This is a genomic window from Cyanobium sp. Candia 9D4, assembly GCF_024346155.1.
Taxonomy (GTDB): Bacteria; Cyanobacteriota; Cyanobacteriia; order PCC-6307; family Cyanobiaceae; genus Cyanobium; species Cyanobium minutissimum.
The window spans coordinates 1-53,947 of record NZ_JAGQCK010000009.1 but is presented as its reverse complement, the minus strand read 5'-3'; the positions used below and the strand labels follow the sequence as shown (position 1 = coordinate 53,947).

57 protein-coding genes and 1 tRNA gene (1 of these 58 cut by a window edge) are annotated in these 53,947 nt (G+C 71.7%); 30 read left to right on the top strand and 28 right to left on the bottom strand.

The features are described 5' to 3' along the window. The 3 genes in view from KBZ08_RS14410 to KBZ08_RS14400 are tightly spaced (at most 44 nt apart) and all read left to right on the top strand, a layout consistent with a single transcriptional unit that may run on beyond the window. A protein-coding gene (locus KBZ08_RS14410; RefSeq protein ID WP_254973851.1) for a DUF3598 family protein crosses the window boundary here: on the top strand, positions 1-404 show its 3' portion. It extends 217 nt beyond the left edge of the window; the window shows 404 of its 621 coding nt (coding positions 218-621); the start codon falls outside the window, past its left edge; the stop codon is at positions 402-404. Then, positions 404-1,369, top strand: coding sequence for a histone deacetylase (locus tag KBZ08_RS14405; protein ID WP_254973850.1), 966 nt, complete (start codon positions 404-406; stop codon positions 1,367-1,369). The genes KBZ08_RS14410 and KBZ08_RS14405 overlap by 1 nt, the downstream gene beginning before the upstream one ends. Positions 1,370-1,413: 44 nt before the next feature. Beyond that, entirely contained in the window at positions 1,414-1,938 is a 525-nt protein-coding gene (locus KBZ08_RS14400; RefSeq protein WP_106220517.1) for a hypothetical protein, read from the top strand. Between the two features lie 18 nt (positions 1,939-1,956). Here KBZ08_RS14400 and KBZ08_RS14395 read toward each other — a convergent pair whose 3' ends face one another. Further along, complete coding sequence (locus tag KBZ08_RS14395; RefSeq protein ID WP_181280058.1) at positions 1,957-2,127, bottom strand: hypothetical protein; 171 nt, start codon at positions 2,125-2,127, stop codon at positions 1,957-1,959. Positions 2,128-2,467: 340 nt separating this feature from the next. On the opposite strand from KBZ08_RS14395, the gene KBZ08_RS14390 reads away from it, so the two are divergent. Then, positions 2,468-2,806 (top strand): PilZ domain-containing protein, encoded by a 339-nt coding sequence (locus KBZ08_RS14390; RefSeq protein ID WP_106220516.1) that lies wholly within the window; start codon positions 2,468-2,470, stop codon positions 2,804-2,806. 8 nt (positions 2,807-2,814) lie between these two features. Here the strand turns inward: KBZ08_RS14390 and KBZ08_RS14385 are convergent, their stop codons facing one another. From KBZ08_RS14385 to psbA, 3 genes are all read right to left on the bottom strand, one after another. Continuing rightward, positions 2,815-3,558, bottom strand: coding sequence for a pentapeptide repeat-containing protein (locus KBZ08_RS14385; protein WP_254973848.1), 744 nt, complete (start codon positions 3,556-3,558; stop codon positions 2,815-2,817). A 5-nt stretch (positions 3,559-3,563) separates the two neighbouring features. Next, positions 3,564-4,508 (bottom strand): HAD family phosphatase, encoded by a 945-nt coding sequence (locus KBZ08_RS14380; protein ID WP_106220514.1) that lies wholly within the window; start codon positions 4,506-4,508, stop codon positions 3,564-3,566. 205 nt (positions 4,509-4,713) lie between these two features. After that, positions 4,714-5,793: a photosystem II q(b) protein gene (psbA, locus tag KBZ08_RS14375; RefSeq protein WP_015109068.1), complete on the bottom strand. Its 1,080-nt coding sequence runs from the start codon at positions 5,791-5,793 to the stop codon at positions 4,714-4,716. 206 nt (positions 5,794-5,999) lie between these two features. Between psbA and KBZ08_RS14370 the strand changes: the two genes are divergently transcribed. Continuing rightward, positions 6,000-6,374: a hypothetical protein gene (locus tag KBZ08_RS14370; protein WP_106222729.1), complete on the top strand. Its 375-nt coding sequence runs from the start codon at positions 6,000-6,002 to the stop codon at positions 6,372-6,374. 2 nt (positions 6,375-6,376) lie between these two features. After that, positions 6,377-6,802, top strand: a complete 426-nt coding sequence (locus KBZ08_RS14365) for a hypothetical protein (RefSeq protein WP_254973844.1) — start codon at positions 6,377-6,379, stop codon at positions 6,800-6,802. Here KBZ08_RS14365 and KBZ08_RS14360 read toward each other — a convergent pair. Further along, positions 6,787-7,731, bottom strand: coding sequence for an aspartoacylase (locus KBZ08_RS14360; RefSeq protein WP_254973871.1), 945 nt, complete (start codon positions 7,729-7,731; stop codon positions 6,787-6,789). The genes KBZ08_RS14365 and KBZ08_RS14360 overlap by 16 nt on opposite strands. A gap of 60 nt (positions 7,732-7,791) precedes the next feature. Here KBZ08_RS14360 and KBZ08_RS14355 point away from each other — a divergent pair, with 60 nt between their 5' ends. Genes KBZ08_RS14355 through KBZ08_RS14345 form a run of 3 tightly spaced genes read left to right on the top strand, consistent with a single transcriptional unit; the run spans position 7,792 to position 11,413 of the window. Continuing rightward, on the top strand, positions 7,792-8,805 hold the full coding sequence (locus KBZ08_RS14355; RefSeq protein WP_254973843.1) for a glutathione S-transferase C-terminal domain-containing protein: 1,014 nt from the start codon (positions 7,792-7,794) through the stop codon (positions 8,803-8,805). Next, positions 8,802-9,476 carry a DUF2301 domain-containing membrane protein gene (locus KBZ08_RS14350; protein ID WP_254973842.1) on the top strand — a complete coding sequence of 225 codons (675 nt, stop codon included), beginning with the start codon at positions 8,802-8,804 and terminating at the stop codon, positions 9,474-9,476. Before KBZ08_RS14355 ends, KBZ08_RS14350 begins: the two co-directional genes overlap by 4 nt. After that, positions 9,473-11,413: an ABC-F family ATP-binding cassette domain-containing protein gene (locus KBZ08_RS14345; protein WP_254973841.1), complete on the top strand. Its 1,941-nt coding sequence runs from the start codon at positions 9,473-9,475 to the stop codon at positions 11,411-11,413. The genes KBZ08_RS14350 and KBZ08_RS14345 overlap by 4 nt, the downstream gene beginning before the upstream one ends. Here the strand turns inward: KBZ08_RS14345 and KBZ08_RS14340 are convergent. Further along, on the bottom strand, positions 11,387-11,875 hold the full coding sequence (locus tag KBZ08_RS14340) for a hypothetical protein (RefSeq protein WP_254973840.1): 489 nt from the start codon (positions 11,873-11,875) through the stop codon (positions 11,387-11,389). The two genes, KBZ08_RS14345 and KBZ08_RS14340, sit on opposite strands and share 27 nt — an antisense overlap. A gap of 190 nt (positions 11,876-12,065) precedes the next feature. Between KBZ08_RS14340 and KBZ08_RS14335 the strand changes: the two genes are divergently transcribed. Then, positions 12,066-12,284: a Calvin cycle protein CP12 gene (locus KBZ08_RS14335; protein WP_043325524.1), complete on the top strand. Its 219-nt coding sequence runs from the start codon at positions 12,066-12,068 to the stop codon at positions 12,282-12,284. Positions 12,285-12,291: 7 nt separating this feature from the next. On the opposite strand, the gene cgtA is transcribed toward KBZ08_RS14335, so the two are convergent. Beyond that, positions 12,292-13,284 (bottom strand): Obg family GTPase CgtA, encoded by a 993-nt coding sequence (gene cgtA, locus KBZ08_RS14330; protein ID WP_254973837.1) that lies wholly within the window; start codon positions 13,282-13,284, stop codon positions 12,292-12,294. Positions 13,285-13,348: 64 nt separating this feature from the next. Here cgtA and KBZ08_RS14325 point away from each other — a divergent pair, with 64 nt between their 5' ends. Next, positions 13,349-14,587, top strand: coding sequence for an ABC transporter ATP-binding protein (locus KBZ08_RS14325; protein WP_106222735.1), 1,239 nt, complete (start codon positions 13,349-13,351; stop codon positions 14,585-14,587). Between the two features lie 45 nt (positions 14,588-14,632). On the opposite strand, the gene KBZ08_RS14320 is transcribed toward KBZ08_RS14325, so the two are convergent. The 5 genes from KBZ08_RS14320 to KBZ08_RS14300 form a co-directional block, all read right to left on the bottom strand. Beyond that, positions 14,633-17,095 (bottom strand): endonuclease MutS2, encoded by a 2,463-nt coding sequence (locus KBZ08_RS14320; RefSeq protein ID WP_254973836.1) that lies wholly within the window; start codon positions 17,093-17,095, stop codon positions 14,633-14,635. Next, on the bottom strand, positions 17,092-17,523 hold the full coding sequence (locus KBZ08_RS14315) for a VOC family protein (protein ID WP_254973835.1): 432 nt from the start codon (positions 17,521-17,523) through the stop codon (positions 17,092-17,094). Before KBZ08_RS14315 ends, KBZ08_RS14320 begins: the two co-directional genes overlap by 4 nt. A 45-nt stretch (positions 17,524-17,568) precedes the next feature. After that, complete coding sequence (gene hemB / locus KBZ08_RS14310; RefSeq protein WP_254973834.1) at positions 17,569-18,570, bottom strand: porphobilinogen synthase; 1,002 nt, start codon at positions 18,568-18,570, stop codon at positions 17,569-17,571. A 78-nt stretch (positions 18,571-18,648) separates the two neighbouring features. Then, on the bottom strand, positions 18,649-19,758 hold the full coding sequence (locus KBZ08_RS14305) for a hypothetical protein (RefSeq protein WP_254973833.1): 1,110 nt from the start codon (positions 19,756-19,758) through the stop codon (positions 18,649-18,651). 59 nt (positions 19,759-19,817) lie between these two features. Continuing rightward, entirely contained in the window at positions 19,818-20,795 is a 978-nt protein-coding gene (locus KBZ08_RS14300) for a J domain-containing protein (RefSeq protein ID WP_254973832.1), read from the bottom strand. Positions 20,796-21,011: 216 nt separating this feature from the next. Here KBZ08_RS14300 and KBZ08_RS14295 point away from each other — a divergent pair, with 216 nt between their 5' ends. The 3 genes from KBZ08_RS14295 to KBZ08_RS14285 all read left to right on the top strand — a co-directional run bounded on the left by KBZ08_RS14295 (position 21,012) and on the right by KBZ08_RS14285 (position 22,370). Continuing rightward, complete coding sequence (locus KBZ08_RS14295) at positions 21,012-21,431, top strand: thioredoxin (protein ID WP_219904473.1); 420 nt, start codon at positions 21,012-21,014, stop codon at positions 21,429-21,431. An 84-nt stretch (positions 21,432-21,515) separates the two neighbouring features. Continuing rightward, positions 21,516-21,938 carry a PilZ domain-containing protein gene (locus tag KBZ08_RS16670; protein ID WP_106222742.1) on the top strand — a complete coding sequence of 141 codons (423 nt, stop codon included), beginning with the start codon at positions 21,516-21,518 and terminating at the stop codon, positions 21,936-21,938. A 147-nt stretch (positions 21,939-22,085) separates the two neighbouring features. Beyond that, positions 22,086-22,370: a DUF5666 domain-containing protein gene (locus tag KBZ08_RS14285; RefSeq protein WP_254973830.1), complete on the top strand. Its 285-nt coding sequence runs from the start codon at positions 22,086-22,088 to the stop codon at positions 22,368-22,370. A 28-nt stretch (positions 22,371-22,398) separates the two neighbouring features. Here KBZ08_RS14285 and KBZ08_RS14280 read toward each other — a convergent pair whose 3' ends face one another. After that, a complete protein-coding gene (locus KBZ08_RS14280) occupies positions 22,399-22,776 on the bottom strand; it encodes a hypothetical protein (protein ID WP_106222744.1) in 378 nt (125 codons plus the stop codon). Positions 22,777-22,944: 168 nt separating this feature from the next. On the opposite strand from KBZ08_RS14280, the gene KBZ08_RS14275 reads away from it, so the two are divergent. From KBZ08_RS14275 to KBZ08_RS14255, 4 genes are all read left to right on the top strand, one after another. Next, positions 22,945-24,198, top strand: a complete 1,254-nt coding sequence (locus KBZ08_RS14275) for a hypothetical protein (protein WP_254973828.1) — start codon at positions 22,945-22,947, stop codon at positions 24,196-24,198. Further along, positions 24,195-25,439: a mechanosensitive ion channel family protein gene (locus KBZ08_RS14270; protein ID WP_254973826.1), complete on the top strand. Its 1,245-nt coding sequence runs from the start codon at positions 24,195-24,197 to the stop codon at positions 25,437-25,439. Before KBZ08_RS14275 ends, KBZ08_RS14270 begins: the two co-directional genes overlap by 4 nt. A 399-nt stretch (positions 25,440-25,838) precedes the next feature. Further along, complete coding sequence (locus KBZ08_RS14260; RefSeq protein ID WP_254973824.1) at positions 25,839-27,014, top strand: class I SAM-dependent RNA methyltransferase; 1,176 nt, start codon at positions 25,839-25,841, stop codon at positions 27,012-27,014. A 68-nt stretch (positions 27,015-27,082) separates the two neighbouring features. Then, the gene (locus KBZ08_RS14255; RefSeq protein WP_254973822.1) at positions 27,083-28,729 is read left to right on the top strand and encodes an alpha-amylase; all 1,647 of its coding nucleotides are present in this window, start codon (positions 27,083-27,085) and stop codon (positions 28,727-28,729) included. A 30-nt stretch (positions 28,730-28,759) separates the two neighbouring features. Here KBZ08_RS14255 and KBZ08_RS14250 read toward each other — a convergent pair whose 3' ends face one another. Further along, positions 28,760-29,248 carry a hypothetical protein gene (locus tag KBZ08_RS14250; protein WP_254973821.1) on the bottom strand — a complete coding sequence of 163 codons (489 nt, stop codon included), beginning with the start codon at positions 29,246-29,248 and terminating at the stop codon, positions 28,760-28,762. 190 nt (positions 29,249-29,438) lie between these two features. Between KBZ08_RS14250 and KBZ08_RS14245 the strand changes: the two genes are divergently transcribed. Continuing rightward, positions 29,439-31,427, top strand: coding sequence for a S8 family serine peptidase (locus KBZ08_RS14245; protein ID WP_254973819.1), 1,989 nt, complete (start codon positions 29,439-29,441; stop codon positions 31,425-31,427). 12 nt (positions 31,428-31,439) lie between these two features. On the opposite strand, the gene KBZ08_RS14240 is transcribed toward KBZ08_RS14245, so the two are convergent. Further along, complete coding sequence (locus KBZ08_RS14240) at positions 31,440-31,805, bottom strand: phage holin family protein (protein WP_106222751.1); 366 nt, start codon at positions 31,803-31,805, stop codon at positions 31,440-31,442. Continuing rightward, on the bottom strand, positions 31,802-32,278 hold the full coding sequence (locus KBZ08_RS14235; protein WP_219904476.1) for a glycine zipper domain-containing protein: 477 nt from the start codon (positions 32,276-32,278) through the stop codon (positions 31,802-31,804). Before KBZ08_RS14235 ends, KBZ08_RS14240 begins: the two co-directional genes overlap by 4 nt. 101 nt (positions 32,279-32,379) lie before the next feature. Here KBZ08_RS14235 and smc point away from each other — a divergent pair, with 101 nt between their 5' ends. Further along, a complete protein-coding gene (gene smc, locus KBZ08_RS14230) occupies positions 32,380-35,991 on the top strand; it encodes a chromosome segregation protein SMC (protein ID WP_254973870.1) in 3,612 nt (1,203 codons plus the stop codon). A 92-nt stretch (positions 35,992-36,083) separates the two neighbouring features. Next, on the top strand, positions 36,084-37,301 hold the full coding sequence (locus KBZ08_RS14225; RefSeq protein ID WP_254973817.1) for a PRC-barrel domain-containing protein: 1,218 nt from the start codon (positions 36,084-36,086) through the stop codon (positions 37,299-37,301). 18 nt (positions 37,302-37,319) lie between these two features. On the opposite strand, the gene msrB is transcribed toward KBZ08_RS14225, so the two are convergent. The 3 genes from msrB to KBZ08_RS14210 all read right to left on the bottom strand — a co-directional run bounded on the left by msrB (position 37,320) and on the right by KBZ08_RS14210 (position 39,193). Continuing rightward, positions 37,320-37,733, bottom strand: coding sequence for a peptide-methionine (R)-S-oxide reductase MsrB (gene msrB / locus KBZ08_RS14220; RefSeq protein ID WP_254973869.1), 414 nt, complete (start codon positions 37,731-37,733; stop codon positions 37,320-37,322). Positions 37,734-37,770: 37 nt separating this feature from the next. Beyond that, positions 37,771-39,069, bottom strand: a complete 1,299-nt coding sequence (locus tag KBZ08_RS14215; protein WP_254973815.1) for a glycosyl transferase — start codon at positions 39,067-39,069, stop codon at positions 37,771-37,773. Positions 39,070-39,111: 42 nt separating this feature from the next. Next, positions 39,112-39,193, bottom strand: a tRNA-Leu gene (locus tag KBZ08_RS14210). A gap of 159 nt (positions 39,194-39,352) precedes the next feature. Between KBZ08_RS14210 and accC the strand changes: the two genes are divergently transcribed. Beyond that, complete coding sequence (gene accC / locus KBZ08_RS14205) at positions 39,353-40,702, top strand: acetyl-CoA carboxylase biotin carboxylase subunit (protein WP_254973814.1); 1,350 nt, start codon at positions 39,353-39,355, stop codon at positions 40,700-40,702. 12 nt (positions 40,703-40,714) lie between these two features. Here accC and KBZ08_RS14200 read toward each other — a convergent pair whose 3' ends face one another. After that, complete coding sequence (locus tag KBZ08_RS14200) at positions 40,715-41,044, bottom strand: YggT family protein (RefSeq protein WP_106222757.1); 330 nt, start codon at positions 41,042-41,044, stop codon at positions 40,715-40,717. 85 nt (positions 41,045-41,129) lie between these two features. Between KBZ08_RS14200 and psbX the strand changes: the two genes are divergently transcribed. The 4 genes from psbX to KBZ08_RS14180 all read left to right on the top strand — a co-directional run bounded on the left by psbX (position 41,130) and on the right by KBZ08_RS14180 (position 43,380). Further along, positions 41,130-41,252 carry a photosystem II reaction center X protein gene (gene psbX / locus KBZ08_RS14195; RefSeq protein ID WP_015109102.1) on the top strand — a complete coding sequence of 41 codons (123 nt, stop codon included), beginning with the start codon at positions 41,130-41,132 and terminating at the stop codon, positions 41,250-41,252. A gap of 79 nt (positions 41,253-41,331) precedes the next feature. Continuing rightward, on the top strand, positions 41,332-42,309 hold the full coding sequence (locus KBZ08_RS14190; protein ID WP_254973811.1) for a Ycf66 family protein: 978 nt from the start codon (positions 41,332-41,334) through the stop codon (positions 42,307-42,309). Between the two features lie 40 nt (positions 42,310-42,349). Beyond that, the gene (locus KBZ08_RS14185; RefSeq protein WP_254973809.1) at positions 42,350-42,886 is read left to right on the top strand and encodes an LpqB family beta-propeller domain-containing protein; all 537 of its coding nucleotides are present in this window, start codon (positions 42,350-42,352) and stop codon (positions 42,884-42,886) included. Then, positions 42,883-43,380 carry a hypothetical protein gene (locus KBZ08_RS14180; protein WP_254973806.1) on the top strand — a complete coding sequence of 166 codons (498 nt, stop codon included), beginning with the start codon at positions 42,883-42,885 and terminating at the stop codon, positions 43,378-43,380. Before KBZ08_RS14185 ends, KBZ08_RS14180 begins: the two co-directional genes overlap by 4 nt. Here KBZ08_RS14180 and KBZ08_RS14175 read toward each other — a convergent pair whose 3' ends face one another. The 3 genes from KBZ08_RS14175 to KBZ08_RS14165 all read right to left on the bottom strand — a co-directional run bounded on the left by KBZ08_RS14175 (position 43,381) and on the right by KBZ08_RS14165 (position 46,040). Further along, a complete protein-coding gene (locus tag KBZ08_RS14175; protein WP_254973805.1) occupies positions 43,381-43,599 on the bottom strand; it encodes a chlorophyll a/b-binding protein in 219 nt (72 codons plus the stop codon). A 4-nt stretch (positions 43,600-43,603) separates the two neighbouring features. Next, positions 43,604-45,625 (bottom strand): ABC transporter ATP-binding protein/permease, encoded by a 2,022-nt coding sequence (locus tag KBZ08_RS14170; RefSeq protein WP_106222762.1) that lies wholly within the window; start codon positions 45,623-45,625, stop codon positions 43,604-43,606. Positions 45,626-45,695: 70 nt separating this feature from the next. Next, complete coding sequence (locus tag KBZ08_RS14165) at positions 45,696-46,040, bottom strand: histidine triad nucleotide-binding protein (RefSeq protein ID WP_254973802.1); 345 nt, start codon at positions 46,038-46,040, stop codon at positions 45,696-45,698. Between the two features lie 57 nt (positions 46,041-46,097). Between KBZ08_RS14165 and KBZ08_RS14160 the strand changes: the two genes are divergently transcribed. After that, positions 46,098-47,636 carry a YifB family Mg chelatase-like AAA ATPase gene (locus tag KBZ08_RS14160; RefSeq protein ID WP_106222764.1) on the top strand — a complete coding sequence of 513 codons (1,539 nt, stop codon included), beginning with the start codon at positions 46,098-46,100 and terminating at the stop codon, positions 47,634-47,636. 30 nt (positions 47,637-47,666) lie between these two features. Here KBZ08_RS14160 and KBZ08_RS14155 read toward each other — a convergent pair whose 3' ends face one another. The 5 genes from KBZ08_RS14155 to def form a co-directional block, all read right to left on the bottom strand. Further along, complete coding sequence (locus KBZ08_RS14155) at positions 47,667-47,807, bottom strand: hypothetical protein (protein WP_181280207.1); 141 nt, start codon at positions 47,805-47,807, stop codon at positions 47,667-47,669. Positions 47,808-47,947: 140 nt separating this feature from the next. Beyond that, positions 47,948-48,118 carry a 30S ribosomal protein S21 gene (rpsU, locus tag KBZ08_RS14150; RefSeq protein WP_006172073.1) on the bottom strand — a complete coding sequence of 57 codons (171 nt, stop codon included), beginning with the start codon at positions 48,116-48,118 and terminating at the stop codon, positions 47,948-47,950. Between the two features lie 61 nt (positions 48,119-48,179). After that, the gene (locus tag KBZ08_RS14145; RefSeq protein ID WP_254973797.1) at positions 48,180-49,049 is read right to left on the bottom strand and encodes a DUF3747 domain-containing protein; all 870 of its coding nucleotides are present in this window, start codon (positions 49,047-49,049) and stop codon (positions 48,180-48,182) included. Between the two features lie 143 nt (positions 49,050-49,192). Next, positions 49,193-49,390 carry a hypothetical protein gene (locus tag KBZ08_RS14140; protein WP_015109112.1) on the bottom strand — a complete coding sequence of 66 codons (198 nt, stop codon included), beginning with the start codon at positions 49,388-49,390 and terminating at the stop codon, positions 49,193-49,195. Positions 49,391-49,395: 5 nt separating this feature from the next. Continuing rightward, positions 49,396-50,001, bottom strand: coding sequence for a peptide deformylase (gene def / locus KBZ08_RS14135; RefSeq protein ID WP_106222767.1), 606 nt, complete (start codon positions 49,999-50,001; stop codon positions 49,396-49,398). An 85-nt stretch (positions 50,002-50,086) separates the two neighbouring features. Between def and KBZ08_RS14130 the strand changes: the two genes are divergently transcribed. From KBZ08_RS14130 to KBZ08_RS14120, 3 genes are all read left to right on the top strand, one after another. Further along, on the top strand, positions 50,087-51,970 hold the full coding sequence (locus KBZ08_RS14130; RefSeq protein WP_254973795.1) for a S9 family peptidase: 1,884 nt from the start codon (positions 50,087-50,089) through the stop codon (positions 51,968-51,970). Next, complete coding sequence (locus KBZ08_RS14125; protein ID WP_254973793.1) at positions 51,967-53,391, top strand: sodium/glutamate symporter; 1,425 nt, start codon at positions 51,967-51,969, stop codon at positions 53,389-53,391. Before KBZ08_RS14130 ends, KBZ08_RS14125 begins: the two co-directional genes overlap by 4 nt. Positions 53,392-53,553: 162 nt before the next feature. Next, positions 53,554-53,947 (top strand): Ig-like domain-containing protein (locus KBZ08_RS14120; RefSeq protein ID WP_254973791.1); only part of this gene is annotated, 394 nt, incomplete at its 3' end.

The window sequence follows — 53,947 nt, the reverse complement described above, 5'->3', positions numbered from 1 at the left end:
TCAGCGCCGCCGGCCACTGGAGCCTGGGCATGGACCGGATGGGCCCCTGGCCCTGGATCGCCGAACTCTGCGTCGTCCAGGGCGAGCGGCGCCGGCGCGTGGTGCTGCGCCATGGCGTCGAGCGGCTGGAGAGCTTCACCTATGCCAGGGAGTGGCGGCCCGGCCTCGCCGACGGCGGCCCCGCCACGCCGCTGGTCGCCGTCATCGAGAGCATCACCCCAGGGGAGGCCGGCGGCAGCCGCTGGCGCCTGGACGACGACGTCGAGGTGATCATCGCCCCTGGGCCCGGCCAAGCGGGGCCCGTGCGGGTGGCCCTCAGCTGGCAGCCTGCCGGCGGCCCCCTCTGCCGGATCGAGCGCCGCTACACCCCCTACGGTCTGCTGGAGCCGCTGGCGCCGGACTGATGGGGCCCCCGCTGGTGTATCACCCGGCCTATGCGGTCCCCCTGCCCAGCGGCCATCGCTTCCCGATGCAGAAGTTCCGGCTGCTGAAGGAGCGGCTGGAGCAGCTGGAGCTGGCCCGCCCGGGGCAGATCCACCAGCCCCTGCCGGCGCCGCGCCGCTGGCTGGAGCTGGTGCATGGACGCGGCTACCACGAGGCCTTCTCCCGGGGACTGCTCACCCCCCAGGAGGTGCGCCGCATCGGGCTGCCGGTGTCGGAACCCCTGGTCCGCCGCAGCTGGCTGGCGGTGGGGGGCACCGTGCTCACGGCCCGGCTGGCCCTGCGCCACGGCCTGGCCTGCCACCTGGCCGGCGGCACCCACCACGCCTTCCCCCTGCACGGCAGCGGTTTCTGCATCTTCAACGACTGCGCCGTGGCGGCCCGGGTGCTGCTGGCCGAGGGCCTGGTGCGGCAGGTGCTGGTGGTGGATCTGGACGTGCACCAGGGCGACGGCACGGCGGCGATCTTCACCGGCGACCCCCGTGTGTTCACCTTCTCGATGCACGCGGCCAGCAACTTCCCCCTGCACAAGCAGACGGGCGACCTCGACCTGGCCCTGGAGGACGGCGTCGGGGATGACGCCTACCTGCGGACCCTGCAGCGGACCCTGCCGGATCTGCTGGATCAGGTGCGTCCGGATCTGGTGCTCTACAACGCCGGCGTCGATCCCCACCGGCACGACCGCCTCGGCCGGCTGGAGCTCAGCGATGACGGCCTGTACCGGCGGGACCGGCTGGTGATCGATGCCGCCCTGCGGCGCCGCCTGCCGGTGGCCACCGTCATCGGCGGGGGCTACGACGACCTGGCGGCCCTGGTGGAGCGCCACACCCTGGTGGTGCGGGCGGCCGATGGGCTCGCCCGGATCCACGCCACCGGCAGGGAGCTGTCACGTCCGGTCACAGATGGCCCTCGCCCCGGTCAGGACTGAGTCATACGGGGGCGTTTGCCTGGTGGGGCCACGGAGCTTCCGCCATGATCAGCCGTTCCTCCCGCCTGCTCCACGCCGCCCTGGTGGTGGTCTGCGGCGCCGGAATCGTCTACGCCCCGGTCCAGGCCCAGACCTCCCTGACCGTGCCCCTGGGGCAGTCCGGCTACTTCGGCCGGATCACCATCGGCAACCTGGCCCCACCGCCGGTGCTCGGTTACGGCCCGGTGATCGCCAGGCCGGCCTTGGGCAGCGACCGCTGGGGGCAGTCCGCGATCGCGCCCATCTACCTGCGGGTCCCCCCCCAGCAGGCCCGCGACTGGGGCCGTTACTGCGGGCTCTACCAGGCCTGCACCGTGCCGGTGCTGTTCGTGCAGGACGACTGGTACCGCAACACGTACGCGCCGCGGGTACGGGCGGCCCAGGCCCGGCAGGCCCGGCAGCTCAGGCGTGCCGAGGAAGCGCGCGATCGCTGGCGGGCCTCCCGTCAGCCGGGGAAACGGCTGGTGACCCCCGATGGCCGCGTCTACGTGCTGGACAAGCGGCGCGACCGTGACGACGACGACGATTGAGCAGGGACGCCGCCGCCCTTAGCGGCGGCCGAGCAGGTCCTCCCAGGTGAGGGGATGCTGGGAGGGATCGTGGCGGGCCGGCCGGGCCGCCAGGGGGCAGCAGGGGTAGGCGTGGGGGCCCCGGCCGCCGGCGGCGGGGCTGGAGCTGGGGCGGGTCGCAGCGGACGGGCGCCTGGAGAGGGTGTTCATTCGGAAGGTTGGACAAGGGGATATGGATCTCGCACCGGGAGGCTGCCGTTCCCCCGCGGGGAATCGCACACGGCAACCGCTGTTGGACCTGATGGACCGACGTTGGACCTGGTGGACCGACCCCAGGAAGCGCGGGGCGGCTCGGTGCTGGCTCCGGCGAAGGCGAACAACTGGTTCGCCGGCTTCTGCCGGATCTACTGACCCTAGCGGATGCGACGGCCTCCCTTGGCCGGGGAGCCGCCGGGACGGGGCGCCAGGGGGTAGCGCCACCAAGCACCGGACCTAGAATCCGTCCTGCTCCTGCTGGCGCTTCAAGGCAGGGGTGCGTCGTGCCCTCTTCATGTCCCAGGATCAGCATCCCGAAGGGAAGCGTGCCAGTCCCCGTCACCATGTGCCGGTGGGCGTCTCCGTCAGCCTCACCCTGGCCTCGAAGCAATCGGTGTTCGTCAATCTCCGTGACGTCAGCGAGCGGGGGGCCTGTGTCCTGCGTCAGGGCAGCCTGGACGTCAAGGAGGACGACACCGTCATCTTCGAAGCCCGCAACTACGAAGCCGGCTCGAAGCTGAGCCTGCGCTCCAAGGTGCGCTGGGTGCGAAACACCGGCTTCAACACTTACGTGGGCCTCGCTTTCGTCAACGCTTCCCTCTCCCAGGACGCCCTCACCAGGCTCGTCGCCTGAGCCTGAACTCAGCCGGCGTCCGTTTCCGATCCATCCTCCAGCCCCGGGAGCGGACCATCGCTGAGCGTCCGGCTGAGCTGGGCGCCCCGGAACTGGGCCCCCTCCACCAGGGCGCCCCGCAGATCCGCCTGATGGAGAATCGCCCCGGTGAAATTGGCGCCGCGCAGATCGGCGCCCCTGAGATTCGCCCCGCTCAGATCGGAGCGGCGGAAATCGGACTGGGCCAGATCAGCGCCTCGGCAGTCGGCGTTGCGCAGCACGGTGTTGCAGAAATTGGCGCCGCGCCAGCGGCTGAACGGGATCCTCAGACCTTCAAGATCCGATCCCTCCAGATCAAAGCCGTCCTGCCAGATGCCATCGGCGGAAAACATCTCCAGGGCCCGAAGTCGACCCAGGCTGTTGGAGGCCCCGGCCTGGCCCTGGGTCAGCAGGAGTTCAAACATCTCATGATGTTCCTTCTCCTTGCGCTGTCCGGCCTCAAGCAGATAGAAGATCGCCGCCGTGACGATGCTGAACGACTCGACGGTGCCGATGCTGATGATCTCCAGCACGTTGCTGGTCAGACAATCGGCCTGACCAGCCTGGGCATGGCAGTTCTCGAAACGGTTGACCAGGGCCAGCAATCCGAAGGACAGCACGGCGGCCACCAGCACCCGGAAACCGAAGGAGCGATCCAGCAGCCGGAAGAACGGCGAGGCGCGCCGCCGTTTCTGGCGGGCGTACCAGGTGGAGGAGGGGGAGGGGCTGCGCATCGGTGTCAGTCCTGGGCGGAACAAGGGAAGATCCGGTCCCAGTCACGCCGCAGGCTGACCAAGCACCAGCCATGGCGCCGGGCCAGATCCAGGCCCTTGTCCAGCCGGCCGAAGCGGGAAGCACGGTCGTAGGCCACCTCCCGCTCGCCGTCATCGTGGTGCAGCAGCAGGGCGAGACGCTGGCCGGGGCCGGCGGTGGTCCAGCGCAGCATCGCCAGGTCGCCATCGGAATTGCCGAAGGCCGCGATCGGGCGGCGGCCGATGGCCCGGGCGATCCCCAGCGGCTTGGCGTCGCCATCATTGATGGCGTCCACCACGGGTTCGCGCCACACGGTCGGCTGGCCGTTCTCCTCGCCGTAGCGCAGTTGCAGCGTCGAGCCGATGATCCGGTCCGGGGGAATGCCGTAGGTCGCTTCGGCGAACACCCGCACGAACTCGACACCCCCACCGGTCACGATCCAGCTGCGGAACCCCCTGGCGCGGAGAAACGCCAGCAGTTCCAGCATCGGCTGGTAGACGAGCCCGGTGTACGGCACCCCCAGCTGGGGATGGCGGGCCTCCCGCAACCAGTCGCGGGCCAGGCCGCTGAAGGCCGCGTCGGCCATCCCGGCGTGGGTGATGGCCGCCAGTTCCAGCAGCCCCCGCAGGCCGTGGCCCATCAGGGCATCGATGTCGTCGGCCAGGGCCGCCGCCACCAGCGGATGGCTGGCCAGCTCGGCGCGCTCCGCCACCAGGCTGCGGGCCCGCTGGAGGGCGAAGGCCAGCTGCACGTACATCGGCTGCTCCGACCAGAGCGTGCCGTCGTTGTCGAACACGGCGATCCGCTCCTGGGGCGCTACCCAGCCGGGGTCCCCGGGGGTGCTGACGGCGGCCACAAACTCCAGCAGGCGCGTCTTGACGCTGCCCTCCCGCCAGGACGGGAGGGGATCGGGGCCAGCGTCAGCATTCATGGGGTCGCGTGCCGTGGGGGCCAGCCATGGGGGCCGGAGCTCGAGCGGACCGCCGGCAGCGGAACTCCGCCAGACCACGCTGCCACAGCGACGGGGAGGCTCAGCCAGGCCCAGCCGGACCGCGTCGCCATGAACCGCGTCGCCATGAAAAAACCCCCTGCGCGAGCAGGGGGTTGGGAAGCTCCAGAAAACTGGAGGGGCTGGATCAGCCGATCGCCGGGGCGGTCAGGGCCACAGGGGTGGCGCTGGCAGCGGCCAGGTCGAGGGGGAAGTTGTGCGCGTTGCGCTCGTGCATCACTTCCATGCCGAGGCCGGCACGGTTGAGCACGTCGGCCCAGGTGTTGATCACCCGGCCCTGACCATCCAGGATGGACTGGTTGAAGTTGAAGCCGTTCAGGTTGAAGGCCATCGTGCTCACGCCCAGGGCGGTGAACCAGATGCCGATCACCGGCCAGGCGGCCAGGAAGAAGTGCAGGCTGCGGCTGTTGTTGAAAGAGGCGTACTGGAAGATCAGGCGACCGAAGTAGCCGTGGGCGGCCACAATGTTGTAGGTCTCTTCCTCTTGGCCGAACTTGTAGCCGTAGTTCTGGGACTCGCTCTCGGTGGTTTCACGCACCAGGGAGGAGGTCACCAGGGAGCCGTGCATGGCGGAGAACAGGGAGCCACCGAACACACCGGCCACACCCAGCATGTGGAAGGGGTGCATCAGGATATTGTGCTCAGCCTGGAACACCAGCATGTAGTTGAAGGTGCCGCTGATGCCGAGGGGCATGCCGTCGGAGAAGGAACCCTGACCGAAGGGGTAGATCAGGAACACGGCGCTGGCGGCCGCCACGGGGGCGGAGTAGGCGACGCAGATCCAGGGGCGCATGCCGAGGCGATAGGAGAGTTCCCACTCGCGGCCCATGTAGGCGAAGACGCCGATCAGGAAGTGGAAGACCACCAGCTGGTAGGGGCCACCGTTGTACAGCCACTCGTCGAGGCTGGCGGCTTCCCAGATGGGGTAGAAGTGCAGGCCGATGGCGTTGCTGGAAGGAACAACAGCGCCGGAGATGATGTTGTTGCCGTACATCAGGGAGCCGGCGACCGGCTCACGAATGCCGTCGATGTCGACGGGGGGCGCCGCGATGAAGGCGACGATGAAGCAGATAGTGGCGGCCAGCAGGGTGGGGATCATCAGCACACCGAACCAACCGACGTAGAGACGGTTGTTGGTGGAGGTGACCCACTCACAGAACTGGTTCCACACCGAAGCGCCGGAGCGCTGCTGGAGAGTGGCGGTCATGAGTGCAGGAAAGTGTGCCGTCGGGCGGGGCGCAGGTGCGCTTGCCGTGGGCGGAAGGAAGGGCGACGGATCGCCTCACAGCAATGTAACAGACCATTGCGGGGTGTGAGGCGGCCTTCATGAAGAAAAGATGAGCTTCCCGCCTGGCCTGGCCCCCCTGCCGCTGCTAGGAGGTGAGGTGCTCCGGTCATCTCGCCCTGCCGCCGATGGTCTCGCGTTCGTCGCTTCCTCCCCAGCCACCGCGTACCGCCGGCCAACAGCTGCGTCGGCGTCTGCGCGGTCCTCTGCCCGCCCTGCTGCTGCTCCCCCTGCTGGCGGCCGGTTGCCAGGGCCTGCCCAATCCCGAGAGCCGCCGCATCGACCAGCTCGAACTCAAGATCCAGCAGCTGGAGCAGCGGCTCAACAAGGCCGACCTGCGTCCCGACACGGCCGATCCGGCCGGCAAGCCCCCGGCCGGCGTCGTCAAGTCGCTGACCCTGCGCACCGACACCGAGGACGACCGGCTGCGCATCTACTGGGCCGACGGCAGCAGGACCGACCTCCCCTGCACCAAGGAACAGACCACCCTCGTCTGCGGATGACCATGACCTCCCCTTCCCTGCGGCCCCTGCTGGGCTGCCTGGCCCTGCTGGTGGCCGTCCCCCTGGTGGGGGCCTCCCCGGCCCGGGCCCAGATGACCCAGGAGCAGGCCTTCCAGCGGGGCCGCGCCGCCAACCTGGCCCGGATGCGGGCCGAGGTGATCAACGGCGGCCTCGGGGTCTACCGGCCCGCCCTCTGCATGTACGAGCGCAGCGGCGGCAGCTGCCTGGTGCGCGCCGATGCCGAGGGTTTCCTGTTCCGCTTCTACGGCGGCGTGCCCGGTTGGGCCCAGCTCGGCCTGCCTCCCTCGGTGGAAACGGAGATCCTTGTCGCCCCGGATGGCCGCAGTGTCCTGAGCGTCCTCTACAACGGCGTACCCCGCTCCCAGCCCGCCGCCGCCGGCCAGCCCCAGGTTCAGCCGGGGCTCTGAAGCTCCCGGGCCAGGTCAGCCAGGGCCTGGCCCCAGCCCGGCTCCACCGGCCAGGACTCCCGCCGGGTGAGGCTGAGGGCGATGCCCTTCTCGCCGTAGGCCGCCTCGTTGATGAACACGGCCCAGACGGGCCCCTCCTCCCGGTCCTCCCGCGGGTGGAAGGGAATCGTGGCGCCCTCGGCCGTCAGGAACAGGGGGTCGCCGGCGGCGATCGGCTGCCAGTCGCGGTTCTGGCGCTGGGGATGCACCACCGCCGCCGGGGTGCCGTCGCCATGGCGCGGCAGATCAAGGCTGCCCAGGTGCCGGTGCACCACCAGCCGGTCGGGCTGGCGCAGGGTTCCGCTGCGGGCCTCCGCCAGCACCTCCAGGGCCGCCTCCAGGGCCAACTGGCTCTGCCGGCAGATCGGCGCCTGGATCACGCCCTGGGGTACCGGACCCACCTCCACCACCAGCCCACAGGGCCAGCGCTCCACCAGGTAGCCGGTCTGGGCCCGGTCCTGTTCATGCAGGTAGATCGGCAGGCCAAGGCGCTGCTGGATGCCCGCCGCCAGGGCCAGATCGGCCGGCCGCCGGCCATAGACCACCAGGCTGTTGCCCATGGCGGCCGTGGTGCTGTGCAGGTCGAGGGCCACCAGACAGGGGGCGCTGCCGCCGGGCCCGTGGCGGGCCAGCAGTTCCCGGGCCCGCTCCAGTTCCCGGTTCCCCGGCCCGGGGGCGGCCAGCAGGTCGGGCACGAAGCTGCGGTTGAGGTCCTGGTCGAGGTAGCGCACCCCGGCGGCATGGGCGGCGGGGTTGCCCAGCACCAGCTCCAGGGCCAGGCCGCTGCTGCGCAGCAGCGCCGGGTGCCGTCGCCAGGCCTCCAGCAGCCAGGGCGCGTTGCGCTCGTTGCCGTGGGTGCCCCCCACCACCATCACCCGGCCCGCCACCATCGCCTGCTCGCTCACAGGCCCCAGCCTGGCGCAGAGTCAGGGCAGCGAACCGTGATGTCCATGGCCCCGCCCGCCGCGCTGGTGCGCTCCGCCCGGCAGTTCTGGCAGTGCCAGTGGCGCCTGCTGATGGGCGGGCTCGGCCCCGCCGACGGCCAGGGCCGCTACCGCCGGCCGGCCGGGGCCTTCACCGCCCTGCCGCCGGTGCCGGAGGACGCCGCCGAGGCCGGCAGCCACGTGCTGATCGTGGGCCGCAGCTGCCCCTGGGCCCATCGGGCCTGGATCACCTGGAGCCTGCGGGGCCTGGCCCCGATGGTCGACACGGTGGTGGTGGTCCCCGATCCGGACGCCGGTCGCTGGCGGTTCAGCGAGCCCTTCGAGGGCTGCGCGACCCTGCGCGAGCTCTACCGCCGCTGCGGCGCCGATCCCCGCGCCCGGGCCACCGTGCCGGCCCTCTATTCGCGGCGAACGGGGACGATCCTGGTGAACGAGAGCGCCCGCCTGATCGAGCTGCTCAACGCCTGGCCCGCTGCGCCCGAAGCTCCGGACCTGGCCCCGCCGGCGGACCTGCCGGCCATCACCGCCTGGCGGGAGCGCCTGCAGGGGGATGTCAACGATGGGGTGTACCGCTGTGGCTTCGCCCGCAACCAGACGGCCTACGACGAGGCCGAGGCGGCCCTGTTCGCCGCCCTCGGGGCGGTGGAGGCGGCCCTCGGGGCGGTGGAGGCGGCCCTCGCCGCCGGCGGAGAGAGCGGCGGCTGGCTCTGCGGCGGCGCCGGGCCCAGCCTGGCGGATGTGGTGCTCTTCCCCACCCTGATCCGCATGGAGCTGGTCTACGCCCCCCTGTTCGGCTGCAGCCGCCGGCCCCTCTGGCAGCTGCCGAGGCTGTGGGACTGGCGGCGCCGCTTCCACGGCCTCGAAGGGGTGGCCGCCACCTGCTTCCCGGACGCCTGGAGGACCGACTACTTCGGGGCCCTGTTCCCCCTTCACCCCTCCGGCATCGTCCCGGCGGGACCGGACCTGGCCACACTGGTGGGCAGCCCGCCCCCTGCCGCCCCCGGCGCCCCCTCCCGATGAGCAGCACCCTGGCCACCCCGGATGGCGCCGACCCCGTCTTCGAGGGGGTGTACGGCCGCTTCACGATCACCGCCGACGACCGCCGCGAGGTGCTCGGCTATCGGCTGGCCCTTACCGCCGTGGCCCTGGGCCAGCTGGCCCTGCTGGCCCAGTGGCGCCAGCTGGGCCCCGAGCTGCTCTGGCCCTGGCTGCTGGTGATGGCGGCCGGGCTGGGCCTGGCCCTGCGCTGGATCCACATCTACCTGCGCCCCCTGCACCGGGCCCTGCAGCTGTTCTGGCTGGCGGGCTGCCTGGGCGGGGTGCTGCTGGCCCTGCGGGCCGGACCGGGCCAGATGCTTCCCGCCCTGGCCCAGCAACCCCTGTGGATCCTGGCGGTGGGGCCCTACTTCGCCGCCCTGGCCGGCATCGGCTTCAAGGAGTTCTTCTGCTTCCAGCGTCCGGAGGCGATCGGCGTCACCCTGCTGCTGCCCCTGGCCCTGCTCGGCCGCCTGGCCGGCGTGCTCAGCCCGGCCACCACCGCCAGCCTGCTGGCCGCCGAAGCCCTGCTGCTGCTGGTGCTCTGCCTGCGCAAGTTCCCGATGCCGGCGGCGGCGGATGTGGGCGACAAGAGCGTCTTCGCCCACCTGGAGCAGCAGCGCCGTGGGCAGGGCCCGTCCGCCGAAGCCCCATGAGCCTGATCAGCCTGGTGGGGGCCGCCAAGGACTTCGGTCTGCGCAGCCTGTTCGCCGACCTCGACCTGCACGTGGGGGAGCGGGACCGGCTGGGGCTGATCGGCCCCAACGGCGCCGGCAAGAGCACCCTGCTGCGGGTGCTGGCGGGCCTCGAACCGCTGGATCGCGGCGAGCGCCGCTGCCATGCCCGCACCCGGGTGGTGCTGCTCGACCAGGAGCCCCGGCTGGATCCGGCCCTGACCGTGCTGGAGCAGGTGTTCGCCGGGGACGGGGAGGCCATGGCCCTGCTGCGGGAGCACGCCGGGGTGAGCCACCAGCTGGCGAGTGGGGCGGAGGAGGGCCCGTTGCTGGCCCGCCTCAGCGCCCTGCAGCACCGCATGGACAGCTGCCAGGCCTGGGATCTGGAGCGCCGCTGCCGCGAGGTGCTGGAGCGCCTGGGCATCGACGCCTCCCACCAGGAGCGGACGATCGGCGAGCTCTCCGGCGGCAACCGGCGCCGCGTCGCCCTGGCGGCGGCCCTGGTGGCCGAACCGGAGGTGCTGCTCCTCGATGAACCCACCAACCACCTCGATGCCGAGGGGGTCGAGTGGCTGCAGAGCTACCTGGATCGCTTCGCCGGCGCCCTGGTGCTCGTCACCCATGACCGCTACCTGCTCGATCGGGTCACCAAGAGGATCGTGGCGGTGGATCGGGGCGAGGCCCGCCCCTATGAGGGCAACTACGGCACCTACCTGGCCCTGAAGGCGGCCGAGGAGGAGGCCGAAGCCTCCACCGCCGCCAAGCTCAAGGGGACCCTGCGGCGGGAACTGGCCTGGATGCGCCAGGGCCCCAAGGCCCGCAGCACCAAGCAGAAGGCCCGGCTGCAGCGCATCGATGCCCTGCTGGAGGCCCCCACCCGCCAGGGGCGGGCCAGCCTGGCGATGGCCGCCACCGCCCGGCGCATCGGCAAGCGGGCGATCACGGCCGAGGGCCTGGCGGTGGCCGTGGGCGAGCGCACCCTGCTGCGGGACTTCAGCTACGACTTCAGCCCCGAGGACCGGGTGGGGATCATCGGGCCCAACGGGGCCGGCAAATCCAGCCTGCTGGAGGTGATCGCCGGGCGCCGGCCGCCCAGCGAAGGCCTGCTGGAACTGGGGGCGACGGTGAAGCTGGCCTACTTCGACCAGCACAGCGACGTGCTGCTGGCCAAGGACGGCAAGCGCAAGGTGATCGAGGTGGTGCAGGAGGCCGCCAGCCGGGTGCAGGTGGACGGGGTGGAACTGACGGCCTCCCAGCTGCTGGAGCGGTTCCTGTTCCCCCCCGCCCAGCAGCACCAGCCGGTGGCCAAGCTCTCCGGGGGCGAGCGCCGGCGGCTGCACCTCTGCCGGCTGCTGATCGAGGCCCCCAACGTGCTGCTGCTGGACGAGCCCACCAACGACCTGGACGTGCACACCCTCAGCGTGCTGGAGGACTTCCTCGAGGATTTCCGGGGCTGTGTGGTGGTGGTCTCCCATGACCGCTGGTTCCTGGACCGCACCGTCGACCGCCTGTTCCACTTCGAGGCGGGCCGGCTGGAGCGCTTCGAGGGCAACTACACCAGCTGGCTGGAGCGGCGGGCCCAGGCCCCGGTTGCCGCGACCGCCGGCCCGGCTGGCAGCCCCGACCCGGCCGCCGCCCCTGGGGGCGCCCCGGAATCCGCCAGGCGAGCGACGCCAGCGGCCAAGCCCGCGGCGGGGCCCCGGCGACGCAGCTTCAAGGAGTCCCGGGAGCTGGAGCGCCTCGAGAGCGAGCTGCCGGAGCTGGAGCAGCGTCGCCGGGAACTGGAGCAGCACCTGGCGGCCCCCAGCGGCCCGGACTACGCCCGGCTGGAGGCCCTGACCCACGAGCTGGCGGCCCTGGTGGAGCGGATCGCCGCCGCCGAGGAGCGCTGGCTAACGCTCAGCGAGCTGGCAGCCTGAGCGCCGGCGCCGGTGCGGGTGGGGCACCTCCAGCAGGCCCCCCCCATCAGCCATCCGCGGGGGCAGGCCACAGACCGGGCCGGCGGGCTCCGGCAGCAGCCAGGGCTGGCGCTGCACCCGATCCCCCCGGGCTTCGGCTTGCTGCATTGCCGTCGGCTTGTAGTCGTCCACGCTGCGGTGGGCCGCCATCTGGTCCCCCATGCGGCGCAGGTAGAGATCCTGGTACCACTGCACCGCATCGGACTGGAAAGCCTCCAGGGCCGCCTGGACGCTGGCGAAGCGCTGGCTGACGAGTCCGCTGGGGGCGCACTGCTTCCAGATCAGCACCTCCTCGAAGCCGAGGCCCCGGCGCCACTGGCGCTGTTCCGACAGGTAGCAGTGGGCTTCGGGACCGTTGATCCAGAAGAGCCGCCCGTGCTCGTCGATGAAATGCCGTTCCCGCCGCTTGCTGATGCGTGTCATGGGCCAACCGGGGCACTGTCCATTCCGCTGCTAGCCACGGAGGCGGCACCACCGCAGCCGCCGGCGCCGGGTTTGCAACGGTCTGACCGGTGAGCAGGGGGTGTGCGGAGACCCACAGGATGCGGCGATCCCCCGGCCCCGACCGTATGGTGTCTGCGGTGAGTTCCGACCCGTGACGGCCGGTTTTTGCATGAAGACGATCGACGATCACATCGAGAAGGACAAAGTCGAGATCGAATCGGCCAAGGCCGATGGCAATCTCGGCAAGGTGCGCCACCTCGAAGAGGAGCTCAAGGCCCTCAACGAGTACAAGGAGCACCACCCCGAGGACAACCACGACCCCACCCCCCTGGAGGTCTACTGCGACCTCAACCCCGAAGCTCCCGAGTGCCGGGTCTACGACGACTGATCGGGTCTCAGGCGATGCCCAGCTGGGCCCACACGGCGGCCAGCAGGGCATCGAGACCCTGGGAGGCCGCCGCAGAAATCACCAGCGGGGGCTCACCGACGTGGGCGCCGATGGCGGCCACCCGCTCCTCGAGTCCGGCGGCATCGCAGAGCTCCATCTTGTTGAGCACCACCAGGCGTGGCCGGTCGCTGAGGCCGTGGCCGTAGGCGGCGAGTTCCTCCTCCACCACCCTCAGATCCGCCATCACATCCTCCGCACCCGCATCCACCAGATGCAGCAACAGCCGGGTGCGCTCGATGTGGCGCAGGAAGTCATGGCCCAGCCCGGCGCCCCGCGCCGCCCCCGCGATCAGGCCGGGGATGTCGGCGAAGACGGTGCCGTCGCCGCTCGGGCGCCGCACCACCCCCAGGTTGGGCACCAGGGTGGTGAAGGGGTAATCGGCGATCTTGGGCCGGGCCGCCGAGAGCACGGCGATGAGGGTGCTCTTGCCGGCATTGGGCAGGCCGATGATCCCCACCTCGGCCAGCAGCTTGAGTTCCAGCTGCAGCAGCCATTCCTCCCCCTCCTTGCCCTCGGTGAACTTCTCCGGCGCCCGGTTGCGGTTGCTGAGGTAGTGGGCGTTGCCCAGTCCCCCCCGGCCACCGGCCGCCACCAGCAGTTCCTCGCCGGCGTTGGTGAGGTCCCCCAGCAGGATGCCGGTGCGGCAGTCGCGCACCTCCGTGCCGCAGGGCACCCGGATCGTCAGGGTGGAGGCACTCGCCCCGGTGGAGCGGTTCGGCCCGCCGCGGCGGCCATCGTCGGCGGCGAACAGGCGCCGGTACTTGAAGTCCAGCAGGGTCTGGAGGTTGGCATCGGCCACGAGGAGCACGTCACCGCCGCGGCCGCCGTCGCCGCCGGAGGGCCCGCCGGCGGGGACGTACTTCTCACGACGGAAGGCCACGATGCCGTCGCCGCCGCGGCCGGCGCGCACGGCGATGCGGGCCTGATCGATGAACTGCAAGGAAGGGGTTCGGCCGGGGCACGGATGAGGAACAACCCTAGGATCCCCCGGTTGCACCCCTGGTTTGGCCGAGGTCCGCTTCGAGAAGGTCGGCAAGACCTACCCGCCCCGTCGCGGCGGCAACCCGGTGGAGGTGCTGCGCCAGCTCGACCTGCACATCCAGGACGGTGAATTCCTCGTGCTGGTGGGCCCCTCGGGCTGCGGCAAGAGCACCCTCCTGCGCCTGCTGGCGGGGCTGGAAGCCACCACCGCGGGCGAGATCTACGTAGGGGAACGCCCCGTGAGCCGGCTGCGGCCGGCCCAGCGCGACGTGGCGATGGTGTTCCAGAGCTACGCGCTCTATCCCCACCTGAGCGTGGCCGACAACATCGGCTTCGGCCTGCGCCGCAGCCGCCACCGCAGCCTGCCCCAGCAGCTGCAGGACAGCCTGCACCGGGCCACCCGCGGCCTGCCGGCCCCCCTGCGGATCGATTCCGAGCGGGAGCGGCGCATCGCGGCCCGCATCGACGAGGTGGCCGCCACCCTGGAGCTGGAACCGCTGCTGGAGCGGCGGCCCAAGGAGCTCTCCGGGGGCCAGAAGCAGCGGGTGGCGCTGGGCCGGGCCATCGCCCGCCAGCCGGCGGTGTTCCTGATGGATGAGCCCCTCAGCAACCTGGACGCCAAGCTGCGCACCGGCACCCGCACCCAGATCGTGGAGCTGCAGCGGCGCCTGGGCACCACCACCCTCTACGTCACCCACGACCAGGTGGAGGCCATGACCATGGGCCACCGCATCGCCGTGCTGAACGAGGGCCGGCTGCAGCAGCTGGGTACGCCCATGCAGCTGTACCAGTGGCCCTCCAACCTGTTCGTGGCCCAGTTCATCGGCAGCCCGGCGATGAACCTGCTGCCGGTGGAGGTGGCCGGCTCCGCCCAGCTGCTGCTGGGGGGGCGGCGCTTCCCGGTGGAGGGGCCGATGGCCGAGCTGCTGGGCGACTGGATCGGCCACCGGATCACCGGCGGCCTGCGGCCGGAGCACCTGCGGCTCGCCCCCGCCACCAACCGCAACCTGGCGGCGGAGGTGAGCCACTGTGAGGCCCTGGGCAACGAACAGCTGGTCACCTGCCGGCTGCTGGAGGGCAGCCACCTGGTGCTGGTGCGGGCCACCCCGGACCAGAGCGTGACCGTGGGCCAGACCGTGCATCTGGATGTCGAACCCACGGGCTGGCGCCTGTTCGACGGGCTCGGGGCGGCCCTGCTGCCGGCCGAAGCCACCACGCCGCCGCCGCGGCAGGAACCCCAGCTGCCCGCCATCAGCCACTGAGCCAGCAGCCCCTGAGGATTCAGCCCCGGGCCGCCGGCAGAGGCTTCACTTCACCCAGACCACGCTGCAGCCGGGCCCCCCGTCCCCCTGCTCGGCATCGCTGACCCGCTCCACCCAGGCCAGGCCGGACAGCCACTCCCGCAAGCCCCGCTTGAGCTTGCCGGTGCCGATGCCGTGGATCACCCACACCGGCCCGTTGGCGCCACGCAGGCGCTCCTCCACCGCCGCCACGGCCTCATGCACCCGCAGGCCGCGCACGTCCACCGTGTTGCCCTCGGTGCGCACCTCGGGCCCGCGGCTGCCCGGGGACCGGCGGCTGCGGATCCGCACCTGGGGCGGCGGCTCGGGGGGTGCCGGCTTCTCGCCGTGCAGCCCCTCGATGGCGGCGAGTTCCACCGACAGGCGCAGCACGCCACAGCGGACGCTGAGCTCGCTGCCGTCGTCGGAGATCGCCAGCACCTCGGCCGCTTTGCCCAGGGCCAGCAGCCGGATGCGGTCGCCCACCCGGGGCCGCCAGCCGCCGTGGTCGCGCCGCTCCGGCAGGGGCCGGTGCTGCTGCTCGAGGCGCCGCAGCCGCTGGCCGGCCTGGCGGGCCGTCTCGCCGGCCACCCGCCCGCCGACGCGCACCTCCTGGCCCACCGAGCGCAGCCGCCGGATCAGCCGCCGCACCTCCCCCTGCCCCTCCCGGATTGACAGCTCCAGCCGCTGGCGGCGTTGCTCCTGCAGCTCCGCCGACTGCTCCTTCTGCTGCGACCAGCGCTGCAGCAGCTCCTCGTGCAGCAACTCGGTGCGGGCCAGCAGGGCCGCCGCCGCCTCGGCCGCCTCCTGCTGGCGCTGGCGCTCCTGCTCCAGCCCCTCGATCACCCGGTTGACGTCCCCCTCACCGCCGGGCTCCAGCTGGGCGGCGGCCACCGCCAGCACGGCGGGGTCGAGCCCCAGGCGGGAGGCGATCGCCAGGGCGTTGCTGCGGCCGGGGATGCCCCACTGCAGCCGGTAGGTGGGCGAGAGGGTCTCCACGTCGAAGGCCACCGACGCGTTCTCGAAGCGGGGATCGGCGTACTTGAGCGCCTTCAGTTCGCCGAAATGGGTGGTGGCGACGGTGAGGCGGGCACGGTCGGCGAGGTGGCGCAGCAGGGCGGCGGCCAGGGCGCTGCCCTCGGTGGGATCGGTGCCGGCCCCCACCTCATCGAGCAGCACCAGGGAGGCCGGACCCAGGGGCAGGGCCGTCCCCTGGGCGGAGGCCGCTCCTGCCGGCAAGGCCGCCAGAATCCGGGCGATGCGGCGGATGTGGCCGCTGAAGGTGGAGAGGTTCTGCTGCAGCGACTGCTCGTCGCCGATGTCGGCCAGCACCTGGCCGCACCAGGGCAGCCGGGGGGTGCCGGCGCAGGGCAGGAACAGGCCGGCGCGGGCCATCAGGGCCGCCAGCCCCAGGCTCTTGAGGGTCACCGTCTTGCCGCCGGTGTTGGGGCCCGTGATCGCCACCACCCGCAGCTCCGGGCCCACCCGGATGGTCACGGGCACCACCGGCCGGCCGCCCTCGCGCCGCTCCTGCCAGAGCAGCAGGGGATGGCGCAGGTCGCAGAGCTCGAAGGGGGCGTCGGCCGATTCGGCCAGCTCGGGCCGCACCGCCCCCAGCCACTGGCCGTAGCGGGCCCGGGCCAGTCCCGCATCGATCCGCACCAGCACCTGCTGGAGGTGGTCGAGGGGTTCGGCCTGTGCGCCCACCAGGGCACTGAGCTCACTGCGCACCTGCCGCTCCAGCTCCCGCTCCTGGCCCTCGGCATCCCGGATGCGGTTGCCCAGGGGAATCACCGCCTGGGGTTCCACGTACACCGTGCTGCCGGAGGCGGAACTGTCGTGCACCAGGCCCCCCACCTGGGCGGCGGCGCTGGCCTTCACCGCCAGCACCGGCCGACCGCCCCGCTCGCTCACCACCGTGTCCTGGAGCAGGGAGGCGTAGCGGCGCACCAGCTCCTGCAGCCGATCGCGCCGCTCGCCGCGCAGACCCAGCAGCTGGCGCCGCACCGCCTCCAGGGGGCCGCTGGCCCGGTCCGCCACCCGGCCCCCCTCCTCCAGACAGAAGTGGAGCCGCTGCTCCAGCTCCGGCAGGGTGCGCAGTTCGGCCACCAGGGCCGTGGTGACGGGCCGCAGCTCCGGATCCTCGATCTGGCGCCGCAGCCGCCGCGCCGTCGCCAGGGTCGCGGCCACGGCCAGCAGCTCCTCGCCGCCGGCGCAGCCCCCCTTGGCACAGAGGACCACGGTGGCGGCGATGTCTCCGGCCCCCTGCAGGCTCAGGCCCCCCTCACAGAGGCCGTCGAGGGCCAGCAGCTCGGTGGTTTCCAGCAGCAGGCGGCGGCTTTCGGCCGGGCGATCGGGCAGGCCGAGGCCGGTGCAGTGGCGACGGCCGGCGGCGGTGCTGGCAAAACCGGCCAGATGCTCCGCGAGCCGGGGCCACTCCAGCAGCTCCAGCGTGTCCTGGTGGATCTCGCTCACAGGGGGTGCGCTCACCCCGCCGGAGCCAGGGTGGTGGAGGTGGAGGTAGGGGCGGGGGCGGGGATGGCGTCAGCACCCACGTTGGAGGGGATGCCGGCGGGGGGCTCGTAGAGCATCTCCAGCCAGTTGCCGTCCGGATCCTGCAGGTAGAAGGAGGCAGTGCCGTCGCGGTGGTCGTGGACCGGACCCACCCGGTGGCCCGCCGCCTCGAGCCGGTCGTGCACCGCGTCCACCTCGGCGCGGTCCCTGAAGTGGAAGGCGAAGTGGGGGCCGGCGGCGGTGTAGCCGGGGCTGAGCAGGGCGATGCCGTCGCCGTTGGCGGGTGACTGCATGTAGGCCCAGTCCTGGGCATCCCAGGTGAGGCGCAGCCCCAGCCCCTCGTAGAAGCGCTTGGCACGCTCCATGTCCTGGACCCGCACCGCCACGTGGCCGAGACGCGTCATGGGAGGTGGCAGCGACGGTTCATCGGACCATTCAAGCGGTGCGGCTCAGCCGTCGCGCAGCCACTGGGCGGCGTCGCAGGCGTGGTAGGTGAGGATCAGGTCGGCGCCGGCCCGCTTGAAGCAGAGCAGGGTTTCCAGCACCACGGCCCGCTCGTCGATCCAGCCCCGCTCGGCGGCGGCCTTGACCATGGCGTACTCGCCGCTGACGTTGTAGGCGGCGATGGGCAGCTCGCTCTCGCCCCGCAGGCGATGGATCACGTCGAGGTAGGCCAGGCCCGGCTTCACCATCAGGATGTCGGCCCCCTCCTGTTCATCGAGAAGGGCTTCGGTGAGGGCTTCGCGGCCGTTGGCCGGGTCCATCTGGTAGGTGCTCTTGTCCTTGGGGATGGGCTTGGTGCTCAAGGCCCGGGGGGCGGAATCCAGCGCTTCGCGGAAGGGGCCGTAGTACGCGGAGGCGTACTTGGCGGTGTAGCTGATGATCCCGACGTGCTCGAAGCCCTCCTCGTCGAGGGCCTCGCGGATCGCCCCCACCCGGCCATCCATCATGTCGCTGGGGCCGATCAGATCGGCTCCGGCCCGGGCCTGGGCCACCGCCTGGCGACACAGCAGGGTGACGGTCTCGTCGTTGAGCACCACCCCTTCGCTGCTGACGATGCCGTCATGGCCGTCGCAGGAATAGGGATCGAGGGCCACATCGGTCATGATCGCCATGGCGGGATGCTCCTGCTTGAGCCGCCGGATCGCCCGGGGAATCAGGCCGCCCTCGTTGAAGCACTCGCTGCCGTCCTCGGTCTTGAGCCCGTCGGCCACCTTGGGGAACAGCACGACGCAGCGGATGCCCAGGTCCCAGGCCCGGCCCACCTCCGCCACCAGCCCCTCCAGGCTCCAGCGCTGGGCGCCGGGCATGGCGCCGATGGGCTCGTTGGATGCGCCCTCGTGGACGAACAGCGGATAGATGAAATCGGCGGCACTGAGCTGGAACTCCCGCACCATGGCCCTCAGGGCCGGCGTGCGGCGCAGGCGACGGGGACGATACGTGAGATCCATGCCGTGATGAACAGTTTGGCGATCCTAAAGCCCCGGCTTCCGGAGATAGCGCCACCGCCCGGAACGGCACCGCTGCCTTCAGGCAAGCCACGCCCAGATGGCGATCAGGACAAAGCCGGCACAGGCCGTCAACTGGAAGACCCGATCCATGCGGTTGATCCTGCGCAAAGCACCGGTACGCTTCTGCTCACTGGCTTCTGAGTAGACGTTCGTACCCCAGAGAAACAGCACAAACAGCACCAGGGAGACGATGTAGGAATAGGCATAGAGACAGTCCAGGAACGTGAGGTAGCTCAACGACGGCAACTCAGCCTTGTAGGACTGCTGGAGAAAGATCAGCGTCAGCAGAGCCGTGGAGGGGATGGCCAGCCTGACATCCCCCAGCTCCCCCACCAGTGAGGGCGCCAGAAGGACAATCAGCATCACGATCAGCAACGGAAGGATCCAGGTCACGAAGCTGGAGAACAGATCACTCCGCATCACCACTTCCGCAGCCAATCTGGAGTAGTCGAGATCCCCCTGACCCATCCCCCAGTCGGTTCCATAGGAATGGCTGGAGGAGACAAATCTCACATCCTCAATATCATAACCATTGATTGTTGCATAGGCCCCAATCTGACTGCTCCTCGAATCACCATCATGAACAAGAACGACGTTCTTATTCTGGCGGGCGAACGCATCAGGAACCACCTCAAAGAGGATCGGCAGAATCAATCGCTCAAACGGCGATCTCTTCAGATCGACAACCGGAATATAGAAGCTGGCGGAATAGCGAAAAAGCTGATAGAAGCGATCGCCCGGTCGGGCCACCGGCGTCGGGGTATCCGCCTGAATCTGGGCCGAAGAGGAATTGACCTGGTTCGTGAGCTCCACCAACTGCAGCGCCGTGATGCCCTGCTTCTCCAGCAGCTCCTGAACCTCCTTCGGCCACTCCAGCCAGTAGAAGCCCTCGGCGTTGAACATGCGCTGCCGCAACGACAGGCTGTGGAGATTTTCGATGTAGGAACCGAGCGTCACGGCATACCCGCTGCCCCGGGCCAGCTCGGTGCGGGGGTCCACCCGGATCGTCTCCTCCTGGACCAGCTCCCGCGGCATCGGTCCGCGGTCGGGTGCCAGCGTCCGGACGGCCACCAGAACACCGATCAGGAGCACGACCAGCCCCAGCCACCACCGACGCCGTTGACCCATGGCCCCGTAAGCCGCCGCTGGGTTCACTCTGGGGGATCACCAGCGGGAGCGGCTGGCTCCTAGAGGGCCGCGGCGCTGATCCAGTCCTTGCGGGGGTCGACGCTGCGGGCCTGGCGCAGCTGCTCGAGCAGGTCCCGCTCCCGGGGGCTGAGGCTGTCGGGCAGCTTCAGGGTCGGGGTGAACAGCAGATCCCCCCGGCCGTCCCTCACCGGCCAGCCCTTGCCCTTGAGCCGCAGGCTGCGGCCGAGGGTCATGCCCGGGGGGACCTGGATGGTGGCTTCGCCATCGGGGGTGGCCACGCGCACCTCACCCCCCAGGGCCAGTTCGTCGAGGCTGAGGGGAAGCTCGGCCCGCAGCTGGTCGCCGTCGAGACGCCAGACGGGGTGGGGCTGGAGCTTGAGGGTGAGGTAGAGGTCCCCGCGGCGCCCCGTGCCGGGCTGCAGGTTGCCCTTGCCCTTCAGCCGCAGGCGGCTGCCATCCTTGACACCGGAGGGAATGCGCACCTGCACCCGTTCCTCGTTGACGGCGAGGGTGCGCTCGCAGCCGCGGAAGGCATCGGCCACCGGCAGGCTGATGGTGGCCTCGGCGTCGAGCTGCACCTGGGTGGCGCGTTCGGCGCCGGCAGCACCGAAACCGGAGCCGAAGCCACCGGGGAAGCCGCTGCCGAAACCGAAACCGCCGGGCGCTCCGCCCGCGGCACCGCCTCCGAAGCGTCCCAGCAGATCATTGATGAAGTCGTCGAAGTTGCCGTAACGGCCGAAGTCGACATCGACGCCGGGGGCGCCGCCGCCACCGCCGCCCATCTGGTTCCAGTACTGGCCGAACTGCTCATAGCGACGGCGCTTCTCGGGATCGGAGAGCACTTCATAGGCTTCGCTGATCTCCTTGAAGCGGGCCTCGGCGGAGGCGTCGCCGGGATTCACATCCGGGTGGTACTGGCGGGCCAGCTTGCGGAAGGCCCGTTTGATGCCGTCGGCATCGGTGCCCCGTTCCACCCCCAGAACCTTGAAGTAATCGCGGTAACCGTTCACGCTCATCTCGTCTCGCTCATTTCGCCAGGGCGCCCGGTCACCGTCGAACCTGGGAATTGTCCCAGTCCCGTCGCTGAATTCACAGGCCCGGGCAGGGCGGAAGCCCGTACGGCACAGGGGGGCGGCAGCGGAGGGGCGGCCTAGATTTCCGGCCCCTTCGGCCGCTCGATGCGCACCCCTTGTCCCCCCCGATCGCCCCGGCGGTCTTCGGCCCCGACCCTGTTGCTGCTGGGTGGACTGTCCGCCCTGGCAGGAGGGCTGCTGAGTTTCAGCACCCCGGCCCACGGCGGCCAGGCCGGCGCCTCCACCACCCCCACCCTCGGCGAGGCCCTGGCCCCCTCCAGCGGCGATCAGCTGGAGCTGACCGAGCACCTGCGGCGGATCGGGGCCGTGTTCTACGGCGCCTGGTGGTGCCCGGCCTGCTTCCGCCAGAAGAGCCTCTTCGGCCAGCAGGCGGGGGACCGGCTGCCCTACGTGGAGTGCGACAAGACCAGCGAAGGCCGGGAACGCTGCCAGGCGGCCGGCATCAAGGCCTACCCCACCTGGGTCCTGGGGAGCAACCGGGTGGAGGGGGTGCAGACGCTGGAGGAACTGAAGCGCTGGAGCGGCTTCCGCCAGGCACCGGGAACGGGTAACCCCTGAGGGTGGTGAGGGTGCTGCAGAGCACCCGGAAAACCACCTGTCCACTGTCACTGTGAAGGGGGAGATCACAGGTAGACGGGAGGAATGATTTTGGTAGAGTCTGTAAACCACTTCTGCAGAACACTGAAACCCGTCTGGAGCCAATCTCCTCTCCCCAGGGACATGAAGGAGTCACGACTTCCCGTTCGAGAACCCAAATTTTCAGCGCCCTTTTTTCAGATCCTCATTAAAGTCGAGGTGTTTTTTCAGGATCATTGTTATTCCGGCCATCTCTGGGATGTGAGCCGTTCCGGCGCCTGCATCCGCAGCTTTCAGCAGGTTCCCATGGGAACCCCTGCCCAGATTCGCTTCCACGATCCCAGCGATGGTGAAGTCATTGAGGCCAGGGGCGAGCTGATCTGGATGAACCAGCTCAGGGGTGCCCACTATTCGGGCCTCAGGTTTGAAGAGGGTTTCGACATCTCCAAGACATTTCTCAGACTCCTGATCAAGGCGGACGAGTCCTGATGCCTCAACGCCGCCCTCCGGCGGCTCAGGCATGTCAAGACATGACGGCAGCGGGCGCGAGTCACATCCGGTCATGGATGCCCGCTGCGGCCACAGCGTCGAAATCCATACGATCCGGTGGTCCCCGTCGCTTGACGACAAGCAGCCATGAGCCTGCTCCATCACACCCTCGCCGCCAGCCTCCTGCTCGGCACGGTCGCCACGCCTGTACTGGCCGATTCCTCCGATTCCCTCAAAGGCAAGATCCAGTCGGTCGATGCCGGCCGACGCTCCTTTGTCGTCGGGGGCCAGACGCTGCTCACCAATGCGTCCACGGACTACGACGATGGCCTGAAGAGCTTCGCCGATCTCAAACCGGGGATGAAGGTGAAAGTGGAGCACTCCCAGCGTGGCGGCACCCGTTTCGCGAAGGAGATCGAGCTGGACGACTGAGGCCTCCCGGCCTGACCCGCCCGCCCCGTCAGCGCCGGTACATGCCGGCGCCGGGCGCCCCGTAGCCGAGCCCGGGGCGAACCCCGGCCCCGGAAGCGGGCCCGCCGAGACCACCGGGATTGCCCTCCGGCCCCCGCTCCAGGCCCGCCCCGGCCTCACCGAATCCGGCCCCGGGCAACACCCCGGCGCCGGAGGCCGGCCCGCCCACGCCCCCGGCCCCCACACCCGGTTCCCGGTCCAGGCCGGCACCGGCCGCTCCGAAGCCGGCGCCGGGGGCCACCCCCGCGCCGGAGGCCGGCCCGCCGAGCCCGCCGGGGTTGGGCCGGGCCAGGCTGATGCCGGGGAGGGCCAGGCCGATGGCCACCGCTGCAAGGGCCGGAAGGATGGGGAGCTGGAAGCGTTTCATCGCCGGCCATGCACAGGAGACCCTCGTCCTAGCAAGGTCGACGCCCCACACCCGTACCTGCACGGGTGGGTTGGAGGGCGGCTCCTAGAGTCATCCTTTGGGCCCCGGGTCCATGACCGGCACAGCTGATCGGCGCCGGCGTCCCCCGGGCCACGGCCCCTGCAGGCCATGAACGCAGCCCGGCCGGCCATGAACGGCGCCCGCCGGCTCCTGTGGCTGGTGCTGCCGCTCAGCCTGCTTTCGGGCTGCGGCCCCGCTCCGGAGGAGCTGAGGGGAACGGCCTATCTCGCCATCAGCGTCGAAGGCGACCAGCCGTTGACCAAGGCGATCCTTCAGGAGGAGGTCCTGCAGGCCCAGGCGATCGTGGCGGCTTTCCGCCAGCTGCACCCCCGCGTGGCGATCGAGACCAACCTCCTGCGGGAGAGCGCCTTCCTCGAGGAGGTGCGTCGCCGGCAGGCCGCCGGTCTCGGCCCCGATCTGATGCTGGTGGCGGGCTCCACCGCCCACGCCCTGGTGGAGGCCGATCTGGCGCGGGGCCTGGAGCTGCCCCAGGCCGCACGCCGCCAGGTGGACACCGATTCCCTGCAGCGGCTGGCGATCCCGCCCCGGGGTCTGGCGGGGCTGCCGATTCTGAGGCGACCGCAGCTCGCCTGCTTCAACCGCACCCGGCTGGCCTCCAGCCCCGCCAGCACCGACGCCCTGCTCAGGGAGGCCCGCGGGGGGGTGCGGGTGGGGCTGGCGGTGGAATCGCGCAGCCTCTTCTGGAGCACGGGTCCCCTGGGGGCGGATCGGGCGATCATCGCGGCCGCCGCCGGGCGCCCCCTGGCGGCCGGTGAACGGGAGGGGCTGCAGCGGTGGCTGGCCTGGCTCTCGGCCGCCAACTTCAACCAGAAGGTCTTCATCGAGCCCGACCAGGAGGCGCTGGTGCAGGGTCTGCTGGAGCGGCGCCTGGACTGGATCCCCTGCAACAGCGGCAGCCTCAGCCGGCTGCGCGGCAGCCTGGGGAACGCGCTCGGTGTGAGCGACCTGCCCGCCGGACCCTACGGGCCGCCCACACCGATCACGCGGCTGCGGGTGCTGGCCTTCGGCAGGGACTCCACGGCCCGGCAGCGGAACGTGGCGGAGGCCCTGGCCGTGTTTGCGCTGAACCCCTGGATTCAGAGCACCCTGACCAGCGACAACCAGGACATGCTGCCCACCAATCGCTTCGTCCCACCCTCGGCGCTGCACACCCCGGTGCTCAAGGCGATGCAGCGGTCGGTGCGGCAGGCGGACGCCAGTGACGCCATCTCCCGGCTGCTGCCCGCCGGCGATCCGCGCGACCGTGCCCTCAGTCGCCTCGTGACGGCGGTGGCCTTCGGCGAGATCACGGCAACGGAAGCCACCGGGGCCGTGGTCCAGGCCCTGGATCCCCGGCCATGAACGACCTGCTCGGCCAGATGGTCGGCTGGCTGCCGATGCTGGGCCGGCCCCAGGTCCTGCTCCAGCTCGCCCTGGTGGCCCTGGCCGTGGCCGGGGGTCGCCTGGCGGGTCACCGTTTCGGGCCGACCGGCCGGCCAGGGGCCTTCGAACTCGGCGCCACCGCCGCGCTGGCCGCCCTCGGCTGGGGGCTGCTGGCCATCGCGCGCCAGCCGACGGCCCTGGCCATCCTGCTGATCGCCGTCGTGGCCGGCCTGCAGGTGTCGGAGCTGGTGCTGCGTCGGGCCGAGCGCTGGCTTCCCGAGGATCAGATCCAGCCGCTGCGCCATCTGCTGATCCGTCCGTTCCTGTTCGGCGGACTGCTGTGGGCGCTGATCGAAGAGCTGGACACCCGCGCCGAACTGGCCCTGATCCCCCTGGGCCGCTGGATGGGCGCGAACGTGAATGTGGGCGACGTGACGCGGCTGGTGGTGGTGCTCTACCTGCTGCTGGTCGCCTCAGGGCCGCCGTCGCTGGGGGTGGCCTGGCTGCTGAAGCGGTGCTTTGCCCTGGAGCGGGTCAGTGCGCGCGCCATCGGCCTGATGGTGCGCTATGCGGTGATCAGCCTCGGAACCGTGGCCCTGCTGGAAACGATCGGCTTCAACAGCACCGCCCTGCTGGCCATCGCCGGGGGGCTGTCGGTGGGCCTCGGCTTCGGCGTCAAGGAGGTGTTCGGCAACTTCGTCAGCGGCCTGTGGCTGCTGTTCGAAGGCTCCCTGCGGCCGGGCGACATCATCGCCCTCGATGGCGAGTTCTGCGAGGTGCGCCGTCTTGGCCTGCGGGCCACGCGGCTCTGGCGCGACCGTGACAACGCCGAGCTGGTGATTCCCAACCAGACCTTCTTCAACTCCAGCACGGTGGAGTTCAGCGTCGGCCGCACCCGCTTCCTCACCCAGATCGCCATCTGCGTCGATGCCGGCCAGCCCGCCACCACGATCCTGGCCCTGCTGGAGGAGATCGCCGCCGGGGTGCCTGGCGTGGAGAGCCATCCGCCCCCGAAGGCCTACGTACAGGGGGTGGGGGACCGCGGCGGCGATTACGTGCTGAAGTTCTGGATCCACAGCCCCTTCGCCAACCGGATGATCTGCAGCGCCGTGATGGCGGCGGCCATCGAGCGGTTCCGGGAGCTGGGCATCAGCCTGCCGTTCCCCCGCCTGATCGTGGAGCGCGCCAGGACCGAGCCGCCGGGAGGATCCTCCGGATGATCGGAAGGGCCCTTCCAGGCCCCATGGGTCATTTGGGTGACAAGGCTGACCTCACCCCGTCTCCGTTAAGAGTGTCAGGCAGCCACGGGGGCGGCTTGACGGGAGAAACGAACGATGTTGTTCGCTGTTACGGGTTCGCTCTGACCGAGCAGGCTTCAGTCACCCTCCTCATGCCCCGTCGAAACCATTGCAGCCCCGGGATGACGCACCGCCGGCGGGGCGGTGGGTCGGGGGAATGGAGCTGAGCGGAATCGAACCGCTGTCCGAGACACTGGTGTGGACCACCTAGTTCGTCCGAAGACGAGCCTTCCCATCCTGCCACCTCCCTGCCGGCGCAGCCGCGGCCACAGGCGGTGGGCATCCCCGTACAGGGGGACCGCCAGCCAGCAGCATGGGGCGATGGCCAGCCCCTCCCGCTTCGACGTCATTGCCGTGGTGCCCCCGGGGCTGGAGGAGCCGGCGGCGGCGGAACTGACAGCCCTGGGCGCCCATGAGGTGCGCCCCCTGCGGCGCGCTGTGGGCCTGCGGGCCGATGCGGCCACCTTCTACCGCCTGCACCTGCAGGCCCGGCTGCCATTCCGCTTCCTGCGCCAGCTGGCCCGCTTCCCCTGCCGCGGCCGCGAGGAGCTCTACGACGGCGTGCAGCACGCCGCCGACTGGGAGCGCTGGCTGCCGCCCCAGCTGAGCTTCCGGGTGGAGGCCAGCGGCAGCGTGCCCGGCCTCACCCACAGCCACTACAGCGCCCTGCAGGTCAAGAACGCCCTGGTCGACCGCCAGCGCCAGGTGTGGGGATCGCGCTCCTCGGTGGACCTGGACGATCCCGACCTGGTACTGCACCTGCACCTCAGCCCCGGCCGGCCCGGCGGCAGCGGCCCCGAGGCGGTGCTGAGCCTCGATGGCGGCGGCGCCAGCCTGCACCGGCGCGGCTACCGGGCCGCCATGGGCCTGGCCCCCCTCAAGGAGAACCTGGCCGCCGGCCTGATCGCCCACACCGGCTGGGACGGGAGCGTGCCCCTGGCCGATCCATTCTGCGGCTCCGGCACCCTGCTGATCGAGGCCGCCTGCGGGGCCCTCGGCCGTGCCCCCGGCCTGGAGCGCAGCTTCAGCCTGGAGCGCTGGCCCGATTTCGATGCCGCCCTCTGGCAGCGGGAACGGCAGGCCGCCCAGGACCTGGCCCGCACCAGCCTCCCCGATGGGGCGCCCCTGGCGGCCGTGATGGGCATGGAGCGGGATCCGGCCGTGCTGGCCATGGCCCGCAGCAACGCGGCGGCGGCCGGTGTGGCCGACTGGGTCGAGCTGCAGGAGGGGGACTGCCGCGATTTCCGCCCCCCGGAATCCCCCGGGGTGCTGGTGTGCAACCCGCCCTACGGGGACCGGCTCGGTGCGGACGACGACCTGGAGGCGCTCTACGGCGATCTGGGTCGGATGGTGAAGGAGCGCTGCAGCGGCTGGACCCTGTGGCTGCTGAGCGGCAATCCCGCCCTTACGGGGGCCCTGCGGATGAAGGCCAGCCGGCGGGTGCCCGTGAGCAACGGCGGCATCGACTGCCGCTGGCTCCGCTACGACATCCGCTGAGGGGCGCCACAGCAGCTCCCCTCCAGCACTGCTAGCGGTGGGTCCTGCCTCCGCCGCCGCCAGCCCCCATGGCCTCACTTTTTGAAGCGCTCAAGCAGGACGTGCTGGCCGTGGAGAGGGATCCGGCCCTCGACACCGGCCAGGCCACGATGGCCCTCATGCGGGAGTGGCTGGCCTGCCACGAACCGGAGATCTGCGCCCGCAAGCTGGCGGCGCCGACGGAGTTCAACGGCACGCTGATGCAGTGGTTCCACTGGTACAGCGACGGCGACGGCGGCCACTGGCGGCGGCTGCGCCAGGAGGCGCCGGCCCTGGCCCGGGCGGGCATCACCGCCCTGTGGCTGCCGCCGGCGGGCAAGGGGGGCAGCGTCTGGGACGTGGGCTACGGCACCTACGACCTGTTCGACCTGGGCGAATTCGACCAGAAGGGCACGGTGCGCACCAAGTACGGCACCAAGCAGGAGTATCTGGAGGCGATCGAGGCCTGCCACGCCGCCGGGATGCAGGTGTATGCCGATGTGGTGTTCAACCACAAGATGAACGCCGACGAGCAGGAGCAGTACCGGGCCACGCCCTGCGACCCCGCCGACCGCAACCGGCCCCTGGGGGAGGAACGCACGATCAGCGCCTGGACCCGCTTCCGCTTCGACGGCCGCGGCGATCGCTATTCGTCGATGCAGTGGCACTGGCACCACTTCGACGCGGTGGATCACAACACGCTCGATCCGGGGTTCCGGGCCGTGTGGCGCACCCAGGGGGCCGGCTTGGAGGGCAACGTCGATCTGGAGAAGGGCAACTACGACTACCTGATGGGCAGCGACCTCAACGTGAACCATCCGGAGGTGCGCGGTGAGCTCAAGCACTGGGGCCGCTGGAGCCTCGACCACGTGGGGGCGGACGGCTTTCGGCTGGATGCGATCAAGCACATCGCCAGCGATTTCTTCCTCGACTGGATCAGCGATCTGGAGACCCACGCCCAGCGTGATCTGTTCGTGGTGGGTGAGTACTGGACGTACAACATCGAAAGCCTGCACTGGTACGCGGCCAACACCGGCGGCCACATGAGCCTGTTCGATGCGCCGCTGCACATGAACTTCCACCAGGCCAGCCGCAGCGGAGGCAACTACGACATGCGCCGGCTGCTCGACGGCACCCTGATGCAGCAGCTGCCGCTGCTGGCGGTGACCCTGGTGGACAACCACGACACCCAGCCGCTGCAGGCCCTGGAATCGGTGGTGGAGGCCTGGTTCAAACCCCTCGCCTACGCCGTGATCCTGCTGCGCGACCAGGGCTATCCCTGCATCTTCCATGCCGACTACTACGGCGCCGAGTACACCGACAGGAAAGGCGGCCAGGAGTACCGGATCGTGCTGCCCAGCCACCGCTTCCTGATCGACCGTTTTCTGCTGGCCCGCGGCCACTGCGCCTATGGCCCCCAGTACGACTACCTCGACCACGTCAACACCATCGGCTGGACGCGCCTGGGCACCCCCGGCCACCCCGGGGCCCTGGCGGTGCTGATGAGCGACGGGGCGGCCGGCCACAAGTGGATGGAGGTGGGCAAGCGCCACACCACCTTCCGCGACCTGACCGGGCACATCCGGACGCCGATCACCACCAACGGCGACGGCTGGGCGGAATGGCATTGCCCGGGGGGCTCGGTGTCGGTGTGGGTGGAGGAGGCGGCGCTGGCGGCGATGGGTGTGAGCCTCTGACGCCCGGGCGGGCCTGGCGTGGGCGTGGGGCTACCGCTGGCCCCGCGCCATCAGCAGCTGGGGCTCGACGCTCGCGACGCCCTCCAGCTGCCGCAGCCGCGCCACGCACCCCAGGGCCTCGGCCAGATCGCCATGGCGGGCCCGCAGCCAGGCGGCCTCGGGGGCATGGTCGGGCACGGCGACGATGCGGCAGCCCGCCTGCTCCAGGGCGGCGCGGTGGGCCTGCGCCGACTCCCCGGGCCGGAAGCGAATGAACAGCTGGCCGGTGGGAACGGCCAGGGCCCCTGTGCCGGGCTGGGCATAGACCGGGCTGAGCGACTGGCCCGCGGCCAGGGGGCCGGCGGGGGCTCCGGGCAGCACGGCGATGGCTTCGGGCTCAAACGTCAGCAGCCCCTCGGCCCTGGGCAGGGGCTCCCCGTGCAGGGCGTACCAGCCCGGTTTCTGCTCGAAGACCACGGCCTCTGGCGAGCCGACGAGGATCCGCCGGGGGAAGGCGTCGAAGGATGTCGCGGGGCCCATGCTGGTGATGGCCTGACTCCCACACCGCGACCAACGGACGCTAGCCAGGCGCCCATTAGCGCCAGCGGGTCCCAGCTCTGAAGAAGGGTGAAGATTCCACCGGCCTGTGACGGCAGATCACGTCCTGTTCCGGCGGCTTGAATCCGCCAGCTGATGCGCGGAGAGTGATCGCCGCAGCGATGGCAGCGCGATGGTTCAGGTTCGCTATGGCGGCAAAGATGCGGCCCCCTACGGCCTCGATGTCAGCGACAATCACCTCGTGGTGCGCACCCTCGACCGCCAGGCGGTGATGCCGGAGCGACCCTTCGAAGCCTCACCGGTCAGCGCCGAGGCCCATCGTCTTCTCGCCCAGTTCGAGAGCGTCACGCGCTTCCGTGAGGCGGGGGTCGAACTGCTGGGCACGAAGCTCCCCCAGGCCGATGGGGCCCTGCGCGATGCCGCCCGCAGCCTGCTCAAGGCAGAGCCCGGCATCGACTTCGCCGGCCGCGTTCTGGTCGATGCCAACGGCAGGCCCGTGGTCTATACGGAGAATCTGTTCGTCAAGTTCGACTACGACGCGGAGACCGAGGCCTGCGAGGGCCTGCTGCAGCGCCTGGGCCTCACCATCAAGCGTGGCCTCAGCTATGCCCGCAACGCCTACTTCGTGGCGGCTCCAGGCAACAGCGGGCTGGCGGTGTTCGACATCGCCGAGACCCTGCTGGCGGAGGAGAGCGTCGCCCTGTGCCACCCGGAGCTGGTGGGCCCCAGCCGCCAGCGCCGCCAGGCCTTCCCGCCCGAGTGGCATCTCAAAGCCACCGCCGTCAACGGCCGGCTCGTCGACGCCCATGCCGAGGTGGAGGCGGCCTGGTCCCTCAGCGACGGCACCGGGGCGATCATCGCGGTGGTGGACGACGGCTTCGACCTGGACCACGAGGAATTCCGCTCCTCCGGCAAGATCGTCGCCCCGCGGGATGTGACCCGCCAGAGCGGCGATCCCCGCCCCGGCCGCGGCGACGACCACGGCACGGCCTGTGCCGGTGTGGCCTGCGCCAACGGCCAGTTCGGCGCCACGGGGGTGGCCCCCGGCGCCCGGCTGATCCCGATCCGGCTGGCCTCCGGCCTGGGCTCCCAGGCGGAGGCCGACGCCTTTGTATGGGCGGCCCGCAACGGCGCCGATGTGATCTCCTGCAGCTGGGGGCCGCCGGACGGGGCCTGGTGGGACCCCAACGACCCGGCCCACCGCCAGGTGGTGCCCCTGCCGGATTCCACCCGGCTGGCGATCGACTTCGCCACCACCCAGGGCCGCGGCGGCAAGGGCTGCGTGGTCCTGTTCGCGGCCGGCAACGGCAACGAGAGCGTCGACAACGACGGCTATGCCAGCTACGGCAGGGTGATCGCCGTGGCGGCCTGCAACGACCAGTCCAGACGGAGCGCCTACAGCGACTTCGGCCGGGCCGTGTGGTGCAGCTTCCCCAGCAGCGACGGCCGCCCCTCCCTCACCCCCGGCATCTGGACCACCGACCGCTCCGGGGTGGCGGGCTACAACCAGGGCAGCCCCCAGAAGGGCGACCAGGCGGGCCACTACACCAATTCCTTCGGCGGCACCTCCAGCGCCTGCCCCGGCGTGGCCGGGGTGGCGGCCCTGGTGCTGGCCCGCAATCCGGCCCTGCGCTGGGACCAGGTGCGGGACATCCTGCGCCAGGCCTGCGTCCGCATCGACCCCACGGGTGGCAACTACGACGCCAGCGGCCGCAGCCCCTTCTACGGCTACGGGCGGGTGAGTGCCCGCCGGGCGGTGGAGCTGGCCCGCCCGCCCCAGCCGGCGGCGGCTCTGGTGTTCCAGGCGGTGCAGGACGTGCCGATCAACGACTTCCAGACCGCCACCCTCACCCTGCCGGTCGCCGCCCCGGGCCCGCTGCAGTCGATCCGGGTGGCGGTGGATCTCGACCACACCTACATCGGCGATCTGGTGGTGCGGCTGCTGCCGCCGGCGGCCCTGGGGGCCACCCCGGTGGTGCTGCACGACCGCTCCGGAGGCGGCACCGACAACCTCAAGGTCACCTACGACGCCGTCAACGCCCCCGCCCTGGCGGCCCTGAAGGGCAAGGACCCCAGCGGCACCTGGACCCTGGAGGTGTCCGACACCGCCCGGGCCGACCGGGGCACCCTGCGCAGCCTGCGGCTCGAGATGGGCTTCTGAACCTGGCAGACCTCAGAACTTGCCGGTGATCGCCCGGGTGGTGCGCATCAGCCCGGCGGTGGTCTCCGGCAGGTAGGGGCCCTTGAGCATCTGGCCGCCGATGCGCAGGCTGATTCCGGCCAGCACCAGGTCGATGGTGGCCACGGCCGCCGCGGCCTGCAGCCAGCTGAGTCGGAAGGCCTCGCGGATCCAGAGCAGCAGCACCAGCTCCGCCGCCACCAGCGCCAGGGTCATCAGGGTGAGGCCCAGGCCCAGCATCACCCCGCCGCCCACCAGGCGCCGCTTTTCCTTATCGGCCTCCTGCAGGGCGATGCGGACGTGCAGGTCCATCACCGAGGTGATCAGGGCCGTGACCCGGCTGAAGTTCGGACCGGTCATGCCGAACGCCGACCCGAGGAGAGCAGCAGTCCCACCAGCACCCCCACGCCGGCGGCGATGCCGAGGGCCATCAGGGGCCGCTCCCGCACCGGCTTCTCGATCCGGGGCCGCAGGGTGGTGTTGAGGTCATCAAGCAGGTGCTCGAGCTGCTCCTCCAGGGGCCGCAGCGCATCCACCACGTGGCCCGCCTGCTCGCCGGTGACGTTGACCAGATCCAGCAGTTGCTGCTTGACGCCGGCACTGGTGACCCCGCTCTGGCGGCTGATCACCTCCACCACGTGGTCGAAGCTGCCCCGGGTGGCCTCCAGGGTATGGCGGGCCACCTCGGGCCACTCCTTCTGAATGCTGGGCAGCAGGCTCTCGAAGCGTTCCCGGAACTGGTTCTGCACCTGCTGGGCATCACCGGACCCAGCGGGCTCAGGAGCCGCCATCCGGGCCGGCTCCGCGGGGGGATGGGAGGTGTCCGTTTCCATGGGGAATCAGGTGGTGATGCCGTTGTGGCTTCACCGTAGAGAGGGCGACTTGAGTTCGTCAGTACCTCGGCTAGGGTGCAGCAGCTTGATGCATGAGCCAATTGGTTCACATCAATCAAGTCGAGCTCACGCACTTCAAGTCCTTCGGCGGGTCGATGACCATCCCGCTGGAGGAGGGGTTCACGGTGGTGACGGGGCCGAACGGGTCCGGCAAGAGCAACATCCTCGATGCGGTGCTCTTCTGCCTCGGCCTGGCCACCAGCCGCGGCATGCGGGCCGAGCGGCTGCCTGATCTGATCAACAGCGCCGTGCTGCGGGAGGGGAAGGCCGCCGAAACCAGCGTCACCGTGCGCTTCGACCTGGGCGACTGGCAGCCGGATGCGGCTGAGGAGGGGCTGGACGTCCCCGAGCAGGGCCCCTGGCTGCGGCGGGGCCAGCGGCAATGGAGCGTCACCCGGCGGCTGCGGGTGGCCCCCGGCGGCACCTACAGCAGCAGCTTCAGCGCCGATGGGGTGCCCTGCAACCTGCAGCAGCTGCAGACCCAGCTGCGGCGCCTGCGGGTCGACCCGGAGGGCAGCAACGTCGTCATGCAGGGCGACGTCACCCGCATCGTCTCGATGAGCGCCCGCGACCGGCGCGGCATCATCGACGAGCTGGCCGGCGTCGCCCTGTTCGACTCCCGCATCGAGCAGAGCCGGGCCAAGCTCGATGAAGTGGTCGAACGGCAGGAGCGCTGCCGCATCGTCGAGCAGGAACTGCTGGCCGCCCGCCAGAAGCTCGAACGCGACTGCGCCAAGGCCCGCACCTACCAGGAGCTGCGGGAGCGCCTGCACCAGGGGCGCCTGCAGGAGCAGGTGCTGGCCTGGGAGGAGGCCCGCGCCCATGGCCTGGCCCTCGCGGGCCGCCTGGAGCGCCTCGACCACCAGCAGGAGGAGGAGCGGCAGGCGATCGCCGCCGGCGAGGCCGAGGTGGTCGCCGCCGCCGCCGCCCTCGAGCAGCTGCAGGCGGAGGTGAAGACCCTGGGCGAGGACCAGCTGCTGGCGGTGCAGGCCGAACTGGCCGGCCTCGAGAGCAGCGGCCGTGAGCTGGCCCGCCAGGCGGAGCAGCACGGCCAGCAGGCCGAGGAGCTGCAGCGCCGCCGCCAGCAGCTGCAGCAGAACCAGGGGGAACTGCGCCGGCAGCAGCAGGAGCTTGGCGCGGGGGACGACGACGGCGCCATCGACCGCGCCGAGGCCCTCTGCCGGGACGCCGAAGCCGCAGTGGAGCTCTCCCGGCGCCGCCTCGGGGAGGTGGCCGGACGTTCCGGCAGCTGGCTGGAGGAGCAGCAGGAACGCAGCCGCCGGCGCCAGGAGCTGCAGCAACGGCTCGCCCCCCTGCTGGCCGAACGCCAGCAGCTGGAGGAACGGCTGCGGCAGGCGGGCGAACGGCTCGAGGAACTCGGCGGCGAGGAGCTCCAGGAGGACGCGGCCCACGCGGAGGCCGCCGCCGCCCTGGAGGCCCTGAGCGGCCAGGAGCAGGCCCTGCGCGCCGCCCTGGAGGAACGCCAGGGGCAGGCCCGGGAGCTGGCCGAGGCCCTGGCCCTGCAGCAGCGCACCCGGGCGCGGCTGGAGCAGGAGCAGACCAGCCTGGAGCGGGAGATCGCCCGCCTCGACAGCCGCCGCGAGACCCTGCAGGAGAGCCGCGGCACCGGCGCCCTGCGCCTGCTGCTGGAGGCGGGGCTGGAGGGGATCCACGGCTCGGTCGCCCAGCTGGGCGAGGTGGAGGAGCGGCTGCGGGTGGCCCTGGAGGTGGCGGCGGGGGGGCGCCTGGCCCAGGTGGTGGTCGAGGACGACCGCATCGCCGCCCGGGCGATCGAGCTGCTCAAGAGCCGCCGCGCCGGTCGCCTCACCTTCCTGCCCCTCAACCGCATCCGGGGGGGCAGTGGCGGCGGCTCGGGGGGGGCGGCCCTGCAGCGGGGAACCGCCGGCGGCGGTGGCGGGGCCGGCGGGCTGGTGGGGCGGGCGGTGGATCTGATCCGCCACGAGCCCGTCTACACCGACGTGTTCCGCTACGTCTTCGGCGACACGCTGGTGTTCGCCACCCTCGCCGACGCCCGCCGGGAACTGGGCCGCTGCCGGGCCGTGACGCTGGAAGGAGAGCTGCTGGAGAAGAGCGGCGCCATGACCGGCGGCAGCCTGCAGCAGCGCTCGGGCCAGCTGGGCTTCGGCCGCAGCGGCGACGGCGACGAGGCCGAGCCGCTGCGCCAGCGGCTGCTGGAGCTGGGGGAGAGCCTGCTGGCCAGCCGCCGCCGTGAAGCCGAGCTGGGCCGGAGCCTGGAGGAGGCTCGGCCGGGCCTGCTGGAGCTGCAGCAGCGCCAGGCCGCCCTCCAGGCCGAACGCAGCGCCGCCGAGCGCACCCTGGCCCCGCGGCAGCAGCGCCGCGACCAGGTGGCCGGCCGGCGGCGGCAGCTGCAGGAGGCCCACCGGGCCGACCGCGGCCGGATGGAGGTGCTCGACCAGACCCTGCCCCCCCTGCGCCAGGCCCTGGCGGAGCTGGAGGAGGCCGAGCGCGCCGCCAGCGGCAACGACGACAGTGCCCGCTGGCAGGGGCTCCAGGGCGAGCTGGAGCGGGCCGACCGGGCCCTGGTGGAGGCCCGTCGCCAGCGGGATGAACTGGAGGCGGCACGGCGCGACCGGGCCCTGGGGGCGGAGCGGCTGGGCAGCCAGCTGGAGGCCCTGGCCGGGGAGGAACGGCGGCTGGTGGAGGCGGTCCAGGCCCTGGTGGCCGAACGCCAGCTCTGGAAGGAACGCCAGCAGGCGGAGCAGGAGCGCCGCACCCTGCTGGAGCGCCAGCAGAGCGAGCTGCAGACCCGCTTCGGCGAGCGGCGCCGCGCCCGGGACGGGGCCGAAGCCCACCTGGCCGGCCGGCGGCAGGCCCTGCAGCAGCGCCAGTGGGAACTGCAGCGGCGCCAGGAGGAGCGGCTGGCCCTGGCCGAGGAGCAGCGCAGCCACGGCCTGCGGCTGGCCCAGATGGAACGGGAGCTGCCCGACCCCCGCCCGGAACTGCCCGAGGAGGTGCGCGAGGCCGGCCTGGAGGCCCTGCAGCAGAGCCTGCGCAGCCTGCAGCAGCGCATGGAGGCCCTGGAGCCGGTCAACATGCTGGCCCTCGAGGAGCTGGAGCAGCTGGAGCAGCGGCTGGCCGACCTGGACGACCGGCTGGAGGTGCTCAGCAAGGAGCGGGAGGAACTGCTGCTGCGGATCGAGACCGTGGCCACCCTGCGCCAGGAGGCCTTCATGGAGGCCTTCCGGGCCGTCGACGGCCATTTCCAGACGATCTTCGCCGGCCTCTCCGACGGCGAGGGCCACCTGCAGCTGGAGAACCCCGAGCAGCCCCTCGAGGGTGGCCTGACCCTGGTGGCCCACCCCAAGGGCAAGGCGGTGCGGCGGCTGGCCTCGATGTCGGGTGGTGAGAAATCCCTGACCGCCCTCAGCTTCCTGTTCGCCCTGCAGCGCTTCCGTCCCTCGCCCTTCTATGCCCTCGACGAAGTCGACAGCTTCCTGGACGGGGTGAACGTGGAGCGGCTGGCGGCCCTGATCGCCGCCCAGGCGCACCAGGCCCAGTTCATGGTGGTCAGTCACCGCCGGCCGATGATCGCCGCGGCCACCCGCACCATCGGCGTCACCCAGGCCCGCGGCTCCCATACCCAGGTGGTCGGTTTGCCGCCGGCGGCCTGAGCCGACCGCGTGGGCCACAATGGGCCGACCAGGCTGTTCCAGGCCGTGAAGTCGCTCCCGTTCCCCCTGCCGTCCAGCCCCGATCTCCGGATTTGACCTCCCCGATTCCCCCCTCCACCGAGCCCGCCGCCCCCAGCGACCGCCTCTGGCTGCGCTCCGAACTGATGGGCACCCAGGTCATCACCCGGGACACCGGTCGGCGCCTGGGTGTCGTCGGTGAGGTGGTGGTCGACATCGACCGGCGCGAGGTGATCGCCCTCGGCCTGCGGGACAACCCCCTCACCCGTTTCCTGCCGGGCCTGCCCCGCTGGATGCCGCTGGACCGCATCCGCCAGGTGGGAGACGTGATCCTGGTGGATTCGGCCGACTCCCTGGCCGAGGGGTTCAACCCCGAGCGCTATAGCAAGGTCATCAACTGCCAGGTGATCACCGAGTCCGGCGAACAGCTCGGCCGGGTGCTCGGCTTCAGCTTCGACATCGAGACGGGCGAACTCACCACCCTGGTGATCGGCGCCCTCGGCGTTCCCCTGCTGGGGGAAGGGGTGCTCAGCACCTGGGAAATGCCGGTGGGGGAGGTGGTCAGCAGCGGCCCGGACCGGATCATCGTCTACGAGGGGGCCGAGGAGAAGCTCAAGCAGCTCGGCACCGGCCTGCTGGAGAAGCTGGGCATCGGCGGCGCCAGCTGGGAGCAGGAGGAGCGGGACCGGTTCCGCACCGGGGCCGTTCCGGCCGAGAACCAGCTGCCGGCGGGCCAGCCCACGGTCCAGGAGCAGCGCCGGATCCAGCCGGCCGCCAGCCGCAGCTTCCAGCCCGCCGAGGAGCTGGAGTACGTGGAACTGGAGGAACGGCGCGAGCGGGAGCCCCTGCGCCAGCGCCGCTACCTCGACGACGACCTGCCGGAACCGCGCCAGCGCCCCGAAGCCCGCCCGGCCGAGGCCTATGGCCGCGAGGGCGAGCGACGCGAGAGGGTGACGCCGGAGCGCTACGACGACCGCATTCCTGACCGCACGCCCGACCGCAACCCACCCCAGCGCTACGCCGAGGAGAGCTCCGCCACGGGGAGCTACAGCGACGACCGCTATCCCGAAGAGCGCTACTCCGGCGATCGCTATCCCGAAGAGCGTTATCCCGAGGAGCGCTACCGGCCCGGGCGGGGGTACGAGCCGGAGCGGGATCGCCCCGAGCCACCCGTGGGGCGGGAGTCCCAGCGGGACACCTACGCGCCCCCCGAAGAAGCACCGCGCCGGGAGGCCTCCCGCGCCAAGGAACCGGTGGATGTGGAGCCCGAGATCCTCGACGATCCCTGGTGAGAGGCCGGCCGCCCCGGCTCAGCCCTCGCTGAACTGCAGCGACGCCGAATTGACGCAGTAGCGCAGTCCGGTGGGGGTGGGCCCGTCGTTGAAGACGTGGCCGAGGTGGGCGTCGCAGGTCGCGCAGCGGATCTCGGTGCGCTCCATGCCGTGGGAGCGGTCGGTGTGGGTGGTGATCGCTCCGTCGCTCACCCCCTGCCAGAAGCTGGGCCAGCCGGTGCCGGAATCGAACTTGCTGGCGGAACTGAACAGCTCGCTGCCGCAGCAGACGCAGTGATACATCCCGGTGGCCTTGTTGTTCCAGTAGGCGCCGGTGAAGGCCCGCTCGGTGCCCCCCTCCCGCGCCACCCGGTACTGCTCGGGTGTGAGCTTCGAGCGCCAGTCGGCGTCGGCAGGGACGGTGGTGGAGGGGGTGGAATCGCTCGGCGGCATCGTGACGAACCCCGATGGGGCCATGGTGAACCGAATCCTATCCAGATCGCACCGGCACCCCGGAGGGCTCCGGCGGCGGCAGCAGGCCCCGCACCATGGCCGCCACCGCCGCCACGGCGCCCGGCTGACCCCGCAGGCTGCGCAGGTCATCGGCCATGGCCGCCAGGCGCTCAGGGTGCTCCAGCCAGTCGGCGGCCTCGGCGGCGATCTGGGCCGGTTCGATCGGCCCCACCCGCTCCGGCACCACGGCGCGGCCGGCAGAGATGTTGGGCCAGGCCAGGAAGCCGCGGTGGCGCATCCGCCAGGCGGTGAGGGCCACCCCCACCAGGCGGCGCAGCAGGGGCAGCCGGGCCACCAGCCCCATCCAGCCGTCCCAGGCCTGCATCACCGCCAGGTGCTGGGTGGGCACCAGCACAATCATCGGCACCGCCAGGGCCCCCAGCTCGGCGGTGTTGGCCCCCACCGTGGTCAGCGCCAGGGCGCACTGACTCAGGGCGGCATGGGCGGGATGGCGCTCCAGCACCAGGATGCGGGTGCCGGCTGCCGTGACGATCTCGTCCCCCCGGAGCTCGGGCTCGCCGGCCCCCCGGAGGCGGTTCAGCGGGTTGGAGGGCCCGCCGTAGGCCAGCAGTTCCCGCACCGAGGTGGTGGGGGCTACCGGCAGCAGGAAGCGGCAGCCAGGCCGCAGGGCCGCCAACCGGTCGGCGGTCTCCAGCAGGAAGGGCACCCCCACCAGCAGCTTGGCCCGCTTCGAGCCGGGCAGCAGGGCCACCCAGTCGCCGGGAGGGAGGGGATCGTCCTGGCGGGCCAGGGTCGAGAGATCCGCCATCAGGTCACCCACCACCGTGGCCCGCTGCCGCCAGCGGGGGGCCAGGCGGCCGGCGGCGGTGGGGCCCATCACGGCGATGCGGTCGTTCCAGCGGGGCCAGCGGGCCACCCACTCGGCATAGGTGAGGTGGCGGTAGCCCAGGCGGGCGGAGAGCAGCACGGTCCAGAACTGGTCGCCGCCCAGGAACACCACCACGCCCCGCTCGGGCCAGGGGCCGTGGCGGCGGGGCCGCAGCAGCAGCCACCAGAACCGGGAGGCCGGCAGCACCCGCTCGAACAGGCCCCAGTCCCGGGCCACCCGATGCTCCGCCCCGGTGGCATTGGGGCAGGGGACCAGCACCAGCCGCAGGCTGCAGGGGGCGGCCGGATCCCGGGGCCGCAGGGGCTGCAGCCGATGGAGCTGCTCAGCCAACGGGCGCACCCAGGTGCTCAGCTCGCCCGGGCCGTTGCTGACCAGCACGATCGCGCTCGCGGCGGCTGGAGCGGAGACCGGCGAGGGCTGGGACAAGAGAACCGCTGGGTCCGGGGGACGGGGGCGGGAAAAGAGAAATGCGGATGGCGAGACTTGAACTCGCAAGGCCGAAGCCACACGCCCCTCAAACGTGCGTGTCTACCAATTCCACCACATCCGCGTGGTCGGAGCGGGCCGGGGCCCTCACCGACTGAGCAATATACGCACAGGCTTCCCCAGCCCCGGCGACCCTCGTGCAGGGGCGGCGCCGGTGAGCACTGATACAGTCCGCCCCGGCACGGCCGCACCCCCGCCAGCCCCTTCGCCCGGACCTGCACGGATGCCCATCGGCAAGCTGCTGATCGCCAACCGCGGCGAAATCGCCCTCCGCATCCTGCGCAGCTGCCGGGAGCTCGGCATCGCCACGGTGGCCGTCTACAGCACCGTGGACAAGAACGCCCTGCACGTGCAGCTGGCCGATGAGGCCGTCTGCGTGGGCGAGGCCCCCAGCAGCCGCAGCTACCTCAACGTTCCCAACATCCTGGCCGCCGCCACCTCCCGCGGCGCCGACGCCATCCACCCCGGCTACGGCTTCCTGGCGGAGAACGCCGACTTCGCCGAGAAGTGCCTCGACCACGGCCTGATCTTCGTGGGCCCCTCGCCGGCCTCGATCCTGGCGATGGGCGACAAATCGACGGCCAAGATCACCATGCAGCGGGTGGGGGTGCCCACGATCCCCGGCAGCGAGGGGCTGCTGGAGGATCCCACCGAGGCCGCCGCCCTGGCCGCGGCCATGGGTTACCCGGTGATGATCAAGGCCACCGCCGGCGGCGGCGGCCGGGGCATGCGCCTGGTGCCGGAGGCCGACCAGCTCGAGACCCTGTTCCGGGCCGCCCAGGGGGAGGCGGAAGCCGCCTTCGGCAACCCGGGCCTTTACATGGAGAAATTCATCGACCGGCCCCGGCACGTGGAGGTGCAGGTGCTGGCCGACCGCCACGGCAACGTGGTGCACCTGGGGGAGCGCGACTGCTCGATCCAGCGCCGCCACCAGAAACTGCTGGAGGAGGCCCCCAGCCCGGGGCTCGATCCCGAGCTGCGCCATCGCATGGGCGAGGCGGCGGTGGCGGCGGCCCGCAGCATCAACTACGAGGGCGCCGGCACGGTGGAGTTCCTGGTGGACCGCGGCGGGGGCTTCTACTTCATGGAGATGAACACCCGCATCCAGGTGGAGCATCCCGTCACCGAGATGGTGACGGGCATCGACCTGATCGCCGAGCAGCTGCGCATCGCCGGCGGCGAGCCGATCTCCGTCCGCCAGGACCAGATCCACATCAGCGGCCACGCCATCGAGTGCCGCATCAACGCCGAGGATCCGCGCCACAACTTCCGCCCGGCCCCGGGCAAGATCACCGGCTGGCTGCCCCCCGGCGGGCCGGGGGTGCGCATCGACAGCCACGTCTACACGGGCTATGAGATCCCGCCCTTCTACGACTCCCTGATCGGCAAGCTGATCGTCTGGGGGACCGACCGGGACCATGCGATCCGACGCATGCGCCGGGCCCTGTCGGAATGCGCCGTCACCGGGATTCCCACCACCATCGAATTCCACCTGGCCCTGCTGGATCGCCAGGAGTTCCAGCGCGGTGAGGTCTGGACCAAGTTCGTCGAGGAGGAGATGCTGAACCGCTGAGCGGGCACCCGCTCAGCCGACGGCCTGGCTGCGCAGCAGGGCCAGGGTGAGCAGCCCCTGCTGACCCACCAGCAGCTCCCGCAGCAGGCTGACCAGCCCCACCCAGACCACTGGCGTCACGTCGACGCCGCCGATGGGGTGGATCAGACGGCGGGTGAGGGCCAGAACGGGCTCGGTAGGCGCACCCACCAGCCGCATCACCCCCTTGGTGAGGTCCACGCCGGGGTACCAGGTGAGGACGATGCGGAACAGGAACAGCAGGGTCCAGCCCGCCAGGAGCAGCCCCAGGGCCAGGTGCAGCTGGGGCAGGAGGGCCGATGCGGAAAGGGCCGGGGCCGTCACAAAGCTCTAAGCGTCGGAAGCCTGATCGTAGGAAGCCACCCTCCCTGCCTAGGATCCGCCGAGCTGTCCGGAGCGAAAGCCTGCCATGACCCCATCCCTCGCCAACTTCCTCAGCAGCCTCGCCTGGGGCGCGGTCATCGTGGTGATCCCCATCTCCATCGCCCTGGTGCTGATCAGCCAGAACGACCAGGTCGACCGGCGCCTCTGAGCCGACGGCCCTCCTGCGCCCGCCGATGACAGGGCGGGCGCGGTCCTTAGAGTGGGGCCCGTCGCCCGGGTGAACCGCCGTGGTCAACGCCAGCCTCAACTGGGCCAGCATCGTCGGCATCGTCCTGGCGGTCGGTGGAGCCTTCCTCTATTTCATGAGAAGCTTCAAGCCGGCCCTGGCCCGCGACTACGACGTCTTCTTCGCCGCCATCGGCCTGCTCTGCGGCGGGATCCTCTTCTTCCAGGGCTGGCGCCTCGACCCGATCCTCCAGTTCGGCCAGTTCCTGCTGGCCGGCACCACCGTCTTCTTCGCCTACGAGAGCGTTCGCCTGCGGGGGGTGACCACCGAGCAGGCCCGCCGCTCCTCCTACTTCGACGACGAGGAACCCGCCGCCCCCTTCCGGCCCCGGGGGGGCCTCGGCGGCGGCCGCAGCTGGGACGACGAGCCCGACCGCTTCGACGAGCCCGAACCGCTGCGGCGCCGCATCCCCTCCCGCGAAGAGCCCGACGACGATTTCTATCGGCCGCGCCGCCCCAGCCGGGCCGCCATCCCCGAGCGGGCCGCCAGCCGCCGCGACGAGCCGGAATCCTGGGACAACCCCAGGGGCGAGCGTCCCTCGGGCCGCCCCGAACGCCCACCCCTGGACGACCGCCCCGAGCGAACCACCGGCCGCTACAGCGCCGCTGGCCAGGGCCGCTCCGCCACCGCTGACTTCGGCGCTCGTCGCCGCGACCGCGACAGCGCCCCCGAGCCCCGCCGCGGCTCCCGTCCGGTGGCGGCGGCCGACACGGTGCCCCGCTCCACCCGCCGCGGCCCTGCCCCGACGGGCCGGGACGCCGCCACCGGCCCCGCGGTTGCCGGTCCGCCGGGAACGCCCATGGGCACCCCGATCCGCTCCAGCTCCCGCGGCGGCGCCGCCGATGACGTCAGTGATGCCGACTTCTCGCCGATGGCCAGCGGCCGGCCCCGGCCCCCAGCCGCGGAGACCCGCCCGCCGGCGGAGCCCGCCGCCCGCCCCCCCGTTTCCAGGGACAACAGCTCCCGTTTCGACGACTGAGCCACCGCCCCGCCGGCTGCGTCGCCCGGCTGGTGCCGGTGTGCCGCTGCTGGCGGTGGCCCTCCTGGCCCTGCTCCTCTCCGGCTGCGGCAGCTGGGGCTGGGGGCGCCGCAGCGCCGGGCCGGTGGGCTGGGGCAGCGCCGACCGTCAGGATCCGGCCCTGAGTGGCAACGGCCGCGTCCTGGCCAGCGTCGTGCGTCGGGACGGCCGCGACACCGTGCTGCTGCAGGAGCAGCCCTCCGGGACGGTGCTGCCCCTGCGTCACCTGCAGCGGCTCCAGCCCCACCGCTCCCCGTCCCTGAGCTGGAACGGCCGCTACCTGGCCCTGCTGGTTCAGGAGGGCCCGGATCGGCGGGTGGTCATCGAGGATCGGGCCACCGGGCGGCTGCACCGCCTCCCGTTGCCGGGCGGCCTGCGGCCCGACAGCCTCAGCCTGGCGCCCGACGGCCGGCGCATCGCCATCGCCACCGAAGGGGACGGCCGCTCCCGGGTGCAGCTCTACGACCTCACCAGCCTGCTGGAGCCGGACCTGCCCGCCGGCCTGGCGGTGCGGGGAACGCCTGGTGATGCCCCATGAGCACGTGGGCCGGCAGGCTGATCCGGGCGGCGGCGGTGGCGGCCCTGCCGCCGCTGCTGGCGGGCTGCCTGGGTCCGCTGCCCCAGCCGCTGGTGGGGCTCAACCAGCGCCTTGAGGCCGCCGGCCCCGCCCGGGCCCCCTCCCTGGCGGGCGACTGGCTGGCCCTGATCGTCAGCCAGGGCGGCCGCGACCGGGTGCAGCTGGTGGACCTGCAGCGCCGGCAGCCGGTGCCGCTGCCGGGCCTGGAGCGCCCTGACGCCCAGCCCCTGAGCGTGGCGGTGGATGGCCGCGGTGAGCGGCTGGCCCTGGTGCGCCAGCTGGAAGGGCGCACGGAGCTGGTGCTCTACCGCCGCAACCTGATGGCCCTGCAGCCGGTGCCGCTGCAGCCGCCGGGGGTGCCGCGCAGGGTGGCTCTGCGGGCCGATGGCCGCGAGCTGGCGGTGGAGGTGAGCCGCCAGGGCCAGTGGCAGGTGGACCTGATCGCCGTGCCCTGATCAGGGCACCAGGCCGGCCCAGTGGAGGAAGGTGTCGTGGCTGAGGGCCTCGATCAGCAGCACGGCGGCGAAGCCGAGCATGGCGAAACGGCCATTGACCCGCTCGGCGTAGCCGCTCCAGCCGAAGGCGGGCACCTCGGAGGTGGTGGCGCTGGTGTCCGGGGGTGTGGCGGCCGCCGGCGGGGCGTCGGCTGATGGGGTGGCGGAAGGGTCGCTCATCGGATCAGTCCTCGCGGCCAAAGGTATAGCCGGCCGCCGGAAGCAGCCGCCAGCCGGCGTTGCCGTCGAGCTCCAGCACGGTGTCGTGGTAAGCGGTGAGGGTGGGCCGGTGACCGACGCTCACGAAGGCCATCTCCCGCTGCACCAGCAGTTCGTAGAGCGCCTTCTCCGTGGCCACATCGAGGGCGCTGGTGGCCTCGTCGAGCACCACGAAGCGGGGCGAGTTGAGCAGCAGCCGGGCGAAGGCCAGGCGCTGCTGCTCGCCGAGGGAGAGCAGCCGGGGCCAGTCCTGCTTGATGTCCAGGTCGGGGTAGCGGTGCACCAGCTCGGGCAGGCGCACCTCTTCGAGCACATGGCGCAGCTGCTCGTCGCTGAAGCGGTCGGTGGGCTGGGGATAGCAGAGCTGCTCCCGCAGGCTGCCCAGCAGCATGTAGGGCTTCTGGGGGATGAACATCAGCTCCCCCACCGGCGGCCGCTGGACGTTGCCGGCGGACGGCGGCCAGAGGCCGCTCACCAGCCGCAGGAAGGAGGTCTTGCCGCAGCCCGACGGGCCCACCACCAGCAGCCGCTGGTTGGCGGTCACCTCAAGGCTGAGGTCGCGCACCAGCAGGCGGTTGGTGCGGGGCGGCACCAGATCCACGTGGCTCACCAGGATCGATTCGGGGCGCACGGCGCCGGCCCCGGCCCCCATGGCACCTCCGGCGGAGGCCTGCTCGGCGGCCACGAACTCGGCCATGTCGGCACTGATCGACTCCACCTTGCCCTGGAAACCCTCCAGGCGGCTGATGGAGGCGGAGAAGGCGGCCAGCCGGTCGATGTTGTTGACGATGTAGCTGACCGAGAACAGCACCTGGGAGAAGGCGATGCTGGCCTGGCCGAACACCCCGAAGTCCACCTCCTTGGCGAAGTAGATCGGCGCGATCACCAGCCAGGGCAGAAAACGGGAGAAGTAGTCGTAGGAGCGCTGGATGACGCTGATCAGCGCCTCCCAGATGATCAGCCGGTTGTAGTTGACGATCACCCCCTCGAGCCGCCGTTCCCCCTCCTTCTGCTCCTGGCGCTCACCCCGGTAGAAGGCGATCGATTCGGCGTTGTCGCGGATGTGGACCAGGCCGTAGCGGAAATCGGCCTCCAGCTTCAGCTGCTGGTAGTTGAGGTTCACCAGCTTGCGGCTGGCGAACACGATCAGGGCGGTGCCGCCCACCGAATAGGCCAGCAGCCAGAGGGCCAGGGTCTGGTTGATGCTCCAGAGAACGATGATGAAGCTGAAGAAGGTGAGCAGGGCGGAGATGATCTCCACCGTCACGCTCAGGCTGGTGGCGGTGAAGCTGGCCGCATCCTGGGAGATGCGCTGGTCCGGGTTGTCGATCTCCTCAACGGCCTCGTCGTTGGGATTGAGGACGTAGTAGGCCCGGTTGGTGAGATAGCGGCCCAGCATGCGGCCGCTGAGCCACTCCCGCCACAGCAGACCGAGCTTGGGAATCAGGTAGCTCTGGATGGCGCGGATCGGCAGGGCCAGCACCAGGCAGAAGGCGTAGATCGCGACGATCTTCCAGAACTCCTCCGCCTTGTACGCCACCAGGGCGTTCTCGATGTTCCGGGCGATGAAGCTGATGCCGACGTTGATGCCGTTGATCACCAGGATCAGCAGGGCGATGACGCCGAGCAGCAGCCAGGGCAGCCAGCGCCCCTGGCGCAGCTTGGCCCGCAGGCTGATGAAGGCGCCCACACCGGCGGCGAACAGCACCATGATCACGATGCCGATCGGCCCGCTCCAGACCGCCGCCACCTGCTCGGGCACGCCGGGCAGGAAGCGGTTGCGCAGCTCGGGGATCCAGGCCCCGGCCGCCGCCACCACGCCGGTGAGCAGCAGCAGGGTGAAGCCCACCACCACCGCCAGCAGGGCCACCACAAGAAGAAGAAACTGGCCGCTGCCTCCACCGCCTTCGTCGAGGGGCAGGAAGTAGGGCTGGGCCAGGCGCTGCAGCTTGCCCAGCTGCTCGCGAAGGGCCTTCAGGGGGGACATGGGCGTGGGCGGATCGCGCCATTCTCCCTGCCGGCCCCACCCGGCCGGGGCCGCGGTGTGCAGCCGGTGATCAGCCCGGTGGCCAGGCCAGCGGGCGGCCGCCGATCACGTGCAGATGCAGGTGGAACACGGTCTGGCCAGCCTCGGCGCCGCTGTTGATCACCGTGCGCCAGCTCTCGAGCCCCTCGAGCCGGGCCACCTTCGCGGCCACCAGCAACAGGTGGCCCAGCAGGGCCTGGTGCTCGGCGGTGGCCTCCCCCAGCTGGGGGATCGGCTCGCGGGGAATCACCAGCACATGCACCGGGGCCTGGGGATTCACATCCCGGAAGGCCAGGCAGAGGTCGTCGGCATAGACCTCCTGACAGGGAATCTCGCCCCGCAGGATGCGGCCGAAGATGGTGTCGCTGCTGGCCATGGCACGCCGGGGAGTGGTCGGGAGGTGGCACTGAACGGGCAGTGAGCTCCCCGGGTGATGTTGGCACGGTGCAGCAGCGGGGCCCTGCGGGGCTTCGAGGCCCTGCCGGTGACGGTGGAGGTGGACATCGCCCCGGGGTTGCCGGGGCTGCGGGTGGTGGGCCTGGCGGATGCGGCGGCCCAGGAGTCCCGGGAGCGGGTGCGGGGGGCGCTGCGCAACGCCGGCCTGCGGGTGCCCCTCACCCGGGTGGTGGTGAACCTGGCCCCCGCCGACCTGCCCAAGGCGGGTCCCGGCTTCGATCTGCCCATCGCCCTGGGGCTGCTAGTGGCCAGCCAGCAGCTGGCCGCGGCCCAGGTGGAGGGCCTCTGGAGCGCCGGCGAGCTGGGCCTCGACGGCCGGCTGCGGCCGATCCGGGGGGTGCTGGCCCTGGCCCTGGCGGCGCGGCGGCAGGGGGCCCGGGCCCTGGTGGTCCCGGCGGCTAACGCCACCGAGGCCGCCCTGGTGGAGGGGCTGCCCGTCTGGGGGGCCGAGCACCTGGGGGAGGTGGTGACCCTGCTGCAGGATCCGGGGCGCGCCGCGATGCCTGCCGCGGCGGTCCTGCCGGAACCGCCGCCGGCCGCTCCCGACCTGGCCGAGGTGCGGGGCCAGGCCCATGGCCGCCGGGCCCTGGAGATCGCCGCGGCCGGCGGCCACCACCTGCTGCTGGTGGGGGCGCCCGGCAGCGGCAAGACGATGCTGGCCCGGCGTCTGCCGACGCTGCTGCCCCCCCTGGCGCACCAGGAGGCCCTGGAGGTCACCCAGCTCCACTCCCTGGCCGGGCTGCTGGGGGAGGGGGCCGGTCTGCGGCGCCAGCGCCCCTTCCGCAGCCCCCACCACGGCTGCTCCGCCGCCGCCCTGATCGGTGGCGGCGCCGTGCCCCGGCCGGGGGAACTGAGCCTGGCCCACCACGGTGTGCTGTTTCTTGATGAGCTGGCGGAGTTCCGCCGTGAGGTGCTCGACCAGCTGCGCCAGCCCCTCGAGGAGGGCGAGCTGTGGATCAGCCGCGCCCGGCAGCGCTGCCGCTTCCCCAGCCGCGTGCTGCTGGTGGCGGCCACCAACCCCTGTCCCTGCGGCTGGTACGGCGACCCCAGCCAGAGCTGCCGCTGCGGTGAGGCGCAGCGGCGCCGTCACTGGGGGCGTCTCTCGGGGCCCCTGCTCGACCGGATCGACCTGCAGGTGGTGATGCGCCGCCCCGAGGCCCGGGAACTGGGCGGGGCCTATCGCGGGGGGCACGAGGCGGCGCTGCCCGCGGGGGAGTCGAGCGCGGTGGTGGCCCGGCGGGTGGCGGCGGCGCGCCGTCGGATGGGCGCACGCAACCCGCAGGGGGCGGCCAACGGCCAGCTGGATGGGCCGTCCTTGGCGGCGGTGGTGGATCCGGCGCCGGAGGCCCTGGCGCTGTGGGAGCGCGCCATCAGCCAGCGGCGCCTCTCTGCCCGGGCGGCGGAGCGGGTGCTGCGGGTGGCCCGCACCATCGCCGATCTGGCCGGCGAGGAGCCGGTGACGTGCCCGGCCATCGCCGAAGCCCTGAGCTACCGCTCCTTCGACAGGATCGACTGAGGGAGCGGATCCATGGAAGCGGAGCGGACCTCAGCGGCGCCGACGCCGCGGCGGGCTGTCGCTGTAGGGCTGCACCCCGATCAGGGGCGGCCGGTGCTGGGCTTCCTCAGCCGGATTGCCCCAGGCATGGTTGATGGTCTCCGCCAACCAATGGCTGAGCCGCTCAAGCATGGAGGCTGACCGTGGCTGGTCTGCGGTGGAGGCGACCGGATGGCCCATGGACCCTGCTGCGATGGCTCCTCCAGCCTGGAGACGACCGGCAGACAGGGCAACAGGTACAAGCACCTGAAGCGTCGGCTCCGAGGCGGGGCTCAGCGGCGACGGCGACGCTGCTGGGCCTTGCGCTTGTACTTCTCGGTGGGGGTTTCGTGGTGGCGCAGCCGCTTCAGATCGGCAAAGATGCCCGCCTTGGACACCTGGCGCTTGAAGCGGCGCAGGGCCGATTCGATGCCTTCGTTTTCGCCGACGGTGACCTGGGTCATGAAGTACTGCTGAGACGTTCGCAGCGTTGCACCCTAGCAAGCGGAGCTTCGGGGCCCCGCCTCAGAGCTTGGTGGCGGGGATGGCCGGCGGAGCCACGGGCTGCTGGGCGGCGGCGGGAGCCGACTCCCTGGCTGGGTCGACGGCCGTGGGCCGGGTCGTCGACGGCAGCACCCGGCGCCCCGCGGCGGCAGGCCGGCGGCTCGGGGCTGCCGCGGCGGGCGGGCTGGCCGGGGCTGTCGCGGCGGGCGGGCTGAGCGGGGCCGCGGGGGCCGGCGTGCCCGTGCTGGCCGGGGTGGGTGTGCCCGTGCTGGCGGCGGGCTGGGCCGGGAGGGCGGGATTGCTCGGGGCGGGCTGGGCCGCCGTGGCCGCCGTTCCCGGCCAGCTGTCGGCATAGACGTACAGGTGGCCGAGGTTGCGGCCGCCGAACTGGCGCCGCATCAGCCGCCAGCCGGGCTCCATGTGGAGCTTGAGGAATCCGGGCGCACTGCCGCGGGTGCGGGCCACCACCATCTCAGGGCCGGCTCCGGCCCTGGTGGGGAAGGCCAGCAGCAGCATGTCGCCGCCGCTGCGGGTGACCATCAGCCGGTAGGAGGTGGCCAGGTCCTGGCCGCCCACCCGCACCGAGTAGCCGTTGGCGTCGATGTAGCGGTTGCAGATGCCGGTGAAATCGAAGGTGGCCAGCAGGGGGTTCACCGGGGACGGCAGGCCCTCGCCCACCTCGAAACAGGGGCGCACCGGTTTGAGCTGCTCGTAGATGTTGAGCTGGGCCTTGTCGCCCCGGGTGCCGATGGGGGCCGCCACCAGCAGGAAATTCTGCTGGTCCACCTCGGCGGCGGCGAACAGGGCGGAGGCGCGGGCCGGAGCGGGGGCCGTGGTGGCCAGGGCGGTCGCCAGCACCGTCAGGGCCGCCAGGCCTGCGCGGGGAAGCACGGGGAGGGTCACGGCGTTCATCGAAGCGGCCTGAATCGTATGAACGGCCACCACCGGAATCCAGCCCGTGTGTCCCAATCGGGCGGCCGGTTGTCGGGCCGGCCGAGGGGTCGCGGCGTGATCGCAGCGGGACCGCCGCGGGCTCAGGCGGGCTTGTTGATGCGGATCGCCACCAGCAGCGCCAGCACCGTGCCCGGCAGGCTCCCGGCCAGGATCCAGCGGGTGGCCTGGACGCCCAGGTCGGGATCGCCGTAGGAGAGCTCGAAGATCGATCCGGTGGCGGCGATGCCGAGCAGGCAGGCCAGGCCCAGGAAGAGGCCGGCCAGGGGTTTCATCGGCATGGCAATCAGCGGATCGACTGGACGTCGGAGCGGCGGAAGCCCTGCTGCTGCAGGCCCTCGTTGAGGCTGAGCTCGTCGGTGACCCGATCGACGAACAGCACGCCCTGGAGATGGTCCATCTCGTGCTGGATGCAGCGGGCCAGCAGGCCGTCGGCCTTGAGGCGGCGCGGGCGACCCGTCTCGTCGCGGTAGGTGACCTCCACCACCGAGGGACGCACCACATCGAGGTAGACCCCGGGGATGCTGAGGCAGCCCTCCTCGTAGGTGTTGAAGGAGGCCCCGGCGGCGGTGATCTCCGGGTTGATCAGCACCAGCGGCGGGGTGGCGGCCTCCTCCAGGTCGAGGTCGATCACCAGCAGCTGGCGATGCACCCCCACCTGGGGGGCCGCCAGGCCGATGCCCTTGGCGGTGTACATGCTGCGCAGCATGTCGCGGGCCAGATCCCGGACCGAGGCATCCACCTTGCTGATCCGGCGGGCCGGGGCCCGCAGCTCCTTCGAGCCCAGCTTGTGGATCTCCAGGGGTGGCCGCTCCACCGGCACCTTCGGCACCAGCACGGAGTTGCCACCCTGTTCGGCGGACCGTGCCATCTGGGCGAAGCTGCGGGCCAAGTCGTCACCTGAAACGATGGGGAGATTCTAGAAGCAGCCTGCGGAGGACTCGGTGGGGGCGCAGCCATGGCCGGACACGGCGCCCTTGCCGGCCGAGCTGGCGGTCGGCCGGACAGCCGGCATCGCCGAACCGCGGCTGGACGGAGGGCGCCTGTTCTGGCTGGAGCAGCGACCCGGGGAGCGGGGACGCACCACCCTGATGGGACGGGGCGGGGCCGGCGCAGCCCCGGTGGACCTGACTCCGGGCACCTGGAACCTGCGCACCCGGGTGCACGAATACGGCGGCGGCGCCTATGCGGTGGCGGGCGACCAGGTCGTGTTCGTCGACGACGGCGACCGCTGCCTGTGGCAGGTCACCCTCACCAGCGACGGCGATCCCGCCACCGTCGCGGAACCCCGGCGGCTCACCGCCCCGCCCGACCCGGAGCGGCCGCGGGCCTTCGCCGATGGTCTGATCGACCGGGGACGCCGGCGCTGGATCGGCGTGATGGAGCAGGACGGCCTCGACCGGCTCGTGGCCGTGCCCCTGGCGGGGGGTGAGCCGGAGCTGCTGCACCAGCCGGCCGACTTCTGCGGCTACGCCGTGCTGGCCCCAGGCGGCGGCCACCTGGCCTGGGTGAGCTGGGAGCAGCCGTTCATGCCCTGGGAGCGCAGCCAGCTCTGGCTCGCCGCCATCGATGCGGCCGGGCAGCTGCGGCAGGCCCGGCCGATCGCCGGCTCGGCGGCCGGGGATCCCCAGGGGATCTCGGTGTTCCAGCCCCTCTGGCTCGATGACGGCTCCCTGGTGGTGGCCAACGACCGCAGCAGCTGGTGGAACCTGGAGCGGCTGGCGGACGTGTCCGCCCTGGGGCCGGACACCCTGCCCCGCTGGCAGCCGCTCTGCCCCATGGAGGCGGAGTTCGCCACGCCGCAGTGGGTGTACGGCCTGCGCACCACCGCCTGGGACGGCACGCGACTGCTGGCGGCGGCCTGCCGCCAGGGGCGCTGGGAACTGGGTCGGCTGGCGCTGGATGGCGGCCCCTGGGAGCCGATCCCCCTGCCCTTCAGCGACCTGGCGGCCCTGAGCGCCGAGGCGGGCCGGCTGGTGGCGGTGGCCGCCGCCCCCGCCATCGGCCAGGGGCTGCTGGAGCTGGAGACCGCCAGCGGCACCTGGCGGCACACGCCGACCGCCCCGCCGCCGCTGGCGGCCGAGGCGATGAGCCTGCCGGAGCCCCTCGGGTTCGACGGCCACGGCGGGGCGCCCACCCACGCCTGGTACTACCCGCCCCGGGGCGGCAGCCACGCCGAGGCCCCCCTGCTGGTGAAGGGCCACAGCGGCCCCACCGCCATGGCCGGCACCGGGCTCAACCTGGCCATCCAGTTCTGGACCAGCCGCGGCTGGGGCGTGGTGGACGTGAACTACGGCGGCTCCACCGGCTTCGGGCGGGCCTACCGCGAGCGCCTTGACGGCCAGTGGGGGGTGGTGGACGTGGCCGACTGCGCCGCCGCCGCCCGGGCCGTGGTGGCGGCGGGCAAGGCCGACCCGACCCGGGTCGCCTTCGAGGGCGGCAGCGCCGGCGGCTTCACGGTGCTGGCGGCCCTGTGCTTCACCGACGTGTTCACGGCCGGCGCCGTCCGCTATCCGGTGACCGATCCGGAGGCCCTGCTGGCCGTGGAGCATCGCTTCGAGGCCCGCTACACCGAGACCCTGATCGGCCCCTGGCCCGGGGCCCGAGCGCTTTACGAAGCGCGCTCACCCCTGCGCCATGCGACGCGGATCACGGCACCGGTGCTGTTCTTCCACGGCCTCGATGACCGGGTGGTGCCGGCCAGTCAGAGTGAGCAGATGGTGGATGCGCTCAGGCAACGCGGACAGGAGGCGGAACTGCACCTGATTCCCGGGGAGGGCCACGGCTTCCGTGACAGCGCTGTGCGCACCGCGGTGCTCGAGGCCACCGAAGCCTTCTTCCGCCGCCAGTTCCACCTGTGATCGCATCGCTGGTGCCGGGGGTGGTGGATCGGGTGGAGTGGCTGGCCCTGGCCCTGGCCGCCTTGACGGTGCTGCTGCTGGTCGGCGCCGGCATCGGCGGCCTGCTGGGCATGAAGCGCTGGGGACTGCCGGAGGCCCTGCTGGCGGGTGGCCTGGGGCTGGTGGTGGCCCCGGCCGGGCTGCTGCCCCTGCTGCCGCAGCGTGTCATCGACCTCTGGGACCAGCTGCCGCTGCCCCTGCTGACCCTGGTGTTCGCCACGCTCCTGCTGGGCAAGCCGCTGCCGAAGCTGGGGGGGCTGTGGCGCCCGCTCTCGGCCCAGGTGCTGCTGGCCCTCACCCTGGCCTTCGGCCAGTTCCTGGTGGCGGGGTTGGCGGTGCTGCTGGTGCTGCAGCCCTGGCTGGGGGTGAGCCCGGTCATGGCCTGCCTGATCGAAGTGGCCTACGAGGGCGGCCACGGCTCCGCCGCCGCCATGGGGCCCACCTATGAGCGGCTGGGGCTGGAGGGGGCCCAGGCCCTGGGGCTGGCCATGGCCACCGTCGGGCTGCTGGTGTCGACGGTGGTGGGCGGCCTGCTGGTGGTGCTGGCCCGGGCCCGGGGCTGGTTGATGTTCCCCGATGCGCTGCCGATCGAGGCAGCGATGGCGCTCGTGGGAGAGGAGACTCCGCCGCTGCAGGAGGTGCCGATGGATCTGCCCCTGGAGTCGGGCACCGTCGAGGTGCCCGCACTGTGGCGGCAGCTCAGCGACTGGGCCGTGAACCTGGGCCTGGCGGGGGTGGCGGTGCTGTTCGGCTGCGGGGCGCTGGCGGTCCTGCGCTCCATCGCTGACGCCAGCGGCGGGGTCTTCGCCCTGGTGATCGACGCCCTGCCCGTGTTCCCCCTGGCCCTGGTGGGCTCGCTGCTGGTGCGCCTGATCCTGGAGAAGAGCGGCCAGACCCAGTGGGTCTCGACCGCCATCCAGGGCCGGACCGGCACGATCTCCGCCGATCTGCTGATCACCGCCGCCACCGCCTGCCTGGATCTGAGCCTGCTGGCCCACGACTGGATCCCCCTGACGGTGCTGGCGGTGGTGGGCCTGCTGTGGAACCTGGGGGTGATCCTGCTGCTGGCGCCGCGGATCCTGCCTCCCGACTGGTTCGAGCGGGCGATCATCGAATTCGGTCAGGCCACGGGGGTGGCCGCCAGCGGCCTGCTGCTGCTGCGCATGGCCGACCCGGGCGACCGCAGCCAGGCGGTGACGGCCTTCTCGATCAAGCAGCTGCTGCTCCAGCCCCTGCTGGCCGGGGGCGTGATCACCGTGGTGGCCCCGCTGGTGGTGGACGGCTGGGGCCTGCCGGCCTGGACCGGCCTCTGCCTGGGCCTCGTGGTGCTCTGGAGCGGGCTGGGCCTGTGGCTGGCGGCGCGGGCGCGGGCGGCGGTCTGATCAGCTTCGAACGATCTGTCCCGGGTGGAAAGCTGATGCTCCGCGCATCGCACTGACGGAGACAGCTGAGGGTGGACGAAGGACATTCATTAATCTTTAACGATTAATCCACGCTTCCCCTGCGAAAGTTCACCAATTCCTTAGGCTGGCTCAGCTGTATTCATGGCTACAGTTAGTCTGCCTCTGACGCCGCCCCTGCTGTCGCTGGCGGCGATGTCCGACAGCGGCCTCTCGGGCGACAACCTCACCAAAGCCACCACCGCCACCATCAACGTGGCTGCCCAGAGTGGCCTGATCGTCACCCTCGGTGGCCAGAGCAGGACCGCCGTCAACGGCACCGCCTCCTTCGCTGTCCAGCTCCAGCCAGGCAGCAACACTGTCTCCGCCACGGTCCGTGACCTGGCCGGCAATATCAGTGATCCCGGAACCCTGGTGGTGGTGCGCGATGGCTCCCCACCAGCCACACCGGTGCTCTCCCTCGACCCCGCCTCCGACAGCGGCACCCGGGGCGACAACCGCACCAACGCCGCCAGTGCCACCCTCCTCGTGGCCGCCG

What these genes read in the sequence shown, in the direction of transcription:
- KBZ08_RS14365 (WP_254973844.1), top strand. Translation starts at nt 6,377, where the DNA reads ATGACCTCCCCTTCCCTGCGGCCCCTGCTGGGCTGCCTGGCCCTGCTG.
- KBZ08_RS14245 (WP_254973819.1), top strand. Translation starts at nt 29,439, where the DNA reads ATGGTTCAGGTTCGCTATGGCGGCAAAGATGCGGCCCCCTACGGCCTC.
- KBZ08_RS14305 (WP_254973833.1), bottom strand. Translation starts at nt 19,758, where the DNA reads ATGGGTCAACGGCGTCGGTGGTGGCTGGGGCTGGTCGTGCTCCTGATC.
- KBZ08_RS14160 (WP_106222764.1), top strand. Translation starts at nt 46,098, where the DNA reads ATGTTGGCACGGTGCAGCAGCGGGGCCCTGCGGGGCTTCGAGGCCCTG.
- KBZ08_RS14235 (WP_219904476.1), bottom strand. Translation starts at nt 32,278, where the DNA reads ATGGAAACGGACACCTCCCATCCCCCCGCGGAGCCGGCCCGGATGGCG.
- KBZ08_RS14370 (WP_106222729.1), top strand. Translation starts at nt 6,000, where the DNA reads ATGGTCTCGCGTTCGTCGCTTCCTCCCCAGCCACCGCGTACCGCCGGC.
- KBZ08_RS14260 (WP_254973824.1), top strand. Translation starts at nt 25,839, where the DNA reads ATGGCCAGCCCCTCCCGCTTCGACGTCATTGCCGTGGTGCCCCCGGGG.
- KBZ08_RS14175 (WP_254973805.1), bottom strand. Translation starts at nt 43,599, where the DNA reads ATGAGCGACCCTTCCGCCACCCCATCAGCCGACGCCCCGCCGGCGGCC.
- KBZ08_RS14155 (WP_181280207.1), bottom strand. Translation starts at nt 47,807, where the DNA reads ATGCTTGAGCGGCTCAGCCATTGGTTGGCGGAGACCATCAACCATGCC.
- KBZ08_RS14385 (WP_254973848.1), bottom strand. Translation starts at nt 3,558, where the DNA reads ATGCGCAGCCCCTCCCCCTCCTCCACCTGGTACGCCCGCCAGAAACGG.
- rpsU (WP_006172073.1), bottom strand. Translation starts at nt 48,118, where the DNA reads ATGACCCAGGTCACCGTCGGCGAAAACGAAGGCATCGAATCGGCCCTG.
- KBZ08_RS14355 (WP_254973843.1), top strand. Translation starts at nt 7,792, where the DNA reads ATGGCCCCGCCCGCCGCGCTGGTGCGCTCCGCCCGGCAGTTCTGGCAG.
- KBZ08_RS14350 (WP_254973842.1), top strand. Translation starts at nt 8,802, where the DNA reads ATGAGCAGCACCCTGGCCACCCCGGATGGCGCCGACCCCGTCTTCGAG.
- accC (WP_254973814.1), top strand. Translation starts at nt 39,353, where the DNA reads ATGCCCATCGGCAAGCTGCTGATCGCCAACCGCGGCGAAATCGCCCTC.
- KBZ08_RS14275 (WP_254973828.1), top strand. Translation starts at nt 22,945, where the DNA reads ATGAACGCAGCCCGGCCGGCCATGAACGGCGCCCGCCGGCTCCTGTGG.
- KBZ08_RS14360 (WP_254973871.1), bottom strand. Translation starts at nt 7,731, where the DNA reads ATGGTGGCGGGCCGGGTGATGGTGGTGGGGGGCACCCACGGCAACGAG.
- KBZ08_RS14340 (WP_254973840.1), bottom strand. Translation starts at nt 11,875, where the DNA reads ATGACACGCATCAGCAAGCGGCGGGAACGGCATTTCATCGACGAGCAC.
- KBZ08_RS14180 (WP_254973806.1), top strand. Translation starts at nt 42,883, where the DNA reads ATGAGCACGTGGGCCGGCAGGCTGATCCGGGCGGCGGCGGTGGCGGCC.
- KBZ08_RS14400 (WP_106220517.1), top strand. Translation starts at nt 1,414, where the DNA reads ATGATCAGCCGTTCCTCCCGCCTGCTCCACGCCGCCCTGGTGGTGGTC.
- hemB (WP_254973834.1), bottom strand. Translation starts at nt 18,570, where the DNA reads ATGGATCTCACGTATCGTCCCCGTCGCCTGCGCCGCACGCCGGCCCTG.
- KBZ08_RS14280 (WP_106222744.1), bottom strand. Translation starts at nt 22,776, where the DNA reads ATGAAACGCTTCCAGCTCCCCATCCTTCCGGCCCTTGCAGCGGTGGCC.
- KBZ08_RS14300 (WP_254973832.1), bottom strand. Translation starts at nt 20,795, where the DNA reads ATGAGCGTGAACGGTTACCGCGATTACTTCAAGGTTCTGGGGGTGGAA.
- msrB (WP_254973869.1), bottom strand. Translation starts at nt 37,733, where the DNA reads ATGCCGCCGAGCGATTCCACCCCCTCCACCACCGTCCCTGCCGACGCC.
- KBZ08_RS14250 (WP_254973821.1), bottom strand. Translation starts at nt 29,248, where the DNA reads ATGGGCCCCGCGACATCCTTCGACGCCTTCCCCCGGCGGATCCTCGTC.
- KBZ08_RS14255 (WP_254973822.1), top strand. Translation starts at nt 27,083, where the DNA reads ATGGCCTCACTTTTTGAAGCGCTCAAGCAGGACGTGCTGGCCGTGGAG.
- KBZ08_RS14335 (WP_043325524.1), top strand. Translation starts at nt 12,066, where the DNA reads ATGAAGACGATCGACGATCACATCGAGAAGGACAAAGTCGAGATCGAA.
- KBZ08_RS14240 (WP_106222751.1), bottom strand. Translation starts at nt 31,805, where the DNA reads ATGACCGGTCCGAACTTCAGCCGGGTCACGGCCCTGATCACCTCGGTG.
- KBZ08_RS14270 (WP_254973826.1), top strand. Translation starts at nt 24,195, where the DNA reads ATGAACGACCTGCTCGGCCAGATGGTCGGCTGGCTGCCGATGCTGGGC.
- KBZ08_RS14165 (WP_254973802.1), bottom strand. Translation starts at nt 46,040, where the DNA reads ATGGCCAGCAGCGACACCATCTTCGGCCGCATCCTGCGGGGCGAGATT.
- KBZ08_RS14405 (WP_254973850.1), top strand. Translation starts at nt 404, where the DNA reads ATGGGGCCCCCGCTGGTGTATCACCCGGCCTATGCGGTCCCCCTGCCC.
- KBZ08_RS14390 (WP_106220516.1), top strand. Translation starts at nt 2,468, where the DNA reads ATGTCCCAGGATCAGCATCCCGAAGGGAAGCGTGCCAGTCCCCGTCAC.
- psbA (WP_015109068.1), bottom strand. Translation starts at nt 5,793, where the DNA reads ATGACCGCCACTCTCCAGCAGCGCTCCGGCGCTTCGGTGTGGAACCAG.
- KBZ08_RS14140 (WP_015109112.1), bottom strand. Translation starts at nt 49,390, where the DNA reads ATGCCGATGAAACCCCTGGCCGGCCTCTTCCTGGGCCTGGCCTGCCTG.
- KBZ08_RS14285 (WP_254973830.1), top strand. Translation starts at nt 22,086, where the DNA reads ATGAGCCTGCTCCATCACACCCTCGCCGCCAGCCTCCTGCTCGGCACG.
- KBZ08_RS14170 (WP_106222762.1), bottom strand. Translation starts at nt 45,625, where the DNA reads ATGTCCCCCCTGAAGGCCCTTCGCGAGCAGCTGGGCAAGCTGCAGCGC.
- KBZ08_RS14345 (WP_254973841.1), top strand. Translation starts at nt 9,473, where the DNA reads ATGAGCCTGATCAGCCTGGTGGGGGCCGCCAAGGACTTCGGTCTGCGC.
- KBZ08_RS14315 (WP_254973835.1), bottom strand. Translation starts at nt 17,523, where the DNA reads ATGACGCGTCTCGGCCACGTGGCGGTGCGGGTCCAGGACATGGAGCGT.
- KBZ08_RS14395 (WP_181280058.1), bottom strand. Translation starts at nt 2,127, where the DNA reads ATGAACACCCTCTCCAGGCGCCCGTCCGCTGCGACCCGCCCCAGCTCC.
- psbX (WP_015109102.1), top strand. Translation starts at nt 41,130, where the DNA reads ATGACCCCATCCCTCGCCAACTTCCTCAGCAGCCTCGCCTGGGGCGCG.
- KBZ08_RS14380 (WP_106220514.1), bottom strand. Translation starts at nt 4,508, where the DNA reads ATGAATGCTGACGCTGGCCCCGATCCCCTCCCGTCCTGGCGGGAGGGC.
- KBZ08_RS16670 (WP_106222742.1), top strand. Translation starts at nt 21,516, where the DNA reads ATGATTTTGGTAGAGTCTGTAAACCACTTCTGCAGAACACTGAAACCC.